Source organism: Symploca atlantica LB2515, from assembly GCF_052546295.1.
Genome location: NZ_JBQWMT010000001.1, coordinates 2,569,045 through 2,626,715, shown reverse-complemented (window position 1 = coordinate 2,626,715; position 57,671 = coordinate 2,569,045). Strand labels below are relative to the sequence as shown.

Annotated in this window: 36 protein-coding genes and 7 pseudogenes (2 of these 43 only partly in view); 23 read left to right on the top strand and 20 right to left on the bottom strand. The window is 43.1% G+C overall.

Annotated features, from left to right (window positions below; genetic code table 11):
- A protein-coding gene (locus ACT7WV_RS10935) for a tetratricopeptide repeat protein (RefSeq protein ID WP_445102929.1) crosses the window boundary here: on the top strand, window positions 1-2,055 show its 3' portion. It extends 612 nt beyond the left edge of the window; the window shows 2,055 of its 2,667 coding nt (coding positions 613-2,667); its start codon lies beyond the left edge, outside the window; it ends in the stop codon at window positions 2,053-2,055.
- A gap of 12 nt (window positions 2,056-2,067) precedes the next feature.
- Here ACT7WV_RS10935 and ACT7WV_RS10930 read toward each other — a convergent pair whose 3' ends face one another.
- A complete protein-coding gene (locus ACT7WV_RS10930) occupies window positions 2,068-4,680 on the bottom strand; it encodes an ATP-binding response regulator (protein WP_445102928.1) in 2,613 nt (870 codons plus the stop codon).
- Window positions 4,681-5,069: 389 nt separating this feature from the next.
- Between ACT7WV_RS10930 and ACT7WV_RS10925 the strand changes: the two genes are divergently transcribed.
- Window positions 5,070-7,808: a bifunctional acetate--CoA ligase family protein/GNAT family N-acetyltransferase gene (locus ACT7WV_RS10925; RefSeq protein WP_445102927.1), complete on the top strand. Its 2,739-nt coding sequence runs from the start codon at window positions 5,070-5,072 to the stop codon at window positions 7,806-7,808.
- A 109-nt stretch (window positions 7,809-7,917) separates the two neighbouring features.
- Here ACT7WV_RS10925 and ACT7WV_RS10920 read toward each other — a convergent pair whose 3' ends face one another.
- The 4 genes from ACT7WV_RS10920 to ACT7WV_RS10905 form a co-directional block, all read right to left on the bottom strand.
- On the bottom strand, window positions 7,918-8,166 hold the full coding sequence (locus ACT7WV_RS10920) for a transposase (protein ID WP_445105622.1): 249 nt from the start codon (window positions 8,164-8,166) through the stop codon (window positions 7,918-7,920).
- A 302-nt stretch (window positions 8,167-8,468) separates the two neighbouring features.
- A complete protein-coding gene (locus tag ACT7WV_RS10915; protein ID WP_445102926.1) occupies window positions 8,469-8,954 on the bottom strand; it encodes a helix-turn-helix domain-containing protein in 486 nt (161 codons plus the stop codon).
- Window positions 8,955-9,036: 82 nt separating this feature from the next.
- Window positions 9,037-12,051 (bottom strand): AAA-like domain-containing protein, encoded by a 3,015-nt coding sequence (locus ACT7WV_RS10910; protein WP_445102925.1) that lies wholly within the window; start codon window positions 12,049-12,051, stop codon window positions 9,037-9,039.
- Between the two features lie 48 nt (window positions 12,052-12,099).
- Window positions 12,100-13,401 carry an AAA-like domain-containing protein gene (locus ACT7WV_RS10905; protein ID WP_445102924.1) on the bottom strand — a complete coding sequence of 434 codons (1,302 nt, stop codon included), beginning with the start codon at window positions 13,399-13,401 and terminating at the stop codon, window positions 12,100-12,102.
- Window positions 13,402-14,070: 669 nt separating this feature from the next.
- Between ACT7WV_RS10905 and ACT7WV_RS10900 the strand changes: the two genes are divergently transcribed.
- The 7 genes and pseudogenes from ACT7WV_RS10900 (at window position 14,071) to ACT7WV_RS10870 (ending at window position 21,741) form a co-directional block, all read left to right on the top strand.
- Window positions 14,071-14,997: an Npun_R2479 family HD domain-containing metalloprotein gene (locus ACT7WV_RS10900; RefSeq protein WP_445102923.1), complete on the top strand. Its 927-nt coding sequence runs from the start codon at window positions 14,071-14,073 to the stop codon at window positions 14,995-14,997.
- Window positions 14,998-15,272: 275 nt separating this feature from the next.
- Window positions 15,273-16,355 (top strand): photosystem II q(b) protein, encoded by a 1,083-nt coding sequence (gene psbA / locus ACT7WV_RS10895; RefSeq protein WP_445102922.1) that lies wholly within the window; start codon window positions 15,273-15,275, stop codon window positions 16,353-16,355.
- A gap of 396 nt (window positions 16,356-16,751) precedes the next feature.
- Window positions 16,752-17,648 carry a hypothetical protein gene (locus ACT7WV_RS10890; RefSeq protein ID WP_445102921.1) on the top strand — a complete coding sequence of 299 codons (897 nt, stop codon included), beginning with the start codon at window positions 16,752-16,754 and terminating at the stop codon, window positions 17,646-17,648.
- A gap of 170 nt (window positions 17,649-17,818) precedes the next feature.
- Window positions 17,819-18,073 (top strand): annotated as a pseudogene (locus tag ACT7WV_RS10885) (acetyl-coenzyme A synthetase N-terminal domain-containing protein); the annotation flags it as partial.
- A gap of 251 nt (window positions 18,074-18,324) precedes the next feature.
- A complete protein-coding gene (gene hypF / locus ACT7WV_RS10880; RefSeq protein ID WP_445102920.1) occupies window positions 18,325-20,763 on the top strand; it encodes a carbamoyltransferase HypF in 2,439 nt (812 codons plus the stop codon).
- A 6-nt stretch (window positions 20,764-20,769) separates the two neighbouring features.
- Window positions 20,770-21,000 (top strand): HypC/HybG/HupF family hydrogenase formation chaperone, encoded by a 231-nt coding sequence (locus ACT7WV_RS10875; RefSeq protein ID WP_445102919.1) that lies wholly within the window; start codon window positions 20,770-20,772, stop codon window positions 20,998-21,000.
- Between the two features lie 126 nt (window positions 21,001-21,126).
- A pseudogene (locus ACT7WV_RS10870) lies at window positions 21,127-21,741 on the top strand (Uma2 family endonuclease).
- 254 nt (window positions 21,742-21,995) lie between these two features.
- On the opposite strand, the pseudogene ACT7WV_RS10865 reads toward ACT7WV_RS10870, so the two are convergent.
- Window positions 21,996-22,226: pseudogene (locus tag ACT7WV_RS10865) on the bottom strand (CBS domain-containing protein); the annotation flags it as partial.
- Between the two features lie 100 nt (window positions 22,227-22,326).
- Here ACT7WV_RS10865 and ACT7WV_RS10860 point away from each other — a divergent pair.
- Window positions 22,327-23,566 (top strand): annotated as a pseudogene (locus ACT7WV_RS10860) (IS701 family transposase).
- 7 nt (window positions 23,567-23,573) lie between these two features.
- On the opposite strand, the gene ACT7WV_RS10855 reads toward ACT7WV_RS10860, so the two are convergent.
- Together ACT7WV_RS10855 and tnpA are read right to left on the bottom strand one after the other, a co-directional pair.
- A complete protein-coding gene (locus ACT7WV_RS10855) occupies window positions 23,574-23,996 on the bottom strand; it encodes a CBS domain-containing protein (RefSeq protein WP_445102917.1) in 423 nt (140 codons plus the stop codon).
- 76 nt (window positions 23,997-24,072) lie between these two features.
- Window positions 24,073-24,490, bottom strand: a pseudogene (gene tnpA, locus ACT7WV_RS10850) (IS200/IS605 family transposase).
- Window positions 24,491-24,574: 84 nt separating this feature from the next.
- Here tnpA and ACT7WV_RS25845 point away from each other — a divergent pair.
- The 3 genes and pseudogenes from ACT7WV_RS25845 (at window position 24,575) to ACT7WV_RS10825 (ending at window position 27,956) form a co-directional block, all read left to right on the top strand.
- A pseudogene (locus ACT7WV_RS25845) lies at window positions 24,575-25,581 on the top strand (transposase).
- A gap of 107 nt (window positions 25,582-25,688) precedes the next feature.
- A complete protein-coding gene (locus ACT7WV_RS10830; protein ID WP_445102270.1) occupies window positions 25,689-26,909 on the top strand; it encodes an RNA-guided endonuclease InsQ/TnpB family protein in 1,221 nt (406 codons plus the stop codon).
- A 217-nt stretch (window positions 26,910-27,126) separates the two neighbouring features.
- A pseudogene (locus ACT7WV_RS10825) lies at window positions 27,127-27,956 on the top strand (IS5 family transposase).
- Window positions 27,957-28,093: 137 nt separating this feature from the next.
- Here ACT7WV_RS10825 and ACT7WV_RS10820 read toward each other — a convergent pair.
- Complete coding sequence (locus ACT7WV_RS10820; RefSeq protein ID WP_445102915.1) at window positions 28,094-28,486, bottom strand: recombinase family protein; 393 nt, start codon at window positions 28,484-28,486, stop codon at window positions 28,094-28,096.
- 702 nt (window positions 28,487-29,188) lie between these two features.
- Here ACT7WV_RS10820 and ACT7WV_RS10815 point away from each other — a divergent pair.
- From ACT7WV_RS10815 to ACT7WV_RS10795, 5 genes are all read left to right on the top strand, one after another.
- Window positions 29,189-30,388, top strand: a complete 1,200-nt coding sequence (locus ACT7WV_RS10815; protein ID WP_445102914.1) for a response regulator — start codon at window positions 29,189-29,191, stop codon at window positions 30,386-30,388.
- 125 nt (window positions 30,389-30,513) lie between these two features.
- Window positions 30,514-30,879, top strand: coding sequence for a response regulator (locus tag ACT7WV_RS10810; RefSeq protein WP_445102913.1), 366 nt, complete (start codon window positions 30,514-30,516; stop codon window positions 30,877-30,879).
- On the top strand, window positions 30,876-31,433 hold the full coding sequence (locus ACT7WV_RS10805; protein WP_445102912.1) for a chemotaxis protein CheW: 558 nt from the start codon (window positions 30,876-30,878) through the stop codon (window positions 31,431-31,433). Before ACT7WV_RS10810 ends, ACT7WV_RS10805 begins: the two co-directional genes overlap by 4 nt.
- 229 nt (window positions 31,434-31,662) lie before the next feature.
- The gene (locus ACT7WV_RS10800) at window positions 31,663-34,029 is read left to right on the top strand and encodes a methyl-accepting chemotaxis protein (RefSeq protein ID WP_445102911.1); all 2,367 of its coding nucleotides are present in this window, start codon (window positions 31,663-31,665) and stop codon (window positions 34,027-34,029) included.
- A 256-nt stretch (window positions 34,030-34,285) separates the two neighbouring features.
- Window positions 34,286-37,435, top strand: a complete 3,150-nt coding sequence (locus ACT7WV_RS10795; protein WP_445102910.1) for a hybrid sensor histidine kinase/response regulator — start codon at window positions 34,286-34,288, stop codon at window positions 37,433-37,435.
- Here the strand turns inward: ACT7WV_RS10795 and ACT7WV_RS10790 are convergent.
- From ACT7WV_RS10790 to ykgO, 6 genes are all read right to left on the bottom strand, one after another.
- Window positions 37,404-37,538, bottom strand: coding sequence for a hypothetical protein (locus tag ACT7WV_RS10790; RefSeq protein WP_445102909.1), 135 nt, complete (start codon window positions 37,536-37,538; stop codon window positions 37,404-37,406). The two genes, ACT7WV_RS10795 and ACT7WV_RS10790, sit on opposite strands and share 32 nt — an antisense overlap.
- A gap of 156 nt (window positions 37,539-37,694) precedes the next feature.
- Window positions 37,695-38,636, bottom strand: a complete 942-nt coding sequence (gene dacB, locus ACT7WV_RS10785) for a D-alanyl-D-alanine carboxypeptidase/D-alanyl-D-alanine endopeptidase (RefSeq protein WP_445102908.1) — start codon at window positions 38,634-38,636, stop codon at window positions 37,695-37,697.
- A gap of 480 nt (window positions 38,637-39,116) precedes the next feature.
- Window positions 39,117-40,436: a hormogonium tapered terminus morphoprotein TftA gene (tftA, locus tag ACT7WV_RS10780; RefSeq protein WP_445102907.1), complete on the bottom strand. Its 1,320-nt coding sequence runs from the start codon at window positions 40,434-40,436 to the stop codon at window positions 39,117-39,119.
- A 245-nt stretch (window positions 40,437-40,681) separates the two neighbouring features.
- Window positions 40,682-41,794, bottom strand: a complete 1,113-nt coding sequence (locus tag ACT7WV_RS10775; RefSeq protein WP_445102906.1) for a peptidoglycan-binding protein — start codon at window positions 41,792-41,794, stop codon at window positions 40,682-40,684.
- Window positions 41,795-42,344: 550 nt separating this feature from the next.
- A complete protein-coding gene (gene hemB / locus ACT7WV_RS10770; protein ID WP_445102905.1) occupies window positions 42,345-43,367 on the bottom strand; it encodes a porphobilinogen synthase in 1,023 nt (340 codons plus the stop codon).
- 543 nt (window positions 43,368-43,910) lie between these two features.
- Complete coding sequence (ykgO, locus tag ACT7WV_RS10765; RefSeq protein ID WP_445102904.1) at window positions 43,911-44,066, bottom strand: type B 50S ribosomal protein L36; 156 nt, start codon at window positions 44,064-44,066, stop codon at window positions 43,911-43,913.
- 694 nt (window positions 44,067-44,760) lie between these two features.
- On the opposite strand from ykgO, the gene ACT7WV_RS10760 reads away from it, so the two are divergent.
- From ACT7WV_RS10760 to ACT7WV_RS10750, 3 genes are all read left to right on the top strand, one after another.
- The gene (locus ACT7WV_RS10760; protein ID WP_445102903.1) at window positions 44,761-45,396 is read left to right on the top strand and encodes a GUN4 domain-containing protein; all 636 of its coding nucleotides are present in this window, start codon (window positions 44,761-44,763) and stop codon (window positions 45,394-45,396) included.
- A gap of 199 nt (window positions 45,397-45,595) precedes the next feature.
- Complete coding sequence (locus ACT7WV_RS10755; protein WP_445102902.1) at window positions 45,596-46,285, top strand: hypothetical protein; 690 nt, start codon at window positions 45,596-45,598, stop codon at window positions 46,283-46,285.
- Between the two features lie 61 nt (window positions 46,286-46,346).
- Window positions 46,347-47,552, top strand: a complete 1,206-nt coding sequence (locus ACT7WV_RS10750) for a cytochrome P450 (RefSeq protein ID WP_445102901.1) — start codon at window positions 46,347-46,349, stop codon at window positions 47,550-47,552.
- Between the two features lie 162 nt (window positions 47,553-47,714).
- Here ACT7WV_RS10750 and ACT7WV_RS10745 read toward each other — a convergent pair whose 3' ends face one another.
- A complete protein-coding gene (locus tag ACT7WV_RS10745; protein WP_445102900.1) occupies window positions 47,715-51,350 on the bottom strand; it encodes a response regulator in 3,636 nt (1,211 codons plus the stop codon).
- 371 nt (window positions 51,351-51,721) lie between these two features.
- Between ACT7WV_RS10745 and ACT7WV_RS10740 the strand changes: the two genes are divergently transcribed.
- A complete protein-coding gene (locus tag ACT7WV_RS10740; protein ID WP_445102899.1) occupies window positions 51,722-52,405 on the top strand; it encodes a calcium-binding protein in 684 nt (227 codons plus the stop codon).
- Between the two features lie 136 nt (window positions 52,406-52,541).
- Here ACT7WV_RS10740 and ACT7WV_RS10735 read toward each other — a convergent pair whose 3' ends face one another.
- The 3 genes from ACT7WV_RS10735 to ACT7WV_RS10725 all read right to left on the bottom strand — a co-directional run bounded on the left by ACT7WV_RS10735 (window position 52,542) and on the right by ACT7WV_RS10725 (window position 56,664).
- Entirely contained in the window at window positions 52,542-53,201 is a 660-nt protein-coding gene (locus ACT7WV_RS10735; RefSeq protein ID WP_445102898.1) for an SDR family oxidoreductase, read from the bottom strand.
- A 205-nt stretch (window positions 53,202-53,406) separates the two neighbouring features.
- On the bottom strand, window positions 53,407-55,752 hold the full coding sequence (locus ACT7WV_RS10730; protein WP_445102897.1) for a glycosyltransferase family 2 protein: 2,346 nt from the start codon (window positions 55,750-55,752) through the stop codon (window positions 53,407-53,409).
- Window positions 55,753-55,938: 186 nt separating this feature from the next.
- Complete coding sequence (locus tag ACT7WV_RS10725) at window positions 55,939-56,664, bottom strand: DUF4079 domain-containing protein (protein WP_445102896.1); 726 nt, start codon at window positions 56,662-56,664, stop codon at window positions 55,939-55,941.
- 36 nt (window positions 56,665-56,700) lie between these two features.
- Between ACT7WV_RS10725 and ACT7WV_RS10720 the strand changes: the two genes are divergently transcribed.
- Complete coding sequence (locus tag ACT7WV_RS10720; RefSeq protein WP_445102895.1) at window positions 56,701-56,895, top strand: hypothetical protein; 195 nt, start codon at window positions 56,701-56,703, stop codon at window positions 56,893-56,895.
- Between the two features lie 180 nt (window positions 56,896-57,075).
- Here the strand turns inward: ACT7WV_RS10720 and ACT7WV_RS10715 are convergent, their stop codons facing one another.
- Window positions 57,076-57,671 carry the 3' portion of a dihydroorotate dehydrogenase-like protein gene (locus ACT7WV_RS10715; RefSeq protein WP_445102894.1) on the bottom strand. 415 nt of this gene lie beyond the right edge of the window, so 596 of the gene's 1,011 nt are visible here — the last part of the coding sequence; the start codon falls outside the window, past its right edge — the gene reads right to left on this strand; the stop codon is at window positions 57,076-57,078.

Below are 57,671 nucleotides of genomic sequence, written 5' to 3'. Positions count from 1 at the left end.
GAGTTTGTCGCTCAAGTTTCTGAGTTAGATTCGGCTACGCATCAACACAAAGATTTGGCTCTGCAAAAACTGGAAAAATCTGAGCAAGAGTTTTTTGAGCAACTCGCGGCACTTCAGTCAGGGGTTCAGGAACACAAGGAACTTGTCTGGGAAAATATCACTAATCTACAGTCAGAGTTTACCCCCCATCTAGCAAAACTCCGCAGCGAAGCCCAACAGCAAGTCCAGCAACACCAAAAACTTACCAGAGAAAACCTGGAAAATCTAGAGACGGAGTTTGCCGCTCAACTCTCAAAGCTTTACTCAGGTGCTGACGGACGCAAGGAAGAGTTATTTAATAACTTAGAAAAGCTCAAATCTGACTTTACCAGCCAACTGTCTGAACTGCTCTCAGAAGTTCACCAGCGCCGAAATTCCCTCTCAGAGAACCAGCAGCAATGGGAAGCCGATTTGGCGGCTCGGCGCTTGGAGTTAGACTCTGGTACTCAAGCTCAACAAGAAGCAATTCGCCAGCATCTAGAGCAATGGGAAGCCGATTTGGCGGCTCGGCGCTTGGAGTTAGATTCCGGTACTCAGGCTCAACAGAAAGCAATTGAGCAGTATCTCCAAAAACTGGAAGCTGAGGTTGCTACTGGGCGCTCAGAGCTAGACTCAGAGACTCAAGCCCAAAAAGAAGTAATTCGCCAGCATCTACAAGAACTGGAGGCAGAGGTTACCTCACAATTGTCTGAGTTGCAATCTGGTGTTGAGGGACGCAGGGAAGAGATATTTGAGAATCTGGAGCAATCTGAGACTGAATTAGCTGCTGAGTTGTCTGCTTTCAAGTCAGATGTTCAAGCTCAAAGAGACAAGATTCAAAAGAATTTGGAAAAATTGGAAAGCAAGTTTGCTGAGCAACTCTCCCAATTGCAGGCGGATGCTCAAGGGCACAAGGAGGCAAACTTCCAGAACTTGCACAAACTAGAGACTGAGCTGGCTAATGAACTCTCAAACTTACAGTCGGACGCTCAAGCCCAAAAAGATGCCATTCTCGAAAAATTAGCCGAGATTACGCCTCAATTCCTCTCAGACTCATTTATGACTGAGGTTGAGATCAAAATCCAAGCACTCACAGGCCAACTTGACTTGATCAAGTCTAACCGTCCTCAGCTATTTTTTAGAGCTGAAGAATACATAGAACAGGGCAATGCTTTGTTGTCCGAGGGACACTATGCAGACGCGATCGCAGTTTATGATAAAGTGAGCGCAACTAAGCCGAATAGCTTTGAGGTGTGGCAGGGACGAGGCATGGCTCTGTGGGAATTACAGCGCTACGAAGATGCGATCGCCTCTTTTGATCAAGCTTTAGATATCAATACCGATAACTTTGATACTTGGTATCACAAAGGCATTGCCCTGATGGAGTTACGGCAGTACGAAACAGCGATCGCTGCCTTTGAGGAAGCGATGCGACTCCAGCCAGATAACGGCAAAGTTTGGCTAAATCGGGGTTTAGCTTTGGCAAGGTTGAAACGCTACGAAGAAGCGATCGCTTCTTACGACAAAGCCTTAGAAATCAAGTCCGATTATCATGAAGCTTGGGTAAACCGAGGGGCAGCTTTAGGGGTGATGCAGCGCCATGAAGAAGCTCTCGCAGCTTTTGATCAGGCTACTAAGTGCCAGCCGGATGATGGTGTTGCTTGGATGAACCGAGGTTTGGCTCTAGAGACATTGCAACGCTACGAAGAAGCGATCGCCTCTTTTGATAAAACGATTGAATTCAAACCTGACTCTTACAAGGCTTGGAACCGCCGAGGCTATATTCTCTTCCAGCTAAGCCGCGACGCAGAAGCTCTGGCGAGCTTTGACAAAGCTCTGGAAGCTCAACCTGACTATGCCGAAGCCTATTACAACAGAGCCATCTGTTATGTATTCCAGAGTCGGGATGATTTGGCCTTCAAAGACTTGCAACGAGCAATTAAGCTTAATCCGAAGTATAGGAAAGAGGCAAAAACCGACTTAAATTTCGATGTGATTCGAGATGAGCAATGGTTCAGGCGGTTAGTTGGCGGTTAAAGTTGAGAATTCTCAATAAAGATAACGAGGTAGATTAGAGGTAACTGATAGCGGTAGCTTTACTGTAAACGTCGCTCCTTGTCCTTCTCCTGGGCTCTCCGCCTCGATAGTCCCATTGTGCAGTTCTACTAACCGCCGCACGATCGCTAACCCTAATCCCAGCCCACCATGCTTTCTGGTGGTGGAACTATCTGCCTGACGGAAGTAATCGAAGACATGGGGAAGCACGTCAGCACTGATGCCCTCACCTGTATCGCCGATGCTGATTTGCAGTTGCTCATTACTAAAAGTCAACTCAATTTCCACCCGCCCTCCTGTTGGGGTGAACTTGATGGCGTTGCCCAGCAGATTCTCGACAATTTGCTCTAAGCGCTGGGCATCTCCAGAAACTAAAGATGAGGATGTCAGACTAGACTCTAATTTTATCCCTTTAGCCTCAGCTACAGGTTGCACTGCTTGAAGAGCTTTCTGAATAACTGGGGCAAGTTCAACGGGACACATATTCAGCAGCATTTTACCTCGCAGCAAGCGCGACATATCCAGCAGATTTTTAATCAATTGAGTTTGCAACTCGGCATTGCGCTCAATCGTCTCCAAAGCCCGCTCAATTGTATCAGGAGTGAGTTGGCGCTCTCGAAGCATTTTCGCCCAGCCCAAAATCATATTGAGCGGTGTTTGTAGTTCATGGGAAACGATTGCCAGAAACTCATCCTTTAAGCGATTTGCCTCAGCTAATTCCTTTGCCTGATGCTGGAGTGCTTCGTAGGCAATTTGCAACTCCCGTCGGCGCAGACTGACTTCTTGAGCTAATGCTTCCAAGTCGTAACTCTGAGTTGCCAACTCCTGCTGCAATAAGTTCCGCACTCGCTTAATCATGATCAAGTTTCCCACCCGTGCCCTTAACTCTTCCACAGAAAAGGGTTTGATCAAGTAGTCCTGAGCACCAGTTTTCAACAGTTGTACCCGTAGCTCATGATCGGCTTTGGCAGTGAGCATAACCACTGGAATTGCATCCATTTCCGGGTGAGAGCGCAGCTTTTGTAACAACTGATCACCACTGAGCAGAGGCATCATCACATCACTGATAATCAGATCAGGAGACAAAAGGAGTGCCTGTTCCAAACCTTTCTGGCCATCAGTAGCGGTGGCGGTGCGATACTCTTTGGCTAATATTTCAGTAATAAACCGATTCATCTCTGGATTATCTTCAACTACCAGCACGAGTGGTTTCTCTGCCGCTTCCTCTTGTAGTGTGTTGCCTGTCTCAGGGCGAATTCGGAGTTCTTCTAGGGCGGGAATTATTATGTCTTGAGTGTCACTCAAACTAAGGGCGCTAGTAGATACAGTGGCATCTCTCGGAGCAGCTAGCGGCAACTCAACTGTAAAGAGCGCCCCCCCATTGGCAGCATCATTGACTGTGATTGTGCCCTCTTGTAACTCTACAAATTCTTTAACAATGGCTAATCCTAGTCCTGTCCCTCCGAAACGGCGAGTTGCTCCCCCTTCCCCTTGGCGGAAACGATCAAAAATAACTTCACGTAGCTCAGTGGGAATCCCTGGCCCGTTATCCTGAATCATAATTTGAGCGCGCTCTGACACGACTTCTCGCCCCGATAGGTCAACATCTGAGGATTGTTCCGTCGGGACTGAGTGAGTAGACAAGACGCAACGGATACTGCCGCCTACAGGCGTAAACTTAAAAGCATTAGAGAGGAGATTTAAGAGAATACGCTGCATCTTTGTGACATCAACTTGTGCCTGCAAAGCATCTGGCGTCTCAACAGTAAAAGATATCTGACGCTCTTGTGCAAGCCCATCAAAGTTAGCTGTCATCAGGCGGAGTAGCTGTACCAAGTCAACTTCAGCATAGTTGACCTCCATCTTGCCTACCTCTAGTTTAGAGACATCCAGCAGGTCGTTCACCTGCTTGAGCAAGAGACGGGAATTGCGATTAATTACGTCCAGTTGGTAGTGCTGTTCCTCATTCAACTCGTGATCACTGAGGAGCCTTTCCGTTGGCCCTAAAATTAAGGCAAGCGGGGTTCTTAGTTCATGACTGACATTGGTGAAAAATTGACTTTTGAGTTGATCGAGTTCTTTAAGCTTTTCATAGAGCGTTGCTAGTTCTTGATTAGCCCTCTCCAAGTGTATTTTTCGTTCTTCTGAAAGCTTGGCTGTTTGCAGCATCGTCAAGGCTTTAGGGACTAAAGGTGGTAGGACAATAGCTGTGGCAACAGAAGCGATTGCTGTCAATAATTTCAATACACCCGAAAGCCAATAAGTAGGATGCCAAAGCGTCCAAACTTCCATAAAGTGAGTACTGGCACAGGCAACAATGAAAGAGCCAAACGCCAAAAACATCCAATGAAAGGGAATTTCCTGACGAGTCTTATAAACGAGATAGGCAAGCGTTGCTGAAATAGCGACGTAAGCAAGGGTAATCAAAGAATCTGACAACACATGTAGCCAGATCAGCCCAGGCTTCCATAGATAACAATGCCCATGAGGAATAAAACTGTTTGCAGCTAAAAGTTTATCCAATAAACCTGTTGGTAGTAGCACCACTAGGGTAATGGCTACTGCTGCTATGCTGTAGCCTAAGTTCTCTCGATTTGCTCGTATCATCAGTCTGTTTAGTGTTTAGGAATCAAGATTCCTTGCGTTTTAGTCTAATCATTTTATAATTCCTTAGCTGGTGCTGATTTATCTACCCTGATATACATCTAGATTAACGGTTAATGGAAAATTAAAAATGGTTAATTGGAGATAGACAATATACAAGAGCTACTAATACACCTTACCTAGTCAATTATCTATTTTCCATTTAGCAGACTCCATTAATCTCTGTTAGTAATTCCTGATAGTGATATTTACCACAGACATGGTCAGTTAGTTGCTTCTAAAATCGGTGCAGGGGACTAAAGGAGCAAACTAACACTTCGATCTCCATACCCTCAGTACCAACCGTACGCCATTTTTAATTTTTCAGCAGCTCCAGAGGTAAGGAATAAATTATGCTCAAGCCTCTCAAACCAAACACTGACCCTGCCTACGATATCCTGCGCTCTGAGCGCCAACCCCTGAGCTCACTCTTTGCCCCAGAGAGTGTCGCTGTGATTGGTGCCAGTGATCAAGCTGGCAGTGTCGGACGGACATTGTTATGGAACCTGATCAGCAATCCTTTCGGCGGGACAGTATTTCCAGTTAATCCCAAACGACACAGTGTGTTGGGAATTCAAGCCTACCCCACCATAAAAGCTATACCAGAACCAGTCGATTTAGCGATTATTGCCATTCCTGCACCTCTAGTGCCAGGGGTAATTGGCGAGTGTGTTGAGGCAGGGGTTAAAAGTGCGATTGTCATTTCTGCGGGATTTAAGGAAATTGGCGCGCCAGGAATTGAATTAGAGCGTCAAATTCTGGAAAAAGCGCGGGGCAAGATGCGCATTATTGGTCCCAATTGCTTGGGTTTAATGAGTCCGCGCACTGGGCTTAATGCTACTTTCGCAAGTACTATAGCTCGTCCCGGCAATGTCGGTTTTATTAGTCAAAGTGGTGCTTTGTGTACTGCTGTCCTTGACTGGAGTTTTTGGGAAAATGTCGGCTTTAGCGCCTTCATTTCCATTGGCTCAATGCTTGATGTCAACTGGGGCGATTTGATTTATTACCTTGGTGATGACCCCTATACCCAAAGCATTGTCATTTATATGGAGTCGATTGGCAATGCGCGGTCATTTCTCTCTGCTGCCCGTGAAGTAGCTCTAACCAAGCCGATTATCGTACTCAAAACAGGTAGAACTGAGGCAGCAGCCAAAGCCTCGGCTTCCCATACAGGAGCCTTAGCAGGTAGTGATAATGTTCTCGATGCTGCCTTTCGCCGCTGTGGAGTGCTGCGAGTTGACCGCATTTCTGAATTGTTTAATCTGGCAGAGGTACTAGCAAAACAAGCCCGTCTTCCCAAAGGACCGCGACTGACGATTATTACCAATGCTGGAGGACCAGGAGTGCTGGCAACAGACGCGCTGATTGGTACAGGGGGAGAACTGGCCCAACTTTCCCCAGAAACTATTAATTCCCTCAATCAAATTTTGCCCTCCCATTGGAGTCATGGTAATCCTATTGATATTCTTGGTGATGCTGACCCGGAACGCTATACTAAAACCCTAGAAATTGCCGTCGAAGATGCCAATAGTGATGGCTTGCTGGTAATTCTTACCCCCCAAGCAATGACCGATCCTACCCAGACAGCTGAGCAACTGAAACCCTATGCACAGCAGGCGACTAAACCAATCTTTGCTAGTTGGATGGGCGGTTCTGAGACCAAGGCAGGTGAGACTCTTCTCAATAGTGCTAGTATTCCTACTTATCCTTACCCAGATTCGGCCGCTCGTTTGTTTAATTTAATGTGGCAGTACAGCTACAACCTGAGTGGCATTTACGAAACTCCAGTACTGCCCACAGGCGAGGAACGCAAAGACGCAACCCTTGCCCAGAAAATGATCGAGACGGCACGCCAATCTGGCCGTACCCTGCTCACAGAACTGGAATCAAAACAGCTTTTAGCAGCCTATGGTATTCCCATTGTGCATACAGGTTTTGCTAAGAGTGAAGCAGAGGCAGTTGACTGGGCGAATTCCCTAGGTTACCCGGTAGTTCTCAAGCTGTTTTCCGAAACGATTACCCATAAAACTGATGTGGGTGGTGTCCAGTTGAACCTCTCGGATGCGGAAGCCGTAAAATGGGCCTACCAAGCGATTAAAGCCTCGGTGAGTGAGCGGGTTGGGGAAGAGCATTTCTTAGGAGTCACCGTTCAGCCGATGATCCGGCTCGATGGGGGCTATGAGTTGATTATTGGTAGTAGTATCGATTCTCAGTTTGGCCCAGTCCTGGTTTTTGGTTCCGGTGGACGGCTAGTAGAGGTTTTTAAGGATAGAGCGATCGCCCTGCCACCCCTCAACACGACTCTGGCGCGGCGCATGATCGAACAAACTCAAATTTATCAGGCACTTCAAGGAGTTCGCGGCCGACGGCCAGTTGATGTTGAAGGATTAGAACAGCTACTGGTGCAATTCAGCCAACTGGTTGTAGAGCAGCGTTGGATCAAGGAAATTGATATTAATCCGCTGTTTGCTTCTTCAGAGCAATTGATTGCCCTAGATGCGCGTGTTGTCCTCCACGAGCTGGATGTTAGTGAGGAGCAGCTACCCAAACTCGCGATTCGTCCCTATCCAACACAGTACGTAGCCCAGTGGACAATGAAAGATGGCACTCCGGTTACAATCCGCCCCATCCGACCTGAAGATGAGCCATTAATAGTTCAGTTTCACAAAACTTTGTCAGAGCAAAGTATCTATTTCCGTTACTTCCATCTGATGAAACTGAGTCGGCGTACTGCCCACGAACGGTTAACTCGCATCTGCTTTATTGATTATGACTGTGAAATGGCACTGGTAGCAGGCTATAAGCATCCAGTGACCAACAAGCAGGAAATTATGGCCGTTGGCCGATTAAGTAAATTGCATGGTGTCGATGAGGCTGAATTTGCCATGCTAGTAAGTGACCCCTGCCAGCGCCAGGGCTTGGGTACTGAGTTACTGCAAAGACTACTGCAAGTTGGTCGAGATGAACACCTCAAGCGTATCACCGCAGAAATTTTGGCTGAAAATGTTCCTATGCAAAAGCTGGCTGAAAAAGTCGGCTTCCGTCTGCGTCGGGTTGCTACTGATTTAGTTAAGGCAGAGATTGAGTTGTAACGGCTAGGGGAGGGAATGGGTGCTAGCAAGTAAGTGGGTATAATTAAACGTTAAAAGCTCACTCAGTTTAGCTCTCTATATTTAGAGAGGTTGAGTTAAGATTAAATTGTTAGAGATGATAACCTACTTTGTTACTTCGATTGGTCAGACCCTCTTTGAGAGCCAACGCCAAATGATCTTCATCTTCAAACATTCTTCCTGATATTTCCTGTGCTTTTATTTGACGCCATTCCCCCTCTATTAGATTCAGCTCCGGACTATAAGTTGGCAGAAAAAATAAATATAATCCTTGCTCTTGCCAGTCTTTTTCTTGCGCTTTTACTTGATGATTTTTATGGACTGAGTAATTATCCATAATCAGAACTGTCTCTACTCCTGTTTCCGCTCAATATTTGGCAGCTTCTTCCGCTTCTTTATTTACTGTTTTGCAAAAACTCTCTTTTTTAAAAGTTCCCAGAGCCAAAGCATAATTAAAACTTTTTTTTAGGTTGATATATGTCTATTATATTGAGCTATTTTCCTCGCTTTTTACTTTGTGGTATTAATTTTTGTTCTCCCACTTTTATCTAACTGTAACTTACTAGATTCCACAGGCTAAAACCAGCTTTTATAAGTATTTTAGCCGTATATTTCCCCTCGCTTCTTCCCTTTTTAGTAGCTTTAAGTCCGCTTTCTTTGCTTCTTTTTGCCTGGGGTCGGGATGCCTTCTCGGACTCGTTTTCGTCCGCTTCCATTTTCTGCCCTTTTTTTGAGAATCTTGCGGATTCTCTCGGCAGTTAATTCCACTTTACGCTCTTTTTTCAGCAATTCTGATAATTGCTCACTATTGTAAGTTCTTGAATGACCATCACAGCAATTTTCCAGATATTCTATATCGGCTTCTCTCCAGGTTCGCTTCCTTCCTGACCTCGGAGCATCTTCTAGTCCGGGAAAACCTTTGAGTATCCATATTTGGATTATTTTCCTCACTGTATTTTGAGCACAATTCATCCAAGAGGCAATTTGATTGACCCTCCAAACTTGGGCATTTAAGCGTAGCATTTCTGCTCTTTTTCTAGTTCTTTCTGGGAGTTTTGGGTCATTACTCCACTTTAAAAGTTCTTGAGCTTCTGACTCGGTTAGACGGATTTTTAAGCGACCTGGCATCAAGCAATCTTACCTTATTAGCCACTTTATTATTTTACGCTTAATTAAGCCCATCTACTTAATAAGTAATAACTTTTATTTTTCAACTTTTGTTTAAGATTACCCCACCGGACACACTCCGTAGCAGTTCTCTCTGTTCCTGTTTTTGTTTTTCATCATCGCTGTCATTAATAATTATTAAAGCCGTTGAAACTTGATTGGTCTCACTCGTATCCGGGAAGGAAATAATACACAAATTCACACGGTGCTGCATTTCTGCTTGATAAGAAAGTAATATTTGATTAAGGTAATCTTGTTGACGATATTCCGGATTTTTTGACTCTAGAGCTGCATCAAACCATTGAGCAAAGTTCTGCTCTTGTATCTTAATTAAATCTCGTACAGATTTACCCTCAATTTCTTTCAAGCCAAGTAAATAATTGGCTGCCTCATTAGCTAAAGTTATATGACCCGTTTTGTCGGTAAAAATTACCCCACTGGAAACATTTAAAACCAAGTCTCGTCGCTCTAGTTCTCGTTTTTTCACAGTATGGAATAACTTGGCGTTCTGAAGGGCGACGCCGGCTTGCATATTAAATACTTCCATAAATTCTTGGTCGTTAAGATCAAAGCTAGCTTTCCAACAATCGGGGACTTCTGGCCAGTTTTTAGGCTCATAAGGAAGAAAGTTTCCCTGTTTCTTTTTATTGACTAACTGAGTTACACCTACTAATTCATTGTCCGCATTAAACACCGGCATACACAATAAACTACAAGTTCGATAATTAAACTTTTGATCCGTACTTTTCGCCGTTTCTGAGTTGGGATGATCATACAAATCAAAAGGAATTCTCAAAGGCTTTTTGGTACGAGCAACCTGCCCCACGAATCCTACCCCAATGGGAATTCTAACTTCTTCTAAACTTCCATCATAAGTAGGCAGCTTAGTCCAGAGTTGGTGGCGTTCATAGTCCAATAACCAAACTGTACTACGGTCAGCATTCATCAACTGTTTTGCTTCATTCATCACCTTTTTTAGAGTTTCTTCTAAATCTAAACTGCTCTTGCCAAGGGATTGAGTAGCCTTCATTAAAGCAGCAGCTGCCCGTTGTTTTTGAGCTGCTTTATAAAATAGGCGAGAGGATTGAATAATTAGTTGAATAGAAAGGGCAAATTCCGCAAACCGAGCCTCATCTTCTGTCGAAAAACCTTGAATATCAATACGTTCCGCTAAGGGTAATTTTCGCTCATACAAAGGTCTGAGTTTGTTAATTAATTGGACAACTGCCACTAACTTTCCTTGATCATCTAGGAGTGGCAAAGTTAGCATAGTATAGGTGCGATACCCGTTTTTTTGATCCCATTCTTTAGCCGCCTGGGAACGTGTGTCCTCATAGAAATCATAGGGAATATTGATGGGCTGTTTATAAGTTGCTACATACCCAGCAATACCTTGGTCAGAAGGAATCCGAATTTCTAGAGGAATTCCTTCTTCTCCCTTAGCTAAAATTGACCAGAGTTCTTTTTTCTTTTCATCCAACAAAAAAATTGTGGCACGGTCAGCATTCAGTAATTCTGTAGTTTGTAAGGTAATAAATTGCAACATTTCGTGGAGAATATCGTTAAAACCCTTGCTGTCATGTATGCTATTCATCATTGACAGGGTTTGATGGACAACTCCAAAATCTAATTCCAAGTTGGAAATGATATATTTAAAACTTTCTGGGGTGAGATGGCGATCAAGTACTTCATCAACGGTTTCTTTCGTCGTCGCCGCAAAGAAAGGACTGAGTTTACCTTTACGTCTAGCATCTGAGTAGCGCTGAATCTCCTCTAAAGCTTTTTTCATTTCTCGCTTTTCCACTTCCTGGCTAGTAGTCAAAAACTGATAATCGTGAGGATAGTGGCGTGAAATTTTGCCTAATGCCCATCTCAGTGCTTCTTCTAATTGTTGTCCACGCAGTAGCCAGGATTCATCCTCACAATTCGAGGCTAACCAAGCTGCGATTTCTTCCCCATAGGGTTGCAAATTAGCTAACTCTTTATCCACCCAACTGAGGTCAAAAACTGCTGCATAAATACGGTTATATACCCTCAGTTTGCCTTGTCGGTTAACCACCAATCCCGACAACCACAACTCCATCTGTTCAGAACTATCATCTGCGGCAATTTCTCCCTGTTGGAGAATTTGCTGATACAATCCCAACAGCCGGTCTGGTCTTTGTTCGCTTTTGAGGAGGCGATCGCGAATTGTTTTCAGGTGTTCGGGGTTATCTTGGGATTCCCAATTTTCAATAATTCGTGTTTGCACTAAATATTGCATCCAGGATTGCTCACCAAGAGAAGGTATTGGTGATGGAAGATTACGCACCAATTGACAAAGCTTCTGGGTAAGAAAAGGTTGTCCTCCCGTCCAAGTCAATACCTCTTTGAGTACTGCTTGGGGATTGCTAGCTTTGTCGATTAACCCCTGGGCTAACGGTCGAGTATCAGCTAACTGGAAGCCGTGCAATTGAATAGCTTGGCCAATATTAAAAGGAGTGCGTTTTTTGTCTTGTATTAAATCTGATGGCGTTGCCACTCCCAGTAAAGCAAAAGTTAAACGCTGGTACTCAGGCTGATCAACTCGCTGGTTATAGCAGCCACGAATCAGGGCAAAAAAGTCATCATTGAGAAAATTTAGGCTAAGAATGCTATCAATTTCATCGATAAAGATAACAATTTTTTGGGTGATTTGTTGCAGTAGTACTTCTTCAATAAATTCTCGTAAGCGCCGCACTACAGAAACCATGTCGCGATCGCGCCACCAAGTGCCTAAATCGATCTCAAGATTTAAGTCATTAGTAAGAGAGCGGACAATATTGGCATACCACTGTTCTAAGTTAACGTTTTGAGTCCCATCCATCGACAGGTCAATTACAGCACAGGCTACCCCCTCACTTCTCAGTCGGCGCATCACTTGAACGCGCAGGCTAGACTTGCCTATTTGCCGAGAGTTGAGTACATAACAAAACTTTCCGGCATTGAGTCCCTCATATAATTCATCATCAGCAGAACGCTTGACGTAGGTAGGAGCATCTGCTGGTAAGGTTCCAGAGTAAATATATTCGTAAGTCATAGAAGGTGATGAAGAATTGAAAATCGACAATTTAACAACCGTTATTTCTCACTCAGAATCTTTTTTGTTCAAGCGATCGCTAAAATAGCGACGGTACAAATCGCAACGGGGCATGACACTATTGCCTTGTAAACTTAATAAGCCCATGCTGTAGAGCTTAAAGGCTGCTTCGGAGGGGAGACTCACCCAGCTACTGCTTGTGACCACCTCAGCTAAGGCGGATACTAGAAGGGGTGATTGCTGCAAATTCCATAGATGCCTTCGTAAATGGTCACTAAACGGCCCGGCTTCGGTAGGAGCAAGTTGCAAAAACGGCTCAAGCTTAACTGACTGATGTTTAAGGTAAGCAAGCGCCTTGCGAACTAGATAAGGGTGTCCTCCAATCATCGCCATGAGTTGTTTAACTTCTGTCAGTGTCCAATTAAGTCCGTGGCGCTTAACCAAATCCTGAACTTCTTCGGGGCTAAATTCTGGCAATTCTACTTCTAACCCTACACCTGCTAGGGGTGAGTGATTAATATCCAAGGAACTGTAGATTTCCGTTGAGTGAACAATAACTAAGCGCAGTTTTTGCCAAATCACACTGGTGTGATCGCCTCGTCTAGCCAAGTCATACCAACCCCGTAGCAGGCGACAAAAGTCGTCAGCAATCTCTGGATGTTCAAACACCCGATCAACTTTCTGCAACACCAAGACAAACGGACTTTCAATTTGAGCTAACAAATACTTCTGGAAATAATCAGTGGTGTTACTATTGCAGCCAAAAATATCATCCCAATACTCATCCAATTGATTGGCTAATCCTAAATCCTGACCAACGCGAGCGCACAACCACCGAGAAAATTGACGTAAGTCAGTAAAGACGGTGTTATCAGCTAACTCAAAGCTCAATGTTAGGGTAGAATAGCCTTGAGTTCGCACTTGAGCAACAACTCGCTCAATCATCAATTGCTTACCCATCTGCTGAGGAGCCTTAATCCTGATCAGAGCACCTGGTTGTAATAGAGCTTTGTAGCAATTCTGTTGGTGAGGGACTCGCTCGACATAAAAACTACTCTCCAGATACTGCGGATTGGGCTGAGATTTGTATTTCTCAAATAGCTCAATCAAATGATCTCGCAGAGAGTAATGTTCTCCTGGAGCATTCTTGAGACCGAATGCATGGCAAATTTCCTGGATATGTTTTCTAACAGTTGCCTCAGCAATATTTAGAGACTTGGCAATCTCTTCGTCTGTATCCCCTGACAACATTCTATCTAACACCTGCTTTTTACGAGGTGTTAACTCCTCCAATACCCCGTTAAATTCCTGCCGATTGATTATCACTTGAGAACAGCTCAGTTGCGCCATGGAGAGATTTCAAACTGCGTTTAGACCATTGCTACACCCTTGAATAAGGTAACTTGGGAAGCTAAAGTAACCCCCAAAACACCCATTAGGCTATCAATTTAACGAACACCCTGATTTATAGCCTATCCCAATGCACCAGAGAGGCATGACTCTGTGAAGATTTTTCCACAAATTCGGGGCAATACCCACAAACTGAGAGGATCCGTTGTACTTGTGAGTATTCCTGCACAAATGACAGCTCAACTATCTACCTCAGGTAAAGTTGAAGTGAAGTGAATCGAACACCCACCTAATTAAGGATTTTCTCTGTGTTCTGCCCCCCTAAAAGGGTCTCTCAATTCTCTTGATGATTGCCTAAATACTCCCTGCAATAGCTGAGAAGATTCTTAGCTTATCCTTAACTCGATTGGCGAGTTCTCTAAATACAACAAGAAATTGCTTCATTCCTAAAAAGGAAAAAGCTTGTTTTGGGGATGCTTCAATTTAGCGAGTAGAAATCGATGCTATCTCCATTTATTTATAGCAGCTTGGTGAAAAACAGGTTGTCGGTAGGAGCATTTCCACAGCAGAAGGGCCTCAGCATTTAACCCACGGTGGTTATTTATTGAACTGTTAACTGCTGTAACCAATCCAAGCATCAGTCAGATAAGCTTTTTAGGAGTTACTGCTATGACGGACTTATTACTAAATCCCACTCAAGTTCTGATTAACCATTGTGTGCAGCAACTAGAGACTGTTTACCACAGTATCTATGGTCACCAGAAGCCTGACTACGCTGATCAGCTTAGCTGGGCTGCTACTATAGCGCTGGAAATGATTGCTAACAGTGATGCTCTCTACCATAACGTTGAGCACACTATTTTGGTAACCTTAGTGGGACAAGAAATTCTTCGAGGCAAACATATTCGTGAAGGGAGCGTTTCTTGCCGAGACTGGTTGCACCTGATCATCTCCTTACTCTGTCACGATATTGGTTATGTCCAAGGAATTTGTAGCCAAGATCAACCCCATCAGCGAATCTATGCCACCGGAGTTGAGCAGGAGAAGATTACTTTACCTCCAGGTGGAACAGATGCCAGCTTGACACCTTACCATGTAGACAGAGGAAAACTCTTCATCCGAGAACGCTTTGGGACTCAACCCCTGCTAGATACTCAAATCATCGAACTTAACATTGAGTTAACCCGTTTTCCGGTGCCAGCCGATGACGATTACCAAGATGCCTTTAATTATCCCGGTTTAGTCAGGGCAGCCGATTTAATTGGTCAACTTTCTGATCCTCGTTACTTACAAAAGATTAGTGCCTTGTTCTACGAGTTTGAAGAAACTGGTGCTAACAAAATACTAGGCTACCGAACTCCTGGAGAGTTACGCCAAAACTATCCTAGTTTTTACTGGAATGTTGTTTTTCGCTACATTCAACCTGCCTTGTCTTACTTAGAGTTAACTCTTTGTGGCAAACAGATTCTGGCTAATCTCTATGCCAATGTTTTCCGAGTTGAACACGGGTATCGGGAAAATTTTCTGTCTAGCCGTCGTCGTGACGGCAATACATTCCCTAAGAATCAACGGTGTGTGTTACAAATATTGAACTAGTTTTTCAGTCTTTCCAGAAGTTTTTATAAGATCAAGTCATAGACCTAGCTGTGGTCTAGATTAAAACTCTCCTCAAACAGTCTGAAACCCTGAGAATATCATGGTTTAACGTTAATTTTTGGAGATGAATATTGAGCTGGAGAGTTGACCCATTGACCGCAACAGCAGCCAGAGCAGGAATAGGTAAGCCAAGTAAATATCAGCGACTATTCTGGTTTGCTCGACTCTGATTTTCATCTTACTTAATAAAGATTTTTTAAAAGGAGAGATCAGCGATGACTAATGTACTGGAACGTCGCCGTGAATTAGATATTTCCCAACTCTGGGAGGAATTTTGTCAGTGGATTACTAGCACTGACAATAGGCTTTATCTAGGCTGGTTCGGTGTATTGATGATTCCGACTCTGCTCGTAGCTACTACTTGCTTTATTCTGGCTCTTCTTGCCGCACCACCTGTAGATATAGATGGAATTCGAGAGCCAGTTATCGGTTCTTTGATGGCGGGTAACAATATAATTACAGCCGCTGTCGTACCTACCTCAGCAGCAATTGGTCTTCACTTTTACCCGATTTGGGAAGCCGCTTCCATAGATGAATGGCTTTACAACGGTGGTCCTTATCAGTTAATTGTGCTTCACTTTCTAATAGGAATTTGGTGCTATCTGGGGCGACTTTGGGAGCTTAGTTATCGGGAAGGTTTGCGGCCATGGATTGCCGTTGCTTTTTCTGCCCCTGCCGCAGCCGCAACAGCAGTATTGCTAGTGTATCCCATCGGTCAAGGGAGTTTTTCAGAGGGACTACCTTTGGGAATTGCTGGCACCTTCCATTTTATGATGGCTTTTCAAGCTGACCATAATATTTTGATGCATCCTTTGCACATGCTAGGAGTTGCTGGGGTGTTTGGAGGAGCATTCCTTGTATCTTTGCATGGCTCGTTGGCAACCTCAACTTTGATTAAACAAACAACAGAAAACGAATCTCCTAATGCCGGTTACAAATTTGGTCAATCTCATATAACTTATGATTATTTAGCCGGACATTATGGCTTCCTGGGACGGTTGCTTATTCCTTGGTTTGGCAGTCGAAACCATCGTTATTTCCACTTTTTACTAGCAGCTTTTCCTACTGTAGGTATTTGGTTTGCTTCCTTGGGTGTCGCCAGTATGGCTTTTAACCTCAATGGATTTAACTTTAATCACTCCATCTTAGACAGCACTGGACGACTGATCAGAACTGATGCTGATATTCTCAATCGTGCCAATATTGGTCTCCAAGTAATGCATTCGCCTAATGCTCATCACTTCCCCCTTGTGCTAGCTGGAAGCAAACCAATTCCAGTCAGTCCAGAAATTGTCTAAATTTGGTGCCATTGTTATTACACTAGTCTGACAAGTTACTTTTACTAACAGAAGATTTCAGCTCAGTAAAATGTTGGGTTGGCACTAGGTATTAGGCTCTAAAAAAGTTTAATACTTAGTGCTTTTATTGCTTGATAATTACAATATGAGAATTTCATTTTAGTTGTAAAGCCCTAGTGAATCAGATGCCAAAACTTGCAGACAAGTCGGGTAGTTAAACTTTGTAAAATCAGGCAGAACATAAGATCAAGCTAGCTTACTTGACTTACCCAACTTCCTCAAGTTTCTTTGTTAATCTCCTTAATAAGGAATAAATATCCCTGCCAGTAAAGGGGGATTTATTGATTTTTTCGCAAAAACTATTAAATAAGTAAACCACCCGTTGAGGGAAAAATAATGAAGTGGAAAAAATTTAGACCATTTATTTTGGGTTTGCTATCAACCATCCTTATTCTTTTATCGGGAGTTTCTTTTGCTGTTGCTGAAGTTTATGCCAGAGATTTTGTCAAAATTGGTAGCGACGTAGCGGTTACAGAAAATCAAGTTGTTAATGATGCCGTTGCGATTGGTGGCTCAGTTACTCTGTTCACTGGCGGTCAAACGAGGGGTGATGCTGTTGCCATTGGGGGTGATGTCATTTTAGAGTCTAATGCCCTTATTGATGGTGATGCTGTTGCTATAGGGGGAAAAGTCTTCAAAAAAGAAGGAGCCAGAATCGGTGGAGATACAGTCGAAATATTCAGTGGTGCCAAAGTTTTTTTAGGAAAATTTGGTTTGTTCGGCACAATATATCTTGTAAATTTACTGTTCTATCTTTTCTTTTTGCTGCTTGTTCTTGCTTTCGGCATTTTCCTTATTCTTTTACTCCCGGGTCACTTACACAGCATCTCACTAACTATTAGTCAACACCCTTTCAAAAGCGCAGTTTGGGGCTTGGGAGGTATTGTTGCTAGTGTTTTGTGTATTCTGTTAATTTCTGGTAGCATCCTCGGCATGGTGCTAGTTCCTCTAATTAATTTGGCAGTTTTAGTCACAGGATTACTCGGCTGTACAGGGACAAGTTTATGGATAGGTGGAAAAATTTATTCAGCTAGAGGTTCCTCCCGTATCAAAGAGTTTTTGGTCGGCATGTTGCTTCTAGCCTTAATCAGCCTTATACCTTTAGTGGGGGGATTAATTATTTTGATGGTGAATATTTTTGGCTTTGGTGCCGCTCTACTTTCTCGATTTGGCACTACACAGCCAGAAATTATTGATAAGAAATTTGACCAATTAGAGGGGAGCGTAAATTAACTTAAATAAATATAGGAAAATTGTTAGCGAAAAATTGAGCTGTACACACTAGAAACTGACTCATAAATTCAATTGTCTATTTTTCATTAGCAATTTTCTATTTAAAAATACTATTCGATAATTTTCTATTGGGAAGGGAGTAGTTTTAGTTTTAAAAAGAGCAAAAAATTATGTCTCATCAAATAATGGAGTCAACTTTTCAGGAAGAGCGCGTATTTTTACCACCCAAAGCTTTCTACCGAACAGCTAACATCAAGAGTCTTGAAGAGTATCAATACCTTTATGACCAAGCCAAAGCTGAACCAGAAAAATTTTGGGGAAAATTGGCTCAACAGGAATTGCACTGGTTCCGTCAGTGGGACAAAGTTCTAGATTGGCAACCGCCTTTTGCTCAGTGGTTTGTTGGTGGTAAGCTCAACATTTCTTAGCAAAATAATGGTATGGATGTAGTGGAACTGATCACTGGTCAATCTGTATGGACTCCGAGCAAAACACCTGAGCTATTGGTCAAAAGTTAGTTACTTTCTAAAGAATTGCCAGAAAATATAAATTCCATCCTAACTTAGACATAGCAATAGAATCTGGAAAATCGAAAATAGATGCTATTAGCCGAATACTGCTACAAAATCTCTATCTTCGATTTTCCATTAACCATGGACACGCGCAGCGACAATGAATGAATCAGCCCATTACCAGGATGATCCTAGACAAACCAATACAGCGTTTACGTTTAACCATCCAGGGGGCTGTTCAGGGAGTGGGCTTTCGCCCCTTTATCTACCGACTCGCCACTGAGTTGGGACTGGTGGGATGGGTAAATAATTCGGCTCAAGGCGTTTTTATTGAGGTAGAAAAGACACACCAAGAATTAGAAAGATTTCGACAGAGAATTGAACAAGAAAAACCTCCCTTGTCCTTTATTCAGAGTATTGAGGCATCTTTTCTTGACCCAGTAGGCTACACAAAATTTGAGATTCGTCCTAGTGTTGTCGGTGAAAAAACGGCGCTAGTAATACCAGATATTGCCACCTGTCCCGACTGTTTTCAGGAAATCTTCGAGCCAACTAATCGTCGCTATCTTTATCCCTTTGCTAACTGCACTAATTGTGGTCCGCGCTACAGCATTATCAAGGCACTACCCTATGATCGGTGCAACACAACGATGAAAGGTTTCGAGATGTGCTCTCAGTGCCAGTCTGAGTACGAAAATCCCCTAGACAGGCGGTTTCATGCTCAGCCTAATGCCTGTCCCCAATGTGGCCCCCAGTTGGCATTGTGGGATGGCACTGGTAAAGTACTGGCATCTCGTCATCATGCTTTGTTGGCCGCGACTGCAGCTATTAATCAAGGAAAAATCGTTGCAGTTAAAGGGTTGGGTGGCTTTCATCTCATGGTAGATGCCTGTAACGAAGCAGCAGTAAAACGTTTACGTCAACGCAAGGGGCGACCAGAAAAACCCTTGGCTCTGATGTTCCCCAATTTGGCTTTAGTTAAGGAGCATTGTCAGGTTACGGAATTAGAAGCAAGATTATTGCGATCGCCTCAAGCTCCTATTGTGCTGCTGCGACGGCAATCAGAAAACAGGAACTCTAATCAGCAATCACCAATTGCTCCGGCAGTGGCTCCTGGTAATCCTGATCTCGGCGTCATCTTACCTTACACACCCCTGCATCATTTACTCATGGCTCAGTTGGGCAGACCAATTGTGGCTACTAGCGGCAATATTTCTGATGAACCGATTTGCACAAATGAACACGATGCTCTAAAGCGACTGGGCAATCTTGCTGATCTATTCTTGGTTCATAATCGCCCGATTACTCGACCGATTGATGATTCAATTGTCAGAGTAATCATGGGGCGGGAATTAGTGCTGCGTCGTGCTCGTGGTTATGCTCCCTTGCCAATTGGTAAGTTGGTCAATTCACAAGAGTTAGAGAGCGAAGGTGTAACCGTTGAATCCTCTACACCAAAACCAACCAAGCTACAACCTATATTAGCGGTGGGTGCTCATTTAAAAAATACCATTGCAATCACTTCTGGTAACCAGGTTTTTGTCAGCCAGCACATTGGTGATTTGCAGACATCTCAAGCCTGTGATTCCTTCCAGCAAACTATTGCCAACTTTGAGGAACTTTATGAGTTTCAACCAGCGATAGTCGCCTGTGATGCTCATCCAGATTACCGCTCTACCCAGTTTGCTCAGCAGCTAGGAATACCAGTGGTGTCAGTGCAACATCACTATGCTCACGTCCTCTCTTGTATGGCAGAAAATGAACTGGATGCTCCTCTTTTGGGTGTTGCTTGGGATGGTACTGGCTATGGAGAGGACGGCACAATCTGGGGGGGAGAGTTCCTCAAGGTTACTCAGGAGTCGTTTGCCAGAATAGCTCACTGGCGTAATTTCCGGTTACCTGGTGGGGATAAAGCTGTTAAAGAGCCCAGGAGAGTCGCCTTGGGACTACTCTATGAATTCTGGGGAGAGGCGGCTTTTGAGCGGAAAGAACTCTATCCTATAAAAGCTTTTTCTGGGCAAGAGCAGCGAATTTTGAAAACGATGCTTGCTCGTAGCCTAAATACACCACTAACTTCTAGTGCTGGTCGTTTGTTTGATGCGATCGCATCCTTGATGGGACTAACTCAGGAAGTTAGTTTTGAGGGACAAGCAGCAATGGCACTGGAATTTGCCCTTGATGGTGTGCTAACCGAAGCAAACTACTCATTTCAGCTTCAAGATAAATCCCACATCCTCGATACTGCAACTAGTTCAGCCCAGACTGGCAAATTCCCCATGGTTGTTAACTGGGCAACTATGGTTGAGGAAATTATCTCAGATGTTGATTCTAAGACACCCGTAAGCATAATGGCGGCGAAGTTTCACAACACGTTAGTGGAAGTAGTTATCGCCGTAGCCAAGAGTGTAGGTGAGGAAAAAGTTGTCCTCAGTGGTGGCTGTTTTCAAAACAGGTATTTGACCGAAAGAGCAATCAGCAGATTGAGCAGCGAAAACTTTCGTCCCTACTGGCATCAAAGGATTCCACCTAATGACGGTGGCATTGCCCTAGGACAAATTATGGCGGCAAAACGTCATTTACAACAGATAAAACACCAGGAGTAACAACCCATGTGCTTAGCAGTTCCAGGAAAAGTTATTAGTATTGCAGGTGATGATGATCCACTGATGCGCAGCGGCAGAGTCAGCTTTGGCGGCGTCATTAAAGAAGTCAGCCTTGCCTACGTTCCTGAAGTACAAATTGGGGACTATGTAATTGTGCATGTGGGTTTTGCTTTGAACAAGCTAGATGAGGAGGAAGCTGAACGAACGTTGGCAGACTTGCAGCAATTACAGGGTTAAGCGGCTTGATAGCCAACATTTGCGCGTTCGTGCTGTCCCAGAGACGGACGCGAGAAAAGCTTGTAGAATCTGCTAGTTAATAGGGTAGGCATCATTCACTTAATCCCTATTGTATAAAAGGTCAAGATGGTACAAACACCGGCCAGTCCAGAAACGGAAACCCTATTGATTGAGTTGCCTAAGTCGATTGGGCTATATGTCACTCAGGAACAGTTTGCTGCTTTAGCCGCAGCCAACCGAGACTTGAGACTGGAAAGAACCGCACAAGGAGAGTTAACAGTGAACCCACCAACAGGCTGGGAAACTGGGAGACGCAATTGAAGTATTTCTGGAGAGTTGTATTTGTGGTGGCGTAATGCGGGTGAACCTGGTGAAGCCTTTGACTCCTCGACTGGCTTCATCTTACCCAATGGTGCAACTCGCGCCCCTGATGCCTCTTGGGTGAGTGGAGAACGTTGGCAGGCACTTACTCTAGAACAAAAAGGAACGTTTGCTAATATCTGCCCCGATTTTGTCGTTGAGTTACGCTCTAGTTCAGATACCCTCAAGTCCCTGCAAGATAAAATGAGGGAGTATCTCGATAATGGCATAAAACTGGGCTGGTTAATCGATCCACAGCAGCGACGGGTGGAAATTTATCGACCGGGTAAGGATGTGGAAGTTTGGGATAATCCTGCTGAATTGTCGGGTGAAGAAGTGTTACCGGGTTTTGTGTTGAATTTGCGACGGGTGTGGGATTGAAACTTGAGTGCGTTCTTAGTTTCCAGGTGCAAGAGATTTTTCCCATTTCTGCTAAAGATAGCCGATTTCCCGATTTGCGATCGCATGATCTTGTAGGGCGTTAGCGTATCTCGTAACGCACCAAAACTGATAGCCGTGCGTTACGGCGGATTGTGAGACCTCGTTATTTGGCAAAAATTGTCACCGCCTAACGCACCCTACAAATTCTATTCACCCCCAATTTCCTGTGGTATTTCTGGACTTCCATCTCTTCCCCAAGACACTACCAGTCGCCGCAGATACCGTTGTTGCATCTCCTGGTGAGCAGTCCATAAAGAATCTTCCGGACTGAGCATGAATAGTGGCGTACTCATGACAGTCTCAGCTTTAGTCTGAGATAGATCTAATTGTAGAGACTGGAATTGCACAATATCCCTTTCTGTAATGATTCCCACTGGCAGGGAGCCACGTTCAACATCCTCCTGAGTAATCACCACGCAACTAACGGGACTTAAACGAAAATAAAGAGTTAATAAAGGTATAATTTAGGCATGGCAGCCATTTGACATTAGAGTGTAAGACAGGAAAGAGACAACCCCCGCCGCCATGCCTCCTTGCTTCGATAGATGGTGCAAACGCTTTGATGATGTCTGGAGACATCAAGCGCAAAAAAGGGAGTTTAGGAACTATATTGGGGGATTATTAGGGGAAAGTGAAGGAAAAAACCTGTCTCAAATGGCGGATAACGCGGTGGGAGTGACTTACCACCGATTACATCATTTTTTAACGGAAGCCCCCTGGAATGCTCAACAGGTAAATGAGCGGCGTCTACTGGTGATGAATCAGTGTAGCCCAACCCGAATAAGTAGAGGATTCACGTTAATTGTAGATGACTCAGGACATAGGAAAAGTGGCAATTTCACGGCGGGAGTAGGACGACAGTACATTGGAGAAATCGGGAAGACAGACAACGGAATAGTAGTGGTAACAACTCATCTATATGATGGGAAAAAAGCCTACCGTTAGATATAGAGTTATCTCAACACGCTAGTTCTTTAGCTGAAGGAAAAAAGATATTGAATTCCAGAAAAAGCCGGAGTTAGGCTTAGCATTAATTGACCGCAGCATGAACAGAGGATATCGACCGGGTATCGTATTAATTGATGCTGGGTATGGAAATAACACAACGTTTTTGCTGGAACTGGAAAAAAGGAAACTCAAGTATATAGGAGGATTAGCCAAAAACCGTAAGGTGATAATTGAAATAGGGATAAGTCAACGAGAAGAGATTCGCCTAGATAAGTTAGCCAAATCCTTGTCGCCAAAAGATTTTACCCCTGTTCAAATCAATCTAGATAAACTGAAAACCGTTTGGGTGGCTCCTGTAGAAGTTGAACTCTCACAGCTTGAAGGAAAGAGAACAATTGCTATCGTCATGAATGCCTCAACCTTCGACCAAGCTAGTGATGTTGACTATTTTATTACCAATGTTGAATCAACAAAAGCCACAGCCGATTGGATAGTAACTACCTACTCTCAAAGAAATTGGGTAGAAGTTTTCTATCGGGAAGCCAAAGGCTGGTTGGGTTTATCTGAATATCAAGTCAGAGATTATAGAAGCCTGATAAGACATTTCATGCTTGTGTTTTGTGCCTATACATTTATTTTATGGCACACTTTAACCGGAGGATTAAGACGGCGTTGGGCATCGAAACCTTTAAACACCTTTACTGAAGCATTAGAGGCGTTTCGGACAGCGATGTCTTTCCGTTTTATGGAGTGGTTGAACCACAATCGGGACGTATTCTTTGCTCACAAACCTGCTTTGGGCTTTGTTTGGGCTTGAAATCTGTCTAAGTCCCACTAATCTGCTGCTGAGTCATTAGTCGTGCTACATCTAACACGGAAGTAGTTAAAGGTAAACTAACTACATCAGGAGTCATGACCTCTGCAACACGCCGCAACTTGAGAAGATTGGCTGGTTGCAACATTTGGCGAATACTTTCGGGTGAGACAATCCCGACAAGTTGACCTTGTTCATCGACAATCGGCAGGTGACGAATCCGATACCGACGAAAGAGAAAGACGGCTGCGAAGATATCTTGAAATTTAGCTAGAGGTAAGGTAATTACCTGACGTGACATGACTTCGCCAACTTTGACATCTTCAAAATTCCTACCTTCAGAGGTCAGCCGCACCAAATCCCGTTCAGTAAAGATTCCTAGCAATTGCTGCTTTTCCATAACCAAGACACAACTGGAAGAAGTTCCACTCATCGGTATAGAGTCTGATGATCAATACAAATCTGGTAGGAAGCAACTCTTGCCTCTTGCCTGACCAAAAATATGGGATTCAAGCCCCGTCCTTCCAGGACGGCTTTTCTTGATTCTTGATGTACTGGATAAGCACTTCAATAGGAGCCGCCACCAACAGACACGGCAAAATAGCTGGGACTCCACAAAGCTGTTTTGCCGTGCGGTTTTTTAAAGCCAGCCTGTCCATAACGACGACTTGAGACACCTTTTAGAGCATTCACAATTTTCGATACAGAGAGCTTTGGTGGATACTCAATCAATGCGTGTACGTGTTCGTTCTCACCACTGATTTCTAGAATTTGAAAGTTCATCTGTGTTGCTACGTGGCGAAATACTTCTTCGATTAATTTCAACTGTTCACCACTAAAAATCTCATCCCTATATTTAGTCACGCAGACCAAGTGAATCTTGAGGTCTGTAACGCTATGTCTTTCCCTCCGGAATTGAGTAGTCATTTCCTGTAGACCAATAAACATCTCCAAAATATAAATTATGAGATAATTAAGGCATAACTAATTAACGTTTGGGGTGCAGAAACTGTGAGTTATACCTGGGAGTACTTGCAACGTAATCATCAAGAAGCCAAGCGCTTGGTAGGAATTAGCTATGAGCAGTTGATTCAACTAATTGAACAAGCCAAACTTTGACATGAGCAGAGACAGAGAGAAATTGAGAAAAAGAAAACTCGGCTGATTAGTGCTGGCGGTGGCAAGACTTCTCTTCTTGCTCTTGAAGAACAAATTATATTAACTTTAATCTATTTACGTCATCATCTGAGCTTTCAGATTCTGGGCTTATTATTTCAAGTAAGCGAATCGACAGCCAATAACATGTTTAATTATTGGCAAGTTCTGTTGCGAGAATCACTACCAGCTAGCTTACTAGAACAAGTAAAAAAGTGCGAAGAAGAGGAGGAAGCAATTATTGAGATGTTGGCAGAGCAGGAGTTAATAGTAGATAGCGCTGAGCAAAGCTGATCAAGACCTTCAGACTATCAAGAGCAAAAATCATTCTACTCAGGTAAGAAGAAAAATCACACTTTTAAAAATCAGTTTATTGTCTTGCCCAAAGGTAAAGATATTATCGATGTAGTAGCAGGAAAACCAGGAACCAAAAGTGACATAAGTCTGATGCGGGAACGTCTGAAACAATTTGATAAAAATCAACTATTTAGTGCTGATTAAGCCTATCTAGGAGAACTTCAAATTCGCACTCCTCAGAAAAAACCGAAAAATGGAGAACTAACCTCACAGCAAAAAAAGCCAATAAAAAGCTATCTTCTAACCGCATTTTTGTAGAACACGTGATTCGTTTAATCAAGATATTTAAAATAGCACAAGAAAGATTTCGTCTGGAAGCCAGTAAATATGAGTCAGTTATCCTAACCATTTGTGGTTTAGTAAGACTGAGAATTGAGCGGTTAGTTTTCTCGGCAGTGAAAACCCCTGAATACTCAAAGAGAAATGAGATTATTAACCTTGATAGTTTGGCAGTTAAATTAACAACAAAAGCCCCTGATGCTTATGGAGCCGTTGAATCGAGCTAAATCTGTGGAAGTTAGTTTAAGGCTTCAAAGTAAGTCAGGGAGACACTCTTAGCTTTCTGGAGATGCCTAATGTATAATCCAAACACAGACCAATCCTATCACGGAGCATGAAAGCAAGATACCAGTATCGTTTTTACCCAACAGACCAACAACAGCAGAGTCTAGCTCGGTTGTTCGGTTGCGTCCGTGTTGTGTATAACGATGCGCTTGCAATCTGTAAGCAATCTGTTAGTGTTAGCGTTAGCGAAGCGAGACCGTTAGGTCTAGCGGGCGAGCGTACCGCAAGGGCAAAGAAGCCCAAGTCGGCTGAACTTCAAAAGATTGTTATTACTCAGGCGAAAAAGACTGAGGAAAGAGCTTGGTTAAGCGAGGTGTCGAACATACCGCTACAACAGTCTGTAGCTGATTTAGAGATAGCTTTCAAGAACTTTTTCGATTCCTGTAAAGGCAAGAGAAAAGGTAGAAAGGTTGGTTATCCAAAGTTCAAAAAGAGGAATAATAGCCAATCGGCACGGTTCAGGATTGGGGGTTTCTCCATCAAGAAAGATGGTGTTTATCTTGCAAAGATAGGTGTTGTCAAGCCTGTCTGGTCAAGGGATTTACCTACGAGTCCTAGTTCCGTAACCCTTATTAAGGACTGTGCCAACCGTTACTTCTTAAGTTTTGTAGTAGAAGTAGAGCCTGTTCAGGCTAATGCTAAAAACCAAAGCATTGGCATTGATTTGGGTATCAAAACCTTGGCTGTGATGAGTAACGGTGAAAAAGCTTTCAGTCCTTGCTACAAACGTTTAGACCGTAAAATGCGTAAATTTCAACGGAAGTTGGCGCGACAACAGAGAGACTCAAACAGAAGACATAAGACCAGAATTCAGATAGCAAAACTGCACAATCAAATTGCAGACACTCGCCAAGACTTCCTGCACAAATTGTCTACCAAGGTCGTTAGTGAAAACCAAACTATCGTCTTAGAAGATTTAAATGTATCAGGAATGGTCAAAAACCGCAAACTCTCTAGAGCAATTAGTCAGCAAGGCTGGCGAGAATTCCGGGTCTTGGTTGAGGCAAAATCTGAAAAGTACGGAGGCAAGTTTGTAGCCATCAACCGTTGGGAACCAACTAGCCAAGCCTGCTCTGATTGTGGCTATAAATGGGGCAAGATTGATTTATCGGTGCGTTCAATACTCTGTTTAGGTTGTGGCAGCGAACATGATAGAGACGAAAACGCATCTGCAAATATAGAAAAAGTCGGCACGGGGCATCGGCACGACTCTAAATGTACGTCCAGACAGAGTAAGACTACTTCGGTAGCATTAGTCAATGAAGCGTAAATAATCCCCGTCGCTTCAGCGCGGGGAGTATGTCAATCATCAGACAATCACTGTTACTAATGGCGTCCCAGGTGCCACTGTTAGAGGGTGGCGGTTAATGGCATTCTCTGTAGATGGGGCATAAATAGACGGGTCGTCAAGTTCCATAGTTTAGTTAATAGACCTCTTGCAAAAGTCCAGTAAAAAAGAGATAAATAGGTCAGTATGAGGGAAAATAATGACCTATGAAAAGGTGAAAGACCTAAAACCCCAAGAGTTCAAACGCCTTTGTGGAGTTAGAAAAGAGACGTTTGCTAAGATGGTTGAGTTAGTGGAAACAAATGAAAAACAGAAGATAAAAACCGGAAGACCGTCCAAATTAAGTCCAGAAAATCAAGTATTGATGACGCTCGAATACTTACGAGAGTACAGAACTTACTTTCATATCGGTCAACATTGGGGACTTAATGAATCAACAGTATATCGAATAATTCGTAAAACAGAAGATATTTTAATCAAGTCAAAGGAATTAAGGATTCCGGGAAAGAAACAACTATTGAAATCGGGAAACCCAATAGAGATAGCAGTTATCGATGTAACTGAAACTCCCCTGGAGCGTCCTCAAAAAAACAGAAAAAGTTCTACAGTGGCAAGAAAAAAAGCGCACTTTAAAATCTCAACTTATCGTTGAAAAAACAGCAAAGAGATTATCTGTATTGCATGCGGCAAGGGTAAAGAACACGACTTTAAGTTGTTTAAACGGAGTAAAACCAATCTAAAGACAGAGATACAGTGTCTCGGAGATCGAGGATATCAGGGAATAGCGAAAATCGACAAACAAAGTCGGATACCCCATAAAAAACCCAAGAAGAGCAAACTATCAAAAGAACAAAAAAAGAGAATCATAAATTAGCTTCAGAGAGGATAGTGATTGAACATGTTTACCGTCGCCTCAAAATATTTAGAATTTTATCCGAGCGATATCGCAACAGAAGAAAAAGGTTTGGTTTACGCTTTAATTTAATTGCAGGCATCTATAATTACGAACTTCGTTTGAACTCAAATTAGTTAGCTGCCGCTACTTTTGCAAGAGGTCTAATGATTAAGTATAGTAGTTAAAGATACTAGTTTACTAGCGAGCAAGGCAGAGACAGGCAAAGATTGTCAGACATGGGAAAATTTGCCAGTAAAAATGCAACTCGTTATTAATCGGTGCTACTGTCTGGGTTGCCAGTACCTCTGCTTTGTTCTGAAGTGTTCATTTTAATTACGCCAGACACTCTGGTTGATTTACCGTAGAGCCTGTCTAGAACCCGCTTGACTGATATCTTTTTCCATTGTTGACCGCGCTTAGTTTTATAGCCATGGAAATTTAACCAGTCGGCAATTCTTTGTAGGGATTTGCCAGATTTATGATGACGGCGGATTAGCTCAATTATCTGCTGCTCGGCTGCGTCTTCGACGAGTTTACCATCGAGAGACTTTTGACCGAATGCTGGCGAACCATAGCCCGTATATTCCCCCTTAGCAGCTTTTGCTTTTCTAGCTTCGTCTAGTCGTTTGCAGACGCTTTCGTCCTCCTCTTTTTCGGCAACCATAACTCTTTAACAAAAAAACTTTTGCTCAATTTTATTGAATTAAGTGGACTAGCGCCAATAACGGCAAGGTTAAAGGAAGTATCCCAAAGTGGCAAATTGCTCACAGCGTCGAAGTCTGGGGCTATACAAGTTCAATCGCCAGGTACTTTGGCAAAAATGGGATGCTCCCAAAGTGAAATTTTCCAGGTAGGGATGTATAACTTGCTTTTATGCATGCGCAATTACGGAAACTTTTACTTAACTAATATGGCACTCTTTAAATTAATTCGCTTATAATTGTTGAGCAATAGGGGTCTACTCATAATTATTGATTTACACAATAAATACTATTTATCGTAGAAAATAATTGCCGTAAAAATTTTTATTTTCTATTAAATCAATAGCTAATTTTTCTAAGACCTAGTCGAGGAGACAGATGCTGTCATCTTTAAATTAAGTCAATACAAATTACCTACAGGCAAAGTCTGGGGCCCTATGAGAAAGAGTTAGAAGCTAAAATTGCAGAATTCCGAATGACCCTAGGGATGAATCAGAGGGTTTCTTGTCTCCAAGCAAAATTTTCTTTACTTTTCTATACATAAAAGCAGGGGCAACTTCAACTGATCCGCTACTCATTTGGGTAGCCATTCTAGTTACTGGATCCTGACTTGGAGATTTCTCCTTGGTAAACATAAAATGTTGAATTTTAGTTCGTACAGTCTTATGGTTAACAGTAACCAGCTCCTCAAGAGCAACCCTATCAGCTTGCTAAAAGAAACGGCTAGTAATAATAACAGTAGCTATATTCAAGTTACTGAGGATTCAGTGTTATGGCAGGTTCACTTTAGAAGTGGTAAGTTAACTTATGCCTGTTATAGTTTTACCTCACATCCGCTGCATTCATTGACTCGACTGAAGTATCATTTACACAGCACAGGTCACAAAGAAGCTGTTTCTGCGCTTGAGAATAATGTCCAAGAATTGTTAGTTAAAAATCAAAAAAATCAACCTTCGCAATATGAGTATCAGGCAATTCTCTGGTTGCTTGATCAGCAATACTTAACACCTTTTTCAGCCAAAGGATTAGTCCAACTATTGGTGAGAGAAGCTATTGAAGTATTTTTATCTCTAACAGAAGTCAACTATCGAGTTAAGCTGCAGACTCCTGAAATGCAGATATTTGGTGAATTTGAGCTGCAATCTATGATTGAAGAGTGTCAAAGACGATTGGGGGCGTGGCAATCCTTGGCACCAGTGATTCAGTCCCCTCATCAACGTCCTTATATATCTAGCCAATCTTTTTGGTATCGGGATAATCAGCAGGATAGGATTTTACCAACCGTCAAACAGCAATTGGCAACTCTTCTTAAAGGTTATAGTATCCGTCATCTAGCTGCTTTGCTCAAACAGGATGAACTGAAAATAGCTAAATTTTTACATCCTTATGTCGTAAATGGCTCGATTTTTTTACGGCAACCTGAATCGCCCTTCGACCAACTGCCCTCTATTTCTGCCCCAATTGCTCAATTACCTGTTGCTCCAAGTATACAGCAGAAGCCTTGCCCTCTGATTGCCTGTGTGGATGACAGTCCTAACACTTTAGATGAAATTGAGAGGCTGTTAGGTAAAGAAAATTTCTCCTTTTTTAAATGTTTCGAGCCAATTAAGGCAGCAATTGTCTTAAGGCGTATTAATCCTGACATCATTTTGCTAGATGTAGGAATGCCTGGTATGAACGGCTACGAACTGTGTCGTATGTTGAAAAACCATCCTTCATTTAAAAAGACGCCGATTATCATGGTGACAGGAAATCAGGGATTTCTTAGTAAAGATAAAGCAATGAGATCAGGGGCATCAGATTATTTAACTAAGCCTTTTACTAGAGCAAGTTTGCAAGCAATTGTAGCTAAATACTTGACTTAGTTGAAGTTTTCATGAAATGTAATTACCAGTCAAAAAACATCCTGTTTTTGACCACTGCGAGATGAATAAATTAAGGGGAATTCTAGTTACAAGTAAATTTAACAATTTTTGCGGGGCAACCAGACATGAATAAAGTTTTAGTCGTAGATGATGCCATCTCTGAATTGGAATTAATCAGCAGTTACTTGAGGCAGAGTGGATATACTGTCATTGCGGCTACTGACGCTAGGGAAGCGTTGAGTAAAGCTGTAGAACAAAAACCGGATGCCATTGTGGCTGACTTAGTAATGCCCGGTATGAGTGGTTTAGAACTTTGTCGTTGCCTCCAGCAGAATCCAGCAACTAAACAATTACCCATTATTGCTTGTACCTCTAAAAATAAAGACCTTGACCGCCTGTGGGCGATGAAGCAAGGAATTAAAGTTTACGTGACTAAGCCTTTTACTAAAGAGGAATTGATTAGTGCAGTTAAATATGGTCTAAATCAATGAATATTTCGGCACTTACGGCTGGGTTTAATCAATCAAGAGAAACTTTAGGCAAAGTTGATCTGGATAATGCTTATCTAAGCTTTCAACTAGACGAACAGAACCCCGCTGTTTTTTCTATGGACCAAGTAAAAGAAGTTATAGTCATCCCGGCACGGGAAATTACTCCTATGCCTAATGTGCCGGAGTGCGTGTTGGGACTACTAGCTAGGCGTAGCAGAGTCATGTGGGTAGTTGACTTGGCTCAAATGCTAACCTCAAAATCTCTTACTTCTAATATTCGTCAATACAAAGTCATTATTATTCAAGTTAATCAGACTCTTGGGCCGTCTAATCTGCTTCTAACACCATCTCAAAGCCAAGCTCTTTTAGGGTTAATTGTGCTGGAAGTAAAAGGGGGCGTCCGCTTCCCAGTTGATTTAATTAAATCACCGCCAGAAAATCTTTCCTTAAGTTTAACTCCTTGTTTAAAGGGATGCGTCCGACAACCCGACAGCATACTGTTGGTACTGGATGCTGAAGCGATTGCTCACTCCCTAAGGTTGCAAAGCAATTAAACTTTTCCGTGCTAATACCTACACTGACTTAAAAATAGACGCTCCAGAGGTAGGGAAACAGAGAAATTAATTTTCATGTGTCCTAGTGTAAGCAATTGATAACAGTTACTTGCAGATTGGACTGTTAGTTAGTGGGTATGCCTTAGGCTTCCTTCTGCCTTCGTGTTCCTTAATACCCTTATATTTTGCGCTTGCGCTCCCGATTTTAATCTTTAAGGTTTATTCAACCATGACACAAAAATCTAACCTCCAAAACGGCGCTAATAGTAACGGCTTATCTGTTAAAGGCTCACAGACCGACGATTTCCCGCCTGATCTCTTGCCCTCCCCACAAAATACGGTGGATATTCAAGCAAATCAGTTGTCGCCAAAAACCGGCACTCAAACCTTGCCGACTCAAAAGCAGCGAACCCCTTGGTGGAACTTAACAAGCTTGCGCATCAAAGCAACGGTACTGGCGGTCTCCTTCAGCACGGTTCCAGTGGTGCTGATCGCAATAGCGTCCTACTATACTGCCAGTAAGGGGATTAGGGAGCAAATTATTCAAAGCGAACTAATCAAGGGCCAAGATTTGGAGGACAAGTTAGAGCAGTTCATTCGACAGCGATATAAAGACATTATCCAGCTGGCGGACTACGAAGCCTTTACAGATCCCGAAGTGCAGGAATTCTATACTCCTGAGAAAAAAAATCAAGTCCTCAATCTTTATAATGACAATTCCCAGCTCTACGAGAACATCGCTACCTTTGACCTCAAGGGCGACTTGCTGTACACCTCGAAGAATAATGCTATTACCAAAGCAAGTGGTCTTGACTGGTTTGAGGCAGGGCTGACGGCGGATGACCCAGTCATTGTTGATCCGCGCCCAGCCGTAACTGATAAAAAATTTAGTACTTTTGTCGCGGTTCCCATCAAGGATCGAGAAACTGGCAAAACCACCAGTATTTTACGTACCCGTGTTCCGATGAGTGTTATTAGCGAGGTGTTCGGTGTCGATATCGATACTAAACAGGGTGAGGCATTCTACCTAACTGATTCTCAAGGTGCAATTACTGTCTCAAGTGACCCAGAGACCGTACAACAAAATATTGAGGAGATATTCCCCAACTTGGCTGCTCAAATCCAGCAAGCTGGTGAGGAAGGGCTGACCAAGATTGCGACTGAGAATGGAGAAAAACAAATTTTCACCTACTTACCCAATCAAAACATCTCTGAGGCTTATGGTCTAAACTGGGGATTGCTGCTCACACGTCCGACCTCGGTTGCTTTTGCGCCCCAAAGACAGTTACTCTCAACGCTGTTGTTAGGGACAGTCATTTTCGCTGTGTTGGTGGCGGTGATTGCTGCTACTATCACCAGGCAAGCTACCTTACCAATTCTGGCTGCTGCGGATGCAGTGGAAAAAATTGGTCAAGGTGGACTCGATACTCGCGTTGATATTAAAGGGGAAGATGAAATCGCGCAACTAGGGTCTAATATCAACTTAATGGCTGACCGGATTCAAACTCTCTTGGTTGAGAACGAAGAAGCAGTAAAACAGCAAGCAGCGGCTCAAACTCAAGCTGAAAGTGCCGAAAAAGAGAGGCAACGGAGTGAAGCGTTACAGTACGAACTTACCCAACTACTCAATGAGATGGAAGAGGCATCTAAGGGAAACCTAACGGTGCGAGCCGACTTAACTGCTGGTGAAGTGGGTATTATCGCCGACGTATTCAATACTATTGTGGAAAGTCTGCGCAAGATTGTTGTCCAGGTCAAACAAACAACCACTCAGGTCAATACTTCTATTAGTGAAAACCAGGGTGCGATCCGGCAACTAGCCGATGAAGCACTAGCCCAAGTTGAGGAAATCGCTAACACCCTCAATTCAGTTGAGCAAATGTCGAACTCCATTCAAGAAGTAGCTAAGAACGCCAGTCAGGCAGCTGAAGTAGCCCGTAGTGCCTCCACAACAGCTCAAGAAAGCGGTGTAGTGATGGATCGTACGGTGGCAAGTATCTTGAACATGCGCTCAACGGTAGCAGAAACGGCAAAAAAAGTGAAGCAGTTAGGGGAATCCTCCCAGGAAATTTCCCAGGTAATTTCGCTGATTAATGAAATTGCCCTCAAGACTAACCTGCTGGCTGTTAATGCTGGTATTGAGGCAGCACATGCTGGTGAACAGGGTAAAGGCTTTGCTGTAGTTGCCGAACAAGTGGGCGAGTTAGCTGAACAGTCGGCTGCTGCTACCAAAGAAATTGAGCAGATTGTCAAGAATATTCAGACAGGAACCAAAGAAGTGGTGGAAGCCATGGAACTGGGTACTACTCAAGTAGTAGAAGGAACTAATTTGGTACAGGAAACCAAGCTGAGTCTAGAGCGAATTCTTGAAGTATCGCGCGAGATTGACCAGTTTCTGCAATCTATTTCTCAGGCAACAGTGTCTCAAGCAGAAACATCTCAACTGCTTACCAATCTGATGAAGCAGATTGCTCAATCTTCTCAAGGAACCTCAATGTCCTCGCGTCAAGTAGATAGTGCCTTGCGAGCAACGGTAGAGGTTGCCCAGAAGCTACAAGTAGCTGTGGGTCAATTTAAAGTTGGCGAAGAGGCGTAGCACCAAGTTCAAAAAAATGCTACGACTAGTCTGGCTTGAAGTAATAAGTAATGTTTACTGTTTGAATTAGACTAAATTTTGTGCATATTACTTTAATTTTGACTGATTATCCTTCGCTTTCCTCCTAGCGTCCCCTTTGAGGAGAGGGCATGCTTATTACTTGACAAAATATTTGTCGCAACTCTAAAGAAAATTGGTGTGATCTCAACTCCCTCGATATCTGCTTTGCTCAGTTTCGCCTCAGTTAAATAAGACTATGTCGCAAGATGCAGAATGTGAAGTCCGGCTCAAATTTCTGGACGAAATTAACGAACATCTCAATACTATTGAATCGGTTTTACTCGGGTTAACCTCAACGGGCACTGACTCTCAACAAATGGATGGGGCGTTGCGAGCCGCTCATACCGTCAAAGGTATTGGCTCAATGATTGGCTGCCATTCTTTGAGTGATCTTGCTCATCATCTTGAAGATTACCTGAAAATTTTAAAGGTTCGTAGACGATCGATTCAAGTTGATATCAAACTAGAAACCCTGCTTTTACAAGGAGTTGACTGTCTGCGTCAGGTCAGCTCACTACATCGTCAGGAGCAAGTGGTACAACAGCAGTGGCTAGATAGTTATGCCAAGCCGATCTTCGAGCAACTGCGTGAGCGATTGGGAGAGCTTCAAGACAGCGATGAGGCGGCATTGCTCTCTGAAGATGAAGAAGCGGACATCGCAGTGGTTATGTTCGAGAGTGAAGTGGAAGGTTTACTGCAACGACTCGAAGCAGTATTAGCAGATCCACATCAATCTTGTCTGCGGGAAGAACTCGATATGATGGCCCAGGAGTTGGGTGAACTGGGTCAAATGCTCCAACTAGAGGCTTTTATTAGCCTGTGTGCTTCCATCCATCAACAACTAGCAGCAGCACCGCCTGAGGGTGTGGAAGCAGTTGCCCTGAAAGCGCTCAAAGCATGGCAGCGATCGCATGCTCTAGTGGTCATGGGTAAGAGGGAAAAACTGCCTACTCAAATCGAGCCGAATAACCCGACTGACGATAGGTTAGAAACCAGCGTTGGAGATATTGAAGCAGATTTAACCTCCACTGTATTTTCCCTCACGACAATTCCAGAAAAATTCGAGGAGGAAGCCGAAAACTTCAACTCTTGTGAATTCTCAGATCAAGCTGAAACGGTAGATTTCAACTCATCTGAACTCCCGAATTTAGAAGCAATTGAAGACCTCGATTTCTCTGAACTCCAAGAGGTGATCGCTAACTTTGACCCCTCCAAGCTTCAGCTTGAATCTGAACACTCCTCATTTAACACTGAAGCGATTCCGATTGAAGCCATAGAAGTCTCAGCTAGCTCTACGACACCAAAACCACAGCTAGATTACACTCCTGCGGCTCAACTTCAAGAAGCGCCAGAAAATACAGTTCGAGTACCAGTTAAGCTATTAGTGCAGTTAAATGATTTGTTTGGGGAGCTGATTATTCAGCGTAATTCCTTGAACTCGCGCTTGAAAGAGGTAGATGAGTTATTCGATACCTTTCGCTATCGAATGCGCAGTTTGGAGCTCTCTAACACTCAACTACAGGTTATCTGCAACCAGCTTGCTACTGAGGGTGCAGTTCCCCCTTCATCATCCCATGACTTTTCTTCAATTCTCAGAGGAAAGCCGATGCCCTCTTTCTGGTCAAAGCCGGAGGGGTTAGTTAGCTATCAGAGTGAGTTTGACATCCTGGAAATGGATCGTTACAGCAATCTACACCTGCTATCTCAAGAACAACGGGAAACTGTGGTTCAACTCCAGGAAGTAACCGGAGATATTAAACTAAGCATGAGGGGTGCTAAGCAAACACTCAGGGAACTGAACCGCTCAGCAAAAGAGCTTCAGGTCAATGTTACTCAAGCTCGCATGCGTCCTCTGTCGGACATTGTCGAGCGATTTCCTCGGGTTGTGCGGGATTTGTCTGTGCAATATGGCAAAACTGTAGAACTTCGGCTTTACGGCAGTTCCACATTGATTGACCGAGTGATCTTAGAGGCTCTCAAAGATCCCCTGATGCACTTGCTCCGCAATGCCTTTGATCATGGTATTGAAGATCCAGCCACTCGTAGGGCTATGGGTAAATCGCCCCAAGGCACAATTGAAATCAGAGCTGTTCACCGAGGAAATCATACTCTGATTGAGATTAGTGATGATGGGGGTGGTATTAATCTTAATAAAATTCGCGATCGCGCTAGGCAAATTGGTATTGATGAGTTTCAGCTCAACCAGTTTAGCGAAGCAGAATTGCTATCGCTGATTTTTGAGCCAGGATTCAGTACTGCTGGGCAAGTAAGTGCTCTCTCCGGTCGAGGCATCGGTATGGATGTAGTTCACACTAACCTCGAACAAGTCCGAGGCGATATTAAAGTCGATACTCAACCAGGAGTAGGCACAACCTTTACGATTACTATTCCCTTTACCCTCTCCATTGTGCGAGTTCTTTTGGTAGAAAGTGGCGGGATGCGATTGGCGTTTCCTACTGATGCAATTAGCGAGATGGTTCGCTTTAAGACTTTAGATCACTTTACTTCCCTAGATCAAGAGTTCATCGATTGGGAAGGATTAACTTTGCCCCTAATTCGTCTGGAGCAGTGGTTAAAGTTTCGCCGTCCTGGTGGAAATGTTGATTCTGAAGCCTCACCGACAATTAGCGAGCCCTTGGTCTTAATTGTTTCTCAAGGCAATGATTTGCAAGGAATCTATGTAGACCGCTTTTGGAGAGAACAAGAAGTAGTCATCCGTCAGGTGGAAAACATTATGGGTCTTCCTTCTGGTTTCAGCGGCTGTACAATTTTGGAAAATGGTCAGGTAGTACCACTAGCAGATGTCTCAAAAATGCTGGAGTGGATCGCTAGTATCGGCTCGTCTTCTAGTAGTTCTCAACCTGAGCAAAAACAGCTACAACATAGCCTAGAGTCGGAGAATAATTTCTTAGAGCCCATCACCACTCAACCTCAAAGGGATACTATTTTAGTGGTCGATGACTCCATTAATATGCGCCAGTTTTTAGCTACTACTTTAGAAAAAGCTGGTTATCAAGTTGAGCAAGCTAAAGATGGTCAAGTTGCTGTTGATAAGCTGCTTAGTGGCTTGTCTGTGCAAGCTGTGATCTGTGATATCGAAATGCCTCGGCTAGATGGCTATGGCTTATTGACTGAGGTCAAGTCCCATGCCAACTTCCAAGAATTACCAATTATCATGCTAACTTCCCGCAGTAGTGAAAAGCATCGCCAGCTTGCCATGCGCTTGGGAGCGATCGCCTATTTCACCAAGCCTTATGAAGAGCAAGAATTATTACAAACCATTAAACAATTAATCAAAAACTCAACGGGGAAAATTATGGCTCAAGCAACAGTAGTGCGACAGTAAAAGTTGTGCCTACTACTGTTTGCTCCTGAGCAATCGGTTCTAGCTTTGCTGTACCGCCTGCTGGTAAGCAACCTGATGCTTTTAGGCTAAGGTCTTTTGCCATCACTTCTCCCTACTGGAATAGTCAATTGACACTCCCTGACCTAATTCTGATTCTACCCAGATGCGACCTCAGTGACGCTCCAGGATTTTCTTACAGATAGTTAGGCCCATCCTTTACCGGGTCTTGTCTACGCTGTACAGGCGCTCTACATAAAGATTAACAAGGAGTTAGCTGAGTAAGTCTTAGTACAATTTCATCAACCGCTCCCACTAAAGTCTGTCCAGATTGAGATGGTTGATTGACTATGATACTAAAAACAATTGTCCCGTAGTCAGGATGTTCTAAATATCCCGAAAGAGCCCTAACTCCCTTCAAAGTACCAGTTTTGGCGTGAACTTTTCCTTGAACTGTGGGATAGTGAAGTCGATTTCTCAGAGTACCGCTCACTCCAGCAACGGGTAAAGAGGGGTAGAAAACTTCTCTAGCATTGGCAGAATCCATCGCTTTGAGAATGGCTACTAAGGCAGTGGGAGTCGCTAAATTTTGTCGAGACAATCCTGAGCCATCTACCTGTTGGTAACTTTTGGGGTCAACTCCTAACTGAGCTAAAGTATCCTTGACAACTTGAGAACCTCCCAGGGTACGCAGTAAGGTGTCTGCATAAGAATTGTTGCTATTGAGGTTCGTCACCCTAACCCATTCTGCCAAAGATGTCGAGCGAATTGGAATCTTTGGATCTAGCTTTTGCAGAGCAGCAGCAGTGGTTAAAAGCTTAATGTTGGAGGCGGGAATAAGATATTGATCAGCGTTGTGTCGGTATAAAATAGTTTCTTCTGATAAAGATTCAACCAAAATACCCCACTTACCTCTGGCAAAAGAAGGACGCTCAATGATAGAGTCAATAGTTGCTTCCAGGAAGTTGGGACAAATGCCGTTGTTAGCTCTCTCCGGACGAGGAACAAAGATTTGGGTAGGTTGTACTTCTCTCGGAGAGCTATCAGAAGGTGGAACCGAAATTTCGACAGCTCTAACAATATCTTGATTCAAATCGGCAATTTTAGTGGCGCTAGCTCCCCTGGGGGTGATGGGGTTTACCGTAGCAATGACGGTTACGGCGAGCATTGCCAAGGATTGTAGTCTGTAACTAATTTGTTTCATGTTCAGGAAGAGCTTTTATTACGCGTAAATTCTGTGACTAAGGCATGATACCCGGATAATTTCTCCGACAAACCAGAATAGCTGAATTTTCCATAAGCTATGAGCTAAAAAGGTAAAGCATCAGAAAAAATGATCTATTTTGGCATTTTTAATCAAAGTTAACTATTTAGTTAGCTTTGATATAGACTCTTGACTATACCTGTTGTCTTCAAAGATGCATTTGCATCAACTTAGTCGTACTTAGTAAAGTAACCTAAGAAGGGAAAGAAACAAAGTTTCCTTTTTTATACATCTCAGCAGTAAACTAGTCCGTATCTCTTGACAAAAGGGATATCAACAAGATGACGGACTAGCGATAGAAATCACGGCTTTTGTCAGCAATTGAACACAGTTGCGTTTGTCAATAGATAATTAGAGCTATCTGGTTAAGCCTGGGGAAATATAACAGATGAAGCTCACTAAACTTCAAAAAACTAAGTATCAGACAACTCCATAAAGACGCATCATAATTGCCCTAATCTTCATGCCGTAATCAGACTCAGGATGCCAACGTTTTCCCAAATCATAAATTAAGGGAGCAACTGCTCGGGGAACACAGCCAAAACGAGGATCTACTATTGGTGGCTGCCTAACTATATCTTTGCTGGCGTAAGCCTTAAGATGTTGGATGTGAGCTTTGACCCCTGTTTTAACATCCGGGAAGCAAGCAGCAGTTGAACCGCCGCCAGTTGCGCCGAGAGAGCCAAAGTTATTTTGCTCAGGTTTTAGTGAACCACCAAAGTTTAAGTAGTTTGTTTCTAGACACATCTGAGAAAAAGCAACATCATGATTGACGCCCTCAATTGCAGCCTGTTCTATGTAAAGCTGTGGTAAGTCAGGAAAATTGCTCAGAGCCTTTTCATTGTGGCTTGATAAAAAGCTTGTGAGTTGAGTTAGCGTAGTATTTCCCAATCCCATTATTTCTTCAGATGCTGATAGTTCAGTTTGGTGGTTGAGGTTTAAAATTACGGTTCTTGTTGAATTTTCCCAACTTACTGCTACACCAAATTGCTGTAAATCAACTGCTTTAACATAGACAACACTGCCATAACTAATGAGACGAATATCAGGAAAGGCAGTGTAGTCAATTCCTAAGAGTTCGACCAAATCTACAGGAATATAAGAATTATTATTAACAAGAATTCCTCTTTCTGTATAGTCATTATTTTTAATACGGATGTTGATAATAGGAAATTCAGGTTCTGGGTCTTTGGGTGTTTGACCGCTCCATTTAATCAAACCAACCGTAATACCTTTAGCAAAATTTTCACGTTCATTTTGAAGTAATCTTAAATCTTCGCGATTGTCAATAAAACATAATTCTAGAAGAATAGATGCAATAGCTACTCGGCGACAAAAAGCTAATCCTTGGGGAAACTGAGAGCTAGTGTCCGGTTTTACGCCACGACTAGTAAGTCCGGGAACAGCCGCTAGTAAAGAATCAAGCAAGAGTTGTGCATCTTTTTGTCGTTGACTATTATTAGCAATATGAAACGCTTCAGTACCTCGAACAGAACCGTTAAAAATGTTGCCGTGAAGTTCTACCGCAACATCACCCCGCACGGAATTAGCATTAATCCAGCTAATTGTTTCTTGCAAATCCAGATTATCAGGAACAGATACAAACTCAACTCCAGTGGTTTGGAGTTCTTTAACCACTAAGTCACGAGTGAGCATCATTTCTCTAGATTCTGTCGTTCCTAGAGCCACGGCTCCGGTGTTTCTCAGGTCATGACCAGCTGAAACGATAATACGTCCCATTTATCTACCTCTATTTTCTAAAAAAGTCTTGTGTTTGTCTTGTCGCGTTAGTAAGGACTCTGTTAGACGGATAATCTTAGTTTGCTAGCTTTATCAGACTTTAGCAGTACCGTCTCTGGGTAATCTGATAGTGGACAGTTAGTCTGGCTAAGGAAGAAATTTTTAGCTTTTTACATCTAGTTATTTTGCCCAGATTTCATATCTATTTTGGGCAAGTTTTTCAAGAACTTCACTGCTGATTCAGGTCAAATAGATTGGACTTTTTCAACACCTAGTTCAGCAAGAGTTGCAGAACCAACAATGCCATCATCAACTAAGTCTTGTCTACTTTGGAAAATTCTGATTGCCGTCTGAGTTCCCGGTCCATAAATACCATCGACTTCGATAGGAAAGCCGGCTTCAAGTAACGCCTGCTGAACTAGGCGGACATCCTCACCCTGCATAAATGGTCGGCTTAAGCGCAGCACCCGAAAGTTGAGGATCGAGATATCAAATCCCTCTACAGGAGAGCTATTGAGTCCCCTCTCTGTGTCAGAACCATAGGCTCCGTCTATAACAAGACGGTCACTGATGTTGTGTTTGTTCCAAAGACGCTGGAAGGCTCGCACAGCGACGGGACGAATATCGCGGGTTCCTCCTCCCACGAAATCGAAATGGACAGCATCGTTGGGTCCAAGCCACCTCCAACCCCATCTTTCTAGGAAAGGTCTCCAGCCTTGATTATCTGAGATATCAATTGCTAAACCACTTTGGTGATTGCTTCTAGGTGGACGAGCAGCCAGAGAAATTCCGCATCTGCGGTTTTGAAAATGGTTAAAAAGAATGAGTTGCTGAGCAATAGTTCGATAAGCCGAGTTAATCTGCATTTGAATACCTCGCTCTTGGATAGCACGCTCTAGCCCTCTTTTAGCAGGTAATTGCAGCAAAGGCCAAACAGCAGGTTCAAGGCGCACATTCAAATCCTCAAAACTGACTAAGACATTAGGAATTAAAATGTTCATCTCGGCAATAATCTGCATGTCCAGTCCCCGAACAATTGAGGTTGAGCAGGATGTAACCTCTCTAACCATGAGCGATATAATGGGAACCACTGGCGGTGTCTCAAGTAGCACCATTCGATCACCCTCAACAATCTGAATGTGACCTTTAAAGACAAGCCAGGTATTTCTGTCTTTGAAACTATCTTGAGCAAAAGCTACTCGGACATGGGCATTATCTTCTTCAAGAAAAGCCCAACTATGAAGTTCTAATTCCGTACCTTGCGGGATACTTTGTTTGTCATTGTCGGCGAGTTGAGAGCTGTCTATTGGTTTTTGTTTGAGGACGGTATCCTCGATGATTTTTAGCTTCAAAGCCATCTATTTTTCCCTTGATAGATTGAAAGATCTAGGGTTAGATCAGAGTTGTATCCAAACTTAAATTTCTTGCTGGACAGCTTTTTTGTCGTAGCATAACACCATAAGTATTTATATGGGATTAGGCGGCACACCCAGCAATACTGCTGCCGGATTTAATAATACTTAGTCAGCGAACATAGAGCTTAGTTTTGTTAGGTTTAACAAAGGCAGCGGTGCAGAAGGAATTACGGATACTCGATAGAGTCTACTTCTTGGATAACAGACTCTGATGAGAACGTCCAATGTTGATCAACAATCTTCAACAGTTTCGGCAACTATAGTGGGGATTCGTAAAGAAACTTTAATTAGCATCTAACTCTTACTAAATCAGGAGCGCGGTTAATATACTCAGCGACGTTAGTGCCACAGAGTTTACAATTGTAAAAACTTTCACTGCTAATACTACTAGGGAGATTTTCAACAACTTTAGGGATTGAAGCACCAAAAAATCCGACCTAGCAACTGTAGGTCGGAGTAATTAATACTGGAGAGGAACTAAAAGTGTTCTACTCTATCGCAATATTAAAGCGACTTCTTTAGCGAAATAAGTCAAAATTAGATCAGCACCTGCTCGTTTGATACTGGTGAGAGTCTCCAGCATGACTTTTTTTTCGTCAATCCAACCCTGCTGACCAGCAGCCTTAATCATGGCATACTCACCGCTAACATTGTAAGCTGCTACGGGTAGCTGAGTGTGTTCTCGCACTCGGTAGATTATGTCAAGATAAGGCAGAGCCGGTTTCACCATGACGATGTCTGCTCCTTCTGCAATATCAAGGTCAATTTCTTTGATGGCTTCTAAAGCATTGGCTGGATCCATTTGGTAAGTCTTTTTATCACCAAACTTGGGTGCTGAATCTAGAGCATCGCGGAAAGGGCCGTAGTAAGCAGAGGCATATTTGGCAGAGTAGGCGAGAATGCTTACATTGGTGTAACCTTTGGCATCCAAACCTCTACGAATTGCTCCGATTCTGCCATCCATCATGTCAGAAGGAGCCACCATATCGGATCCAGCTTCTGCTTGGGAAACCGCCATCTTTACCAAGACTTCAACGGTGGGGTCATTCAGTATGACACCATTTTCATCGACAATACCATCATGACCATCGCTAGAAAAGGGGTCGAGGGCAACATCGGTAATTACCATGATTTCTGGCACAGCTTGCTTGATTGCCCTTACCGTTCGCTGCACTAACCCTTCTGGGTTATAGCTTTCAGTGCCAGTGGCATCTTTTTTTTCTTCAGTCACAACTGGAAAAAGCGCGATCGCATTAATTCCCAACTCATACACTTCTGAGACTTCTTTAAGCAACAAGTCTAGGGAATAGCGATAGCACCCTGGCATAGAAGCAACCTCAACTTTAAGATCTTCACCTTCCATGACAAATAAAGGATAGATCAGGTCATTCACGCTCAGTTGAGTTTCCCGTACCATCTTGCGTATAGCCTCTGTGCGACGCAAACGTCGGGGACGTTGGTGCAAAGGCACTTGAGCAGAGATAGCAGCATCATCAACGGGGTGGGATGAGGACATAAAGATATAGTGAGGGCAACTTCAGTAGATTACAATAATAATGGTTATCGGACACCGGGACTAAAAGTTTGTTCTTGAAATAAATCTTTTAATTGTCCCAGGTAAAAGTACTCTAAAATTACCCATGTCAGCTCGACGAACTGCTAGTAGCAGACCTGAACAAAAAGAATACAGAAGTTCAGGGGAATTCTGAACTCCTGAACTTCTCCCCTGGTTCATTCTGAAGTTCTTTCAAGCTAATTATGTTTTAGGTGTATTAGCCGTCGGTGTGTTCGTTGCTAGTTCAGCGCTGAAGCGTCAATACAGGAAAAAGTCTCGTATATCCAAGAATTGGGATTGACGAAGATGGGCAAAATTTAAGCCTCTGATCAACTCCACTCTCAAGCAGAACTCAGGAGTCAGGTTTGGCGTTTAGGGTTCACAATTCAGCCTGATTTCTGATTTTTGATTCCTAAATTGTGGTGGCTATCTCCTGACTCCTGGTTCTTACTTCCCGTGTGTTTTTCAGGCAAATGAGTTGCTCAAGTAATAGAACAGTTGGGTTTAGCCGTTACCTTTTTTCTTGTTCTTGCAGCCGCCCTGACGAACTTTATATCTGGGGTCGCTTTTGCAAATGACGTATAAACGACCACGGCGGCGCACAACTTGGCAATCTCTGTGCCGATTCTTCAAGCTTCCGATTGAGCTAACAACCTTCATTACTTTTGCTCCTCTGGTTAGTGACAATATCCTTCAAAATTAAAGTAAATTTCTCGTTTAAAGTCAACAATGGCAAATACTAGTTTAACCTGTAAGCTTTGTTTTAGTGAACAATCGGCAAAAAAATAAATTTATTTATCAATGAGTATCCATCATTTTACAGTGAATAAATATAAAAAAACTAAGCAAAATTGGAGCAATTACAGTTTGGTAAACCAGAGAAAAAAAGAGCATTTAATCTAGACTTTAAATAACTGTAAACCCCCAAAAAGACTTGCTTTTTTCTTCTCAAGCGCTACGAGTATGAAGCTGTCATCTTTAAAGCGACTATTGATCACATAATTTATCCTGTGCATCCTACAGATTGACTCTACCAGCTTGATCAGTTTATTCTCCAGAAAGATACAAGCTTATCCATCATCGCTTTGGCATTTTTGGCACTTGTTGTTGCCTCAAGGGTTGCAGCCTAAATCTGGCTCGAACAACTAACGGCTGACAAAGGAAACTTTCCTTAACTCCATCCCCGTCTCTAGTGCATAGGCAAGTGCATGAATGCCTTACCTAACTATGATAAACCGAAAAATAGCCATAGCAGGAGACACCTTCAGCCTTAAAGCCTTCCTTGCCACAGAATCAAGAGCGGCGATTGAGTAAGAAGCAAAAAACCTAAAATTATCAGTAGGTAGATTAACTTATGGCAAACCTGAATAGTGAGGATGACTTTAACCTAAGTACCCAGTTATCCGAACTTAAAACCCAGTTGAGTCAAATTGGCGCTCGTTTAGAGGTAATCGAAAAAAGTTTAGATCAAGTATCAACTCTATCGAAAAGAATTTCTCGGTTAGAGGAGAATTTTTTGCTAGTTGCCGATGTCCATAGATATCAAAGATTGCGCGATTACTTAGCAACTGGTAGCTGGTCAGAAGCTGATCAGGAAACTATTCGGTTAATCCAGGATATAGCAGGTCAGACAGATCTAGAAGAACTTAGACCCAATGACATTAGAACATTTCCCTGTAGTGGAATCAGAATTATTGATCAACTCTGGCTTACTTACAGTGATGGACGTTTCGGCTTTAGTGTGCAGTTACACATTTATCAAAGTGTCGGTGGAACTCTCAATACAACTATTGAACAGAATCAGGATATCTTAGAAAAATGGGGTGAACAGGTAGGATGGCGCAGGAATAACAAATGGCTAAAATGCAGTGAGCTTGATTATAGCCTTAATGCACCCGTTGGCTGTCATCCTTCAAGGTGGTGGAATTCGCCCTATGGATCGAAAATGACCAACTATTTTTTATCTCGCCTGATGAGTTGTGAGTTGTGAATTGTAAAATGTCAAAAATTCAACTGACGACTTTTCTGTGGGAGAAGCGCATTTTTACCGTCATTAGGTAGGCAAATTAGGTAATTTCACGGTTGGAAAAGAAAAGTAATAAATAAGTAATTCCACGGTTATTGAAAAAGCATCGATCAAGTTTAATTTATTGAGTAAAGCGTAATGCATAGCACAACAAAAAGACCAAATGAATCCTTCACTGCTCAATAAAAAAGCGCCGATTAAAGATAATTCAAATCAGCTAAAAAATAAGGAGATCTCGAATTATGTGCGGAGTCTCTACGGAGATATTCCTATTTCTCTTTGTCCTTTCACGGAAAGGGAAATAGCCGAACTTGAATACAATAATGAGTTACTTGTCTACCTTCCGGCAAAACTCTCGATGAGTGAACTCTGTAAGCAGTTTGAGATTAATGCTAATGTCAACTTTAAGCACGAAACCATGATCAGAAATGCTCAGAAAAATGAAGATCAGTGGTTCATCACATCTGCTTCCAAAACCCCAGAACTAATTTATCAGACCGGAATATCAGCCAAGCGGATCTACGAAGATGAAGGCTTACACGGTATGGATTTTAGGCGTTACCTCGCCTTCGTCGCGACCTTTAAATACAAATTTGATTGCTTTCCAGATCAGACATACTGGACGTTTCTATTGTCGGGAAGTTACGACCGAAGCGGAGTGTCAGTTGTCGGATTTGATTCCCAGGGTGTATTGAATCACCATGGTTGGATGAAAAACTTCAAAGCTAAGTATGTCGGATCGAGGTACATAGTTATTGCTCCGAGAATTGAAGTATTGCCAGAAACTGAGCAGCTACAGAGGGCAAGTAGAGGAAAACGTGGCACTCAGGGTAGAGAGGCAGATACAGAATAGGGTAGTGCCTCTTTGACATCAAAACTCATGTCCCCTATTGAAATAATCTCCGGAGTTCGTGGTGAAGTATGACTTACTTAGCCCCTCATTTTGTGCTAATCCCGGGACTATCTGGCATCAGATGCAAACCGAGGATCCAGTGTATTGGCACCCTCTGCTGGAGTCCTGGATTTTAACCCGCTACGACGACATTCAACGCGTTATCCGTGAGCCGCGTTTCTCTGTGGATCGGAGTGGACAAATCGGAAAGGGTGGATCACAAAGGGTGCAAGACAAACTTGATTGGTGCAATCACTTCTTCGCCCAATGGATGGTTTTTTCCGATCCACCGAGGCATACTAGACTCCGCGCGTTGGTTACTAAGGCATTTACCCGACAGTTGATGGACGACTTGCACTTCTCCATCAAGAACCTCTCGGAAGAACTGCTTGACAAAGTTGAAGGGTTTGGGAGTATGGAGGTTATTAGCGACTTTGCCATCCCTCTTCCTGCCCTCGTTACCGCTCAGATGTTTGCCATTCCCAGAGAGCATATTGCAGACCTTAAGCAGTGGACTAATGACATGTTCACTTTATTTGGGGCAGGTTTAGCAACAGACGAGGTTGTTGAAGCAACTTACCGCAGCGTTGTCGCCTGTAGGGAATATTTTGACACTCTGATTTTACAACGCCGCCAAAGCCCAGGTAACGACCTGATCAGCCAACTAATTTCCGTCGAAGAGCAGGGAAGCATCCTCAGTGAGGAAGAACTTAAAGCAACCTGCATCACCCTAATCGCTGGTGCCTACGAAACAACAACCCACTTGATTGGCAATGGAGTTCTGGCACTACTGCGACACCCAAATCAGCTACAAACGCTTTGGGAAAATCCCGAACTCATTGGCAGCGCAGTGGAAGAAATATTTCGATACGACGGTCCAGCTTTAAGCGTGGTTCGGCGGGCAATCGAGGACATCGAAATTGGCAGCAAGCAGATTCGGACTGGAGAGAAAGTTTACTGCATGTTGCATGCCGGAAACCGCGATCCAGCAAGCTTTCCCCATCCAGATAGACTAGACATTAAGCGTCAAGATAACCGTCATCTCGGACTAGGGCTAGGTATCCATTTCTGCTTAGGTGCAGCACTTACACGGCTTGAAGCAAAACTTGCGATCAACGCTATGATCCAGCGCTTCCCGAATCTGCACCTCGAAACCGATGAGCTAACTTGGGTGCCAAATTTGGCAATTCGCGGTCTTAACTCTTTGCCTGTAGTGTTTTCTGCGTAGCATCATTGATAGGGTGCCCTCTTTGCTTAGAGTAATAGAGAGAGGCGATCGCTTCTTCACAATTACTGACCTATTTAACTAGCTAATTTCTCAACAAATGTGGCATGTTTAGTAATCACTCCCTTCTAATTTCAGTAGGATGAAATTAGAAGGGAGTGATTGCTATCTTGACTCTGCTTGCAAAGCTGTCTTAACTCTTCCGTACTCAAGCTCAACCTGTGCCATAATTTGTCTTGCCCCTACAGTAGTACTTGAGCGTCCCGCAATTTCCAATTGCTCACAAAGCTGTGAAAGCTTGATTGCACCAAGTGAAGCACTGCTCGATTTGAGCGTGTGAGCTGCTTGTCCCATGGCTGCTGCGTCAGTTTTGCTGACCGCCGTATCCATTTTTTCTAGTAGTAATGGCGCTTCTTCTAAGTAAAGCTCAATCAATTGAGCCAGCAAATCGGAAGCATCTGACCCCATCGCAGCACGAAAAGCTTGCAGCACCGAAGCGCTAATTACCTCTTCTACTTCTGCCACTACACGAGCTGATGAGGGATTCTCAACACCAGTCTTAGACTGCTCTATCGACCTAATTAGCTCCTCTACCCGGATTGGTTTACTAATGTAGTCGTTCATTCCAGCAGTGAGACATTGGTCGCGATCGCCTTCCATGGCATTAGCTGTCATGGCAATAATCCAGGGCCGCAAAATAGATGACCATTCCTGACAAATCTGCCGCGTTGCCGTTAAACCGTCCATTTCTGGCATGTGTACATCCATAAACACAATGTCATAATGCTGACGATGCAAAGCGATAATCACTTCTAAACCGTTACCGGCCACATCCACCCGGTAACCCATGCGTGCCAATAATTGTAGAGCTAACTGCTGGTTTACTTTATTATCTTCGGCAACCAAAATTTTTCTCGGCAGTCTTTGAGCCATCGTGGGGTCAAGTTGCATCTTTCTGGAGGGAAAAGGCTTGGCCTTAACCGGCTGTCCACTTAGAGCTTGGACTAAAATGTTGTAGAGTTGAGACTGCTTGATCGGCTTGTTTAAGAAAGCCACAAACCCAAGCTTCGTGGCCTCAGACTGTAGTTCCGAGTTATCCACTGAAGTTAACATCAGCAACGGTAATCCCCGACAATTAGACTGCTGACGAATGAGATTAGCCAAAGTCAGACCATCCATTTCAGGCATTTGCATGTCAAGAACAGCTACGTCAAATTTTTCTCCACGAGAGAGCCAGTTTAATGCCTCTAAACCAGACACAGCAGCTTGAGAGAGCATCCCCCAAGACTCCGATTGTAGAGTGAGAATTTTACGATTAGTGGCATTGTCATCTACGATTAGCAGCCGCTTTCCAGTCAATTGAAACTCGGTCTCGATGGGATTCTTTAGCAAGTAACTAGGATGGGAAGCGACAATTATCGTAAAGTAAAAGGTAGAGCCAGCTCCTACTTGACTCTCTACCCACATCCTGCCTCCCATCATTTCGCTGAGATTTTTGCTAATTACCAGACCCAAACCCGTACCCCCATACTGGCGAGTAGTAGAGGCATCAACTTGACTAAAAGACTTGAATAGCCGATCAATGCGGTCTTGGGGAATGCCAATTCCTGTATCTTTAACAGCAAAGCAGATTTCGTATCTAGGGGAATTGGTTCTCTGTGCTTGAGCAGTCTTGGTTAGTTTCTGGGCGGTAACCGATACCAAAACTTCCCCAGAGGGAGTAAATTTAACGGCATTGCCAATTAAATTGACTAAGATTTGCCGAAGTCGGGTAACATCTCCAACAACCCAGTTGGGAATGCTAGGCTCAAAGAAATAGGCTAATTCTAGTTTTTTTTCCGCTGCCCTGATCGCTACTAGATCGAGAGCTTCCTCAATACAAATTCGTAGCTCAAAAGATTGTTCTTCTAAATCCAGCTTACCGGACTCAATTTTCGAGAAGTCGAGAATATCGTTGATAATTGTCAGCAGTGCTTCTCCACTACTACGAATTGTTTCAGCAAAATTTTGCTGTTGCGACGTCAGTTTAGTGTCGAGTAGTAGTCCAGTCATACCAATGACGCCGTTCATGGGAGTGCGAATCTCATGGCTCATAGTTGCTAAGAATTCACTTTTGGCTTGATTAGCCGCTTCTGCTGCCTGTTTAGCCACCTCCAAGGCAATATTTTGTTTAGTCAATTGCTCCCTAGCCTCGGCAATTGCGAATACTTGAGGTAGCGTTGTCCAACAAGCAATAGCGATCGCCATAAAAGACAGGGTCAGTAGCACAACCACTAAGAGATTGTTGCCAGTACTGGTACTAACGCTTTCTAACTTATCTCGAACCACCCAGCTAATAGTAGCTGCACCACAGACTAAGGCAATCAGAACTACTACCTGAAGTCCGACAAAATCTTTGCTTTGATGGCTAACTCTTAGTTGCCGATCCTTGGTTAGCCAAGCTGGAATTGACTTCCAGGAAAAGCGATGGATTGCAGCATCGATCGCTAAAAATTCTATGGGTAACAGAAGTCCTGTCACGATCTCTTGCCAACCCCAGGCTTTCCCAGCAATGACCAAGACAACCGCCTCAACCAAAAAGAAGCCTCCAGACCACCAAGGCCATTTCACTTCTGGTCTTCCTCGACACAGCCAAAGTGCCAGATGGAACACCATAAAAGAGACGAACCAGCATGTCCCTGTCACAATAACAATTCGGTTGACATCTCCCCACACTAGACACAAAAGACTAATTAAAAAAGTACAAACTAAACCAAGTCCGAGAACGCTGTCTCGGTTCCCCATAGCAAATACTGACGAAAGATGACCGTCGAGGGAGAGTTGGTATAAGATACGGGGACAGACAGCCACTGTTGTGGCACAAAGCAGCAAGGCACTGGAAGCAATCATCAGGGTCACGAGAACTGAGGCGGATTGACCCCATAATGGCTGGGCTGCAACTAACATGTTCAAAAATACGTTGTCGCCTAGTTCTGGATCAGTGGCTAACCGCATGAGTACCCAAAACCCGCCGATAAAGACAATGGGCATCAACCAAGCTGTAAAAGAAAGACAGCGCAAAGTTTTAGATGGTTGTCGGCTATCAGCAACAAATACGGCGGCTGTTTCACAGCCATAGGCAAGAAACGCTCCACTGCCAAAGTACCATTGTGCCCATTCTTCTAAACTCAGGCTACTACCACTGTCTGACCCTACCCAGCTAGTCGGCCAAAGACCAGGACTAGCGGGTGAGAAAGCTAGCCATCCTAAGCCTTGGATGCAAAACACAAGTAAGAATCCTACTGCCGGGAGAACAAAAATTAAGTGTAGAATCGCCAAAGCACGGGTGCCACTAAAGGCAACAAAATAAGCTAAGCAAGTAAATCCTATTCTGAATAGCGTTTCAGAGAAAGGAATACCCAGGGGTTCAAGATTATCTTTGATTAGATCCGTGAGAATGAGGGCGTTGATTGGTGGTAAAGCTGCCCAGGCAATAAAGTAGGCGATCGCCCCGTAGCGTCCGAGAAGCGGATAGTTGCTCAGCAGCCTCGCGGTATAAGCAGGTGTTCCCCCCAACATCTCTGGCCAGTGTTCTCCCAAACGCCTTACCTGCCGATTTTCTAGTAAACCCACGAAAGTTGCAGGCAACAAGACCAAGATGCCTTGTGGTCCAAGGACGGTATTCATTGCTGGCGCCACGCTAAGCCATACAAGAATCGTCATCAGACCAAAACCCCAGGTTTCCAGCACACTCAGACCCTGGAAGGAGCGATCGCTAGAAGACTGATGCTGAACCTTACCGAGAATAGGCTGAACTGGCATTATTTTTTGTTGTTTCTCTGAGGATGATAAGTGGGATTTACGAATACCTTATCTTTCTTGAGTTTGTGGCAAAACCGTGTAACTGCGGAAGAACAGAGGCTTATCAAAACAGAACATCCCATTTATTCAGTAATTCCCCGATTGCTAGAAGCAGGGTTTCTTGTCAGGTATTAAAAATTGGGTGCTAAGCCGCTTTCCAAGACTCAATACTCTAATCAGCTATTTAATTTTTCTAGAGAAAATCAACACAAGAAGTCAGGGAAGATAATTTAAGCTGCTATGCCATAGAAAAATTAAGTATTGTAACTTTCTGCTTCAAAACTAAGCATCTTTTACTGATTAGTAAATAGCAACCCAAAGTAAAGGAGAAAATGATGATTGAAGTTGCTAACTTAATCAGTAGTAGTTTTTCGTTCAAAAATAAAATTGAAGGTGACGCTGGAAATAACTATCTCAAGGGCAACAATACTCCAACGTGGGTTTACGAAAATGGTTCGTATTTGTTAAAACCAGCGGATGACGCCATCTATGGTTATGCTGGCAACGATACTTTAACAGGTCTTGGCGGCGACGATGATCTGTATGGCGGATGGGGTAATGACAAGCTTTACGGCGGAGCTGATGACGATCTACTCAATGGTAGTTTTGGTAATGACACACTAATTGGTAGTACAGGAGACGACACGCTAATCGGTGGCGCTGGTAAGGATTTCCTGGAAGGGGGAGTTACCAGTTCAGGTCAATCTGGGTACGACACCCTCACGGGGGGCAGTAATGCAGATATCTTCTCTCTTGGCTACAACGGCACCTATTACAAAGGATCTGGCTACGCTACCATTACCGACTTTGACCGTGCCGAGGGTGATAAAATTCATCTTACTGATTATGGTAGCGATAATATTAGCTTCTACTCCCTTGGTACTAGTAACTGGGGTGGTGGTGACGCCCTAGATACAAAAATCTACTTCCAAGGTGATTTAATTGGTGTAGTACTAGATAAATCTAATATGAGCTTTGGCTTAGACTTCAAGTTTGTTCCATACGTTGTTACTTAATCTGAACTGGATTTTATAGTAAAACAACGTCAAAATAAATTTGAATGGTAAAGGGAAATATGCATCTTCCACTTACTCTATCAAGCTGTCAATTTAAGGTTGATAGATTACTATTTAAGTAATTTTCGTCCATCTCTTACCAAGGCAGAACTTCTCCGTTAGCATGCCAAAATGTGCCGGAGTTTTCTAGATTAAGCTGATGAATTCGGGCCAAAAGTCCTTTGACAGCTTCAGCGGGAGGGATGCCATTATGAGCTGTCATTTCTGTACTAACTAAACCAGGATGGAGGATGGCAACAGCAATTTGGCGTGGTTGCAAATCAATAGAAAGAGACTTGCCAGCCATCGACAAAGCAACTTTGGACATGCGGTAGCCGTAGGAATTTCCAGAGGTATTGTCAGTAATAGAACCCATGCGGCTAGTAATTATGGCGATTTTGGCACCAGCGCCTAAATTGGGTAATAAAGCTTGAGTGAGGCGTAAGGTTCCCAAAGCGTTTACCTCAAACTGTTGCCTGATGCCATCAAAGTCAAGTTGCGAGAGGGTATTTTTCTTCAAAATTCCGGCATTATTGATCAATACATCAATCGGGGTATTCTTCAAGCTTACTACCAAATCAGCTACCGACTGCTCTTGAGTAATATCAATTCCTTGCTGTACCTGAATTCCTAAGGCATTGAGATCTTCTGAAGTACTACGGCAAACAGCAATAACAGTTTCTCCTGATTCTTTTATTTGCCGACAAAATTCAAAACCAATACCACGGTTAGCACCTGTCACTAAATAAGTAGTCATGTTTATCCCTTAACTCGAACTATTTATTATTCAAACGAGTTTTGGAAAATTTATCAAGGAAAACTTGACCAGAGCAAAACTGCGATTGCTAAAAAAAGGATGGTTGCTCTTCCTTTGCCACTAGCTTTTGAGCAAGAGACTGCATTGGAAATAAAGCTCAATTTATTTCTCATCTAGAAAATAGCAATTATTGCTAATCATTTATCTAGATCTGGGAAACTTTAATAGCGCTAACTTTCTGGTTCCGCTCAAATAAAACCTTAGGTTTGAGGAAAATCTTGAGCAGTAGCCACAGAGATTGTAACTCTCCTGGTGTCTCGCGTAGCTGCCACTGTCCGGGACGACAGAATAGCAGCTTGACTAACTGTCTCTGTTGGGGGAGTGTTAACTGCTCAAATAAGACGCGTACTGTCGTAAATTCGCCGTTAGATTCTGTCTGCACAATTACTCCCTGTAGAGTTATTTTTTCTTCAAGAATTGATAACTCTACAGGTGAAGTTTCTCCAGCAGAAAGAATAGGAATTCTTAACCGATGAGTGAGTTCAATATCTGCACCTATTTCTGAGATTTGTGTTGTTAAACCCCAAATTTCCCTAGGAAATTGAGCAATAATTGATTGCCTTTCAACTTTTGTTATTACTGGTAATTCTTGAAATTTAATTTGTACTAACCGCCGCAAATTAAACCATTCATGTGAATCTAGTTTCGGAACATCTAGCAAAATTAATAAAGCGGCACCAATTGTTATAAGACTGTAAGCGCTCCATAACCAACCCAGATTAATTCCTCTCATTTCTTGAGCCATCTGGACAGCCATTTCAGGTGGCATAGTTGCCATGTGCATTTCAGTTACAGCACTGATACCTAAGTTACCCCATAAACTCAACGCTGTTAGGATAAACAAAATTAGCAGAGGCGAAGCCAATCCCCAATTGAAACGAAAGCGATCGCTTTGAGTTCCTTTAGGAGTTACTTTAAAACCTTGAGAAAAGGGATTTAACATTACCTGAATCACCGTTAATGCTAGAGGAAAAGCCAGAACTAGTCCATAAACACCAGATAAGATGGCTGAACGAGAACGATGGTTTAACCAGGAAAAAACGGTTATCTGCGTTAGATAGTAAGGTAAGAAGAAATAGATAACTTCTGGGGTAGTAGCTTGAATAGGAATGACACCCAAAAAAGCATAAACTAGGGGCATCATCAAAAAAAACACTGTAGAAAGACTGCTAAACCAATGTATCAATCCCTCAAAATAACCTAATCTTTGAAGTGGGCTTAGCCCTGGAATCGTTAAAGGATTGGAGCGAATAAAGAAAGCTTGCAAAGTCCCTCTTGCCCAGCGTAACCGTTGGGTGGCATGAGTGGCAATGCTTTCTGCGGCTAGCCCCGCACTTAACTTTTCATTTAAATACACTAAACGATAGCCTTGGGCTGCTAAGCGAATACCCGTAAAAAAGTCTTCACTAAGGGAATCTGTAACAAAGCCGCCAATTTTTTCTAAGGCAGAGCGTCTAATAACAAAAGAAGTTCCGGAACAAACTACACTGCCTGCTCCATCTTTGATCGGTTGTAGCTGTCGGTAAAAGACTTCTTCTTCTGGAGTTAGGATGTCTTCTAAACCTAAATTACGGGCTACGGGGTCAGCGTTATAAAAACTTTGAGGAGTTTGCACTAAGGCAACTTGCTCATTTTTAAAGAAACCTAAAGTGCGCAATAAAAAGTTTTGCGTTGGCACAAAATCTGCATCAAAAACTACGATAAACTCACCTTGAGTTTTAGGAATAGCACGATTTAAATTACCAGCTTTGGCGTGAATATTATCTGCTCTAGTTAGATATTTGCAGCCCAGTTCTGCTGCTAAATTAGCAATTTTTGGTCGTCGAGTATCGTCAAGAACATAAACAGTTTTGGGTTCATAGTCTATTGCTTGACAGCCAATAATTGTACGCTTTAGTATAAATTCAGGTTCATTATAGGTAGGAATAAGAATATCAACCGATGGATTGAAACTACCATCAGCAACTTGCATAGATAATCGGTCTGCTTCCCGTTGACGATTCTTGACTTTCAGCATTAAAAATAGTTGCAAAATGCTGCTAAAGAGAGTCAATAATTCAAAAACAAATAACCCTAAACTAAAAGTTCCATTGAGAGGATCGTTAAGATTAAGGGTTGAGAGGCAACGCCATAGTAGATAGCGAATAGTTAAACTTAAAAGAATGGCAATAACTAACAATCGTGACCAATTGCGGGGTTGGGGAGAAACTTTTGTGATTCCCCAAGCTAACAGAAAAAGCACAATGGTTGGGGTTAGCAGAAATTCTGTCATTACCATTGGCGCTTCTATCCACATGGGTGGATTTTGTTGTCGGGAATCGAGATAGGCAAAAATTTCTTGAATTTCCCCAAATCCGGCAAACCAAAGAACGACAATGAGCGCACAAGAAACAACAATTCCTACCAAAATCAAGGTAGTAAGTCTAGGTTTTGGGATTCTAAGACGTTGGTAAAACTTTAAAACTTCCTGGTCAAAATTGTTAGGTTTCATCTTAAAACAAGACTTTCTTTGCAGGCATCTTATTCACTTTTGTGAAGAATTTTCCGAGTAACCTTAGTATTTCAGTAAAATTACTTGACACTCTAGTAAAGGCAAGCTGACTAAAAAAATATCCAAATGATGATTAATTAAGCAGAAACTAACACTAAAGTAAATATTTCTGGATTATTATTATTTCTAATTGGTATCTTGGCTTTTTGGTGCAGGTTCCGGACAAGTTTGATTAACAAAATCACACTGATAGACGTAGGGTTTTTGCCAATTAAGAGGAATTTCTAATAAGTCCCTTGTTCCCGTAATTCCCTGTCCCACGAACAACAATAAGGCAAAGCAGTTCAAGATAATATGAGCATTGCGCCAGCGATTCGATCTATCTTTGTAAATGTCTTCAATAATTGCCACAGAGAAAATCATCAAGAGTGCTGCGATAATACCAAAATAGTAGTGTGACCAATACCATTCATTAGTTCGTCGGAAGACACCATCCTGGCAACCAAGAATAATCAAACCTGCACCAGTCAAGGTGGCAAAAATTGCCCGCCAAGGTCGTTGTCTTGCTCGATAAAGCAGTATAAAGGAACCAATAGTTACCGCAAACATCAGCACGATAAAGATGACTTGAAAAAGGTTCTTCTGCCAGAGTTGCTGGCTTAAAATATTAGTGCCAATTGGGTAAGCTAATCCTAACAAAGCAATTCCTACTACTGCACCAGCAAGCCAACGCCCGATTTGAACATGTTCGCGACCGACAATAGGAGGAATTTTGCTTTTGCCCTCCGATTTAGTCTGCAAACGCCGTTGCCGAGTTTGCCAAGCAAAGTTAGTAACAATGCCAATTAAAGGGAAGACAAAAATAACTGCGATCGCGGGATGAATTAAACCGACCAAATCTGAAGCATTCATTGGTGATTAATCTCGCCAAATTTTATTAAAAGGTTGATGCTGGGACTATATTACATCTCTATTGCATCCTCTGGAGTAGATGATTTTTGTCCAGAATGCCGAAGCGTCAGTATTGGGCAAAGTCACCTAGTTTTGGGTCAAGTTCTGTTACGTAAAACTTGCGAATTGGGCAATACTAACCACGATCCTTTTGGCTTCACCATCAGAGTCAGTATAGTTGAGCCGGGATAAAAATCACTTGATTTAAATCAACTCACTGAAGATTGATTGAAGGTGAAGAGATAGAGAGGCAGGGGTTGATGTTGATGAGTAAACATACTCATCAACATCAACCTTCTTTTGTCCTCCTGTTCTTCTCTAAGGAAATTCCCCGGTCTCCAAGGGATCACCGTCGGAAAGCACCTAGTTGATCTAAACTAAGCTAGGGTCAGGCTGGAAGCTATTAATCACTTTCATATACTGAGCACGCTCAAAATTAGAGGCTTCAGCGGAATTAACTTGCGACATTGAACCAATCATCTGTTGGACAGATTCATATTCGTTTTCCTCCATCCAGACCACTACTTCACTCTCTATTTTGCGCAAGTGTTCAACTCCATGGCGCAGCAGTGCGGAACAAACATGGGTAACTGACGCCCCCGCCATGAGCATTTTAACGACATCACGACCCTTTTGAATACCACTGGTAGCAGCCAAATCAGCTTCAATGCCACCATAGAGGAGAGCAATCCAACGCATAGGCAAGAGCATTTCCTGAGATGTACTCAAAACCACACGGGGCGAGACTTCTAGTTCTTCAGGCGAAATATCAGCTTGCATAAAGCGGTTAAATAATACCAAGCCATTGGCACCTGCTTTATCTAGTCTTGAGGCCATATTTGCTAAATTGCTGAAGAACGGACTGAGTTTTACCGTCAGAGGTATAGTAACATTGGCTCGAACCGCTTCAACAATATCTAGATAGTTTTGCTCCACCTGAGCACCCGTGATATGGGGGTCTGTGGGAA

Excerpts from the sequence above, each read along its gene's own strand:
- ACT7WV_RS10915 (WP_445102926.1), bottom strand. The coding sequence starts at position 8,954 with ATGCCAGGTCGCTTAAAAATCCGTCTAACCGAGTCAGAAGCTCAAGAA.
- ACT7WV_RS10805 (WP_445102912.1), top strand. The coding sequence starts at position 30,876 with ATGAATATTTCGGCACTTACGGCTGGGTTTAATCAATCAAGAGAAACT.
- ACT7WV_RS10725 (WP_445102896.1), bottom strand. The coding sequence starts at position 56,664 with ATGAATGCTTCAGATTTGGTCGGTTTAATTCATCCCGCGATCGCAGTT.
- ACT7WV_RS10815 (WP_445102914.1), top strand. The coding sequence starts at position 29,189 with ATGGTTAACAGTAACCAGCTCCTCAAGAGCAACCCTATCAGCTTGCTA.
- ACT7WV_RS10820 (WP_445102915.1), bottom strand. The coding sequence starts at position 28,486 with ATGGTTGCCGAAAAAGAGGAGGACGAAAGCGTCTGCAAACGACTAGAC.
- ACT7WV_RS10790 (WP_445102909.1), bottom strand. The coding sequence starts at position 37,538 with ATGGCAAAAGACCTTAGCCTAAAAGCATCAGGTTGCTTACCAGCAGGC.
- ACT7WV_RS10810 (WP_445102913.1), top strand. The coding sequence starts at position 30,514 with ATGAATAAAGTTTTAGTCGTAGATGATGCCATCTCTGAATTGGAATTA.
- ACT7WV_RS10760 (WP_445102903.1), top strand. The coding sequence starts at position 44,761 with ATGGCAAACCTGAATAGTGAGGATGACTTTAACCTAAGTACCCAGTTA.
- tftA (WP_445102907.1), bottom strand. The coding sequence starts at position 40,436 with ATGGGACGTATTATCGTTTCAGCTGGTCATGACCTGAGAAACACCGGA.
- ACT7WV_RS10905 (WP_445102924.1), bottom strand. The coding sequence starts at position 13,401 with ATGGCGCAACTGAGCTGTTCTCAAGTGATAATCAATCGGCAGGAATTT.
- psbA (WP_445102922.1), top strand. The coding sequence starts at position 15,273 with ATGACTAATGTACTGGAACGTCGCCGTGAATTAGATATTTCCCAACTC.
- ACT7WV_RS10775 (WP_445102906.1), bottom strand. The coding sequence starts at position 41,794 with ATGGCTTTGAAGCTAAAAATCATCGAGGATACCGTCCTCAAACAAAAA.
- ACT7WV_RS10800 (WP_445102911.1), top strand. The coding sequence starts at position 31,663 with ATGACACAAAAATCTAACCTCCAAAACGGCGCTAATAGTAACGGCTTA.
- ACT7WV_RS10900 (WP_445102923.1), top strand. The coding sequence starts at position 14,071 with ATGACGGACTTATTACTAAATCCCACTCAAGTTCTGATTAACCATTGT.
- ACT7WV_RS10890 (WP_445102921.1), top strand. The coding sequence starts at position 16,752 with ATGAAGTGGAAAAAATTTAGACCATTTATTTTGGGTTTGCTATCAACC.
- ACT7WV_RS10830 (WP_445102270.1), top strand. The coding sequence starts at position 25,689 with ATGAAAGCAAGATACCAGTATCGTTTTTACCCAACAGACCAACAACAG.
- dacB (WP_445102908.1), bottom strand. The coding sequence starts at position 38,636 with ATGAAACAAATTAGTTACAGACTACAATCCTTGGCAATGCTCGCCGTA.
- ykgO (WP_445102904.1), bottom strand. The coding sequence starts at position 44,066 with ATGAAGGTTGTTAGCTCAATCGGAAGCTTGAAGAATCGGCACAGAGAT.
- ACT7WV_RS10855 (WP_445102917.1), bottom strand. The coding sequence starts at position 23,996 with ATGAGTGGAACTTCTTCCAGTTGTGTCTTGGTTATGGAAAAGCAGCAA.
- ACT7WV_RS10925 (WP_445102927.1), top strand. The coding sequence starts at position 5,070 with ATGCTCAAGCCTCTCAAACCAAACACTGACCCTGCCTACGATATCCTG.
- ACT7WV_RS10730 (WP_445102897.1), bottom strand. The coding sequence starts at position 55,752 with ATGAAACCTAACAATTTTGACCAGGAAGTTTTAAAGTTTTACCAACGT.
- ACT7WV_RS10745 (WP_445102900.1), bottom strand. The coding sequence starts at position 51,350 with ATGCCAGTTCAGCCTATTCTCGGTAAGGTTCAGCATCAGTCTTCTAGC.
- ACT7WV_RS10740 (WP_445102899.1), top strand. The coding sequence starts at position 51,722 with ATGATGATTGAAGTTGCTAACTTAATCAGTAGTAGTTTTTCGTTCAAA.
- ACT7WV_RS10930 (WP_445102928.1), bottom strand. The coding sequence starts at position 4,680 with ATGATACGAGCAAATCGAGAGAACTTAGGCTACAGCATAGCAGCAGTA.
- hemB (WP_445102905.1), bottom strand. The coding sequence starts at position 43,367 with ATGTCCTCATCCCACCCCGTTGATGATGCTGCTATCTCTGCTCAAGTG.
- ACT7WV_RS10875 (WP_445102919.1), top strand. The coding sequence starts at position 20,770 with ATGTGCTTAGCAGTTCCAGGAAAAGTTATTAGTATTGCAGGTGATGAT.
- hypF (WP_445102920.1), top strand. The coding sequence starts at position 18,325 with ATGAATCAGCCCATTACCAGGATGATCCTAGACAAACCAATACAGCGT.
- ACT7WV_RS10795 (WP_445102910.1), top strand. The coding sequence starts at position 34,286 with ATGTCGCAAGATGCAGAATGTGAAGTCCGGCTCAAATTTCTGGACGAA.
- ACT7WV_RS10755 (WP_445102902.1), top strand. The coding sequence starts at position 45,596 with ATGAATCCTTCACTGCTCAATAAAAAAGCGCCGATTAAAGATAATTCA.
- ACT7WV_RS10735 (WP_445102898.1), bottom strand. The coding sequence starts at position 53,201 with ATGACTACTTATTTAGTGACAGGTGCTAACCGTGGTATTGGTTTTGAA.
- ACT7WV_RS10910 (WP_445102925.1), bottom strand. The coding sequence starts at position 12,051 with ATGACTTACGAATATATTTACTCTGGAACCTTACCAGCAGATGCTCCT.
- ACT7WV_RS10720 (WP_445102895.1), top strand. The coding sequence starts at position 56,701 with ATGCTGGGACTATATTACATCTCTATTGCATCCTCTGGAGTAGATGAT.